Source organism: Streptomyces sp. MP131-18, assembly GCF_001984575.1.
GTDB lineage: Bacteria > Actinomycetota > Actinomycetes > Streptomycetales > Streptomycetaceae > Streptomyces > Streptomyces johnsoniae.
Window position 1 is genome coordinate 7,782,452 of sequence record NZ_LZNS01000001.1, and the last position, 55,465, is coordinate 7,837,916.

At 73.5% G+C, this 55,465-nt stretch carries 56 protein-coding genes (2 of these 56 cut by a window edge); 31 read left to right on the forward strand and 25 right to left on the reverse strand.

Features of this window, described 5'->3' with window-relative positions; genetic code table 11:
* Both STBA_RS34540 and STBA_RS34545 read left to right on the forward strand, forming a co-directional pair.
* Nucleotides 1-1,410: the end of a ferritin-like domain-containing protein gene (locus tag STBA_RS34540; protein WP_077062927.1), read on the forward strand. 1,884 nt of this gene lie to the left of the window's left edge; only the last 1,410 of its 3,294 coding nucleotides appear in the window; its start codon lies off the left edge, out of view; the stop codon is at nt 1,408-1,410.
* Between the two features lie 2 nt (nt 1,411-1,412).
* On the forward strand, nt 1,413-2,660 hold the full coding sequence (locus STBA_RS34545) for a cytochrome P450 (RefSeq protein WP_077062928.1): 1,248 nt from the start codon (nt 1,413-1,415) through the stop codon (nt 2,658-2,660).
* Nucleotides 2,661-2,731: 71 nt separating this feature from the next.
* On the opposite strand, the gene STBA_RS34550 is transcribed toward STBA_RS34545, so the two are convergent.
* Together STBA_RS34550 and STBA_RS34555 are read right to left on the reverse strand one after the other, a co-directional pair.
* Nucleotides 2,732-3,358 (reverse strand): flavin reductase family protein, encoded by a 627-nt coding sequence (locus STBA_RS34550; RefSeq protein ID WP_077062929.1) that lies wholly within the window; start codon nt 3,356-3,358, stop codon nt 2,732-2,734.
* Between the two features lie 28 nt (nt 3,359-3,386).
* The gene (locus tag STBA_RS34555) at nt 3,387-4,976 is read right to left on the reverse strand and encodes a tryptophan halogenase family protein (RefSeq protein WP_077062930.1); all 1,590 of its coding nucleotides are present in this window, start codon (nt 4,974-4,976) and stop codon (nt 3,387-3,389) included.
* Nucleotides 4,977-5,399: 423 nt separating this feature from the next.
* Between STBA_RS34555 and STBA_RS34560 the strand changes: the two genes are divergently transcribed.
* Both STBA_RS34560 and STBA_RS34565 read left to right on the forward strand, forming a co-directional pair.
* A complete protein-coding gene (locus STBA_RS34560) occupies nt 5,400-6,941 on the forward strand; it encodes a tryptophan halogenase family protein (protein WP_077062931.1) in 1,542 nt (513 codons plus the stop codon).
* 186 nt (nt 6,942-7,127) lie between these two features.
* Nucleotides 7,128-8,408 (forward strand): FAD-dependent oxidoreductase, encoded by a 1,281-nt coding sequence (locus STBA_RS34565; protein WP_077062932.1) that lies wholly within the window; start codon nt 7,128-7,130, stop codon nt 8,406-8,408.
* Between the two features lie 24 nt (nt 8,409-8,432).
* Here STBA_RS34565 and STBA_RS34570 read toward each other — a convergent pair whose 3' ends face one another.
* The 5 genes from STBA_RS34570 to STBA_RS34590 all read right to left on the reverse strand — a co-directional run bounded on the left by STBA_RS34570 (nt 8,433) and on the right by STBA_RS34590 (nt 13,756).
* Entirely contained in the window at nt 8,433-9,326 is an 894-nt protein-coding gene (locus STBA_RS34570) for a hypothetical protein (protein WP_077062933.1), read from the reverse strand.
* A gap of 83 nt (nt 9,327-9,409) precedes the next feature.
* Nucleotides 9,410-10,459, reverse strand: coding sequence for a BadF/BadG/BcrA/BcrD ATPase family protein (locus STBA_RS34575; RefSeq protein WP_253195192.1), 1,050 nt, complete (start codon nt 10,457-10,459; stop codon nt 9,410-9,412).
* Nucleotides 10,456-11,133 (reverse strand): uracil-DNA glycosylase, encoded by a 678-nt coding sequence (locus tag STBA_RS34580; protein ID WP_077062934.1) that lies wholly within the window; start codon nt 11,131-11,133, stop codon nt 10,456-10,458. Before STBA_RS34580 ends, STBA_RS34575 begins: the two co-directional genes overlap by 4 nt.
* Before the next feature lie 63 nt (nt 11,134-11,196).
* A complete protein-coding gene (locus STBA_RS34585; RefSeq protein WP_077062935.1) occupies nt 11,197-12,279 on the reverse strand; it encodes an NADH:flavin oxidoreductase/NADH oxidase in 1,083 nt (360 codons plus the stop codon).
* A gap of 121 nt (nt 12,280-12,400) precedes the next feature.
* Complete coding sequence (locus tag STBA_RS34590; protein ID WP_077062936.1) at nt 12,401-13,756, reverse strand: FAD-dependent oxidoreductase; 1,356 nt, start codon at nt 13,754-13,756, stop codon at nt 12,401-12,403.
* A 149-nt stretch (nt 13,757-13,905) separates the two neighbouring features.
* On the opposite strand from STBA_RS34590, the gene STBA_RS34595 reads away from it, so the two are divergent.
* Nucleotides 13,906-14,637: a DUF6214 family protein gene (locus STBA_RS34595; protein ID WP_143659610.1), complete on the forward strand. Its 732-nt coding sequence runs from the start codon at nt 13,906-13,908 to the stop codon at nt 14,635-14,637.
* Here the strand turns inward: STBA_RS34595 and STBA_RS34600 are convergent.
* The gene (locus tag STBA_RS34600) at nt 14,634-15,287 is read right to left on the reverse strand and encodes a DUF305 domain-containing protein (RefSeq protein ID WP_077062937.1); all 654 of its coding nucleotides are present in this window, start codon (nt 15,285-15,287) and stop codon (nt 14,634-14,636) included. The genes STBA_RS34595 and STBA_RS34600 overlap by 4 nt on opposite strands.
* 135 nt (nt 15,288-15,422) lie before the next feature.
* On the opposite strand from STBA_RS34600, the gene STBA_RS34605 reads away from it, so the two are divergent.
* Nucleotides 15,423-16,904 carry a hypothetical protein gene (locus tag STBA_RS34605; protein WP_077062938.1) on the forward strand — a complete coding sequence of 494 codons (1,482 nt, stop codon included), beginning with the start codon at nt 15,423-15,425 and terminating at the stop codon, nt 16,902-16,904.
* On the opposite strand, the gene STBA_RS34610 is transcribed toward STBA_RS34605, so the two are convergent.
* From STBA_RS34610 to STBA_RS34625, 4 genes are all read right to left on the reverse strand, one after another.
* On the reverse strand, nt 16,895-17,545 hold the full coding sequence (locus STBA_RS34610) for a TetR/AcrR family transcriptional regulator (RefSeq protein WP_077062939.1): 651 nt from the start codon (nt 17,543-17,545) through the stop codon (nt 16,895-16,897). The genes STBA_RS34605 and STBA_RS34610 overlap by 10 nt on opposite strands.
* Nucleotides 17,546-17,690: 145 nt before the next feature.
* Nucleotides 17,691-18,386 carry an HAD-IA family hydrolase gene (locus STBA_RS34615; RefSeq protein WP_077062940.1) on the reverse strand — a complete coding sequence of 232 codons (696 nt, stop codon included), beginning with the start codon at nt 18,384-18,386 and terminating at the stop codon, nt 17,691-17,693.
* A gap of 42 nt (nt 18,387-18,428) precedes the next feature.
* The gene (locus STBA_RS34620; RefSeq protein WP_077062941.1) at nt 18,429-19,370 is read right to left on the reverse strand and encodes a M56 family metallopeptidase; all 942 of its coding nucleotides are present in this window, start codon (nt 19,368-19,370) and stop codon (nt 18,429-18,431) included.
* Nucleotides 19,371-19,435: 65 nt separating this feature from the next.
* Complete coding sequence (locus tag STBA_RS34625; RefSeq protein ID WP_077062942.1) at nt 19,436-20,002, reverse strand: DUF5134 domain-containing protein; 567 nt, start codon at nt 20,000-20,002, stop codon at nt 19,436-19,438.
* Between the two features lie 106 nt (nt 20,003-20,108).
* On the opposite strand from STBA_RS34625, the gene STBA_RS34630 reads away from it, so the two are divergent.
* Complete coding sequence (locus STBA_RS34630; protein ID WP_107485300.1) at nt 20,109-20,654, forward strand: GNAT family N-acetyltransferase; 546 nt, start codon at nt 20,109-20,111, stop codon at nt 20,652-20,654.
* Here the strand turns inward: STBA_RS34630 and STBA_RS34635 are convergent.
* On the reverse strand, nt 20,638-21,321 hold the full coding sequence (locus tag STBA_RS34635) for a glycerophosphodiester phosphodiesterase family protein (RefSeq protein ID WP_077062944.1): 684 nt from the start codon (nt 21,319-21,321) through the stop codon (nt 20,638-20,640). The genes STBA_RS34630 and STBA_RS34635 overlap by 17 nt on opposite strands.
* A 146-nt stretch (nt 21,322-21,467) precedes the next feature.
* On the opposite strand from STBA_RS34635, the gene STBA_RS34640 reads away from it, so the two are divergent.
* From STBA_RS34640 to STBA_RS34650, 3 genes are read left to right on the forward strand one after another with little or no spacing between them, the layout of a single operon-like run.
* Nucleotides 21,468-22,868 (forward strand): DUF6421 family protein, encoded by a 1,401-nt coding sequence (locus STBA_RS34640; protein ID WP_077062945.1) that lies wholly within the window; start codon nt 21,468-21,470, stop codon nt 22,866-22,868.
* A 50-nt stretch (nt 22,869-22,918) separates the two neighbouring features.
* Nucleotides 22,919-23,686, forward strand: coding sequence for an SDR family NAD(P)-dependent oxidoreductase (locus STBA_RS34645; protein ID WP_079252320.1), 768 nt, complete (start codon nt 22,919-22,921; stop codon nt 23,684-23,686).
* Nucleotides 23,683-24,744, forward strand: coding sequence for a low specificity L-threonine aldolase (locus tag STBA_RS34650; protein ID WP_171987848.1), 1,062 nt, complete (start codon nt 23,683-23,685; stop codon nt 24,742-24,744). The genes STBA_RS34645 and STBA_RS34650 overlap by 4 nt, the downstream gene beginning before the upstream one ends.
* Before the next feature lie 34 nt (nt 24,745-24,778).
* Here STBA_RS34650 and STBA_RS34655 read toward each other — a convergent pair whose 3' ends face one another.
* A complete protein-coding gene (locus tag STBA_RS34655; protein WP_077062948.1) occupies nt 24,779-25,498 on the reverse strand; it encodes a lysophospholipid acyltransferase family protein in 720 nt (239 codons plus the stop codon).
* A gap of 205 nt (nt 25,499-25,703) precedes the next feature.
* Between STBA_RS34655 and STBA_RS34660 the strand changes: the two genes are divergently transcribed.
* The 3 genes from STBA_RS34660 to STBA_RS34670 all read left to right on the forward strand — a co-directional run bounded on the left by STBA_RS34660 (nt 25,704) and on the right by STBA_RS34670 (nt 28,038).
* Nucleotides 25,704-26,060: a thioredoxin family protein gene (locus STBA_RS34660; RefSeq protein ID WP_077062949.1), complete on the forward strand. Its 357-nt coding sequence runs from the start codon at nt 25,704-25,706 to the stop codon at nt 26,058-26,060.
* A 165-nt stretch (nt 26,061-26,225) separates the two neighbouring features.
* A complete protein-coding gene (locus STBA_RS34665; protein ID WP_077062950.1) occupies nt 26,226-27,011 on the forward strand; it encodes an electron transfer flavoprotein subunit beta/FixA family protein in 786 nt (261 codons plus the stop codon).
* A 64-nt stretch (nt 27,012-27,075) separates the two neighbouring features.
* On the forward strand, nt 27,076-28,038 hold the full coding sequence (locus STBA_RS34670) for an electron transfer flavoprotein subunit alpha/FixB family protein (RefSeq protein WP_077062951.1): 963 nt from the start codon (nt 27,076-27,078) through the stop codon (nt 28,036-28,038).
* Nucleotides 28,039-28,066: 28 nt separating this feature from the next.
* Here STBA_RS34670 and STBA_RS34675 read toward each other — a convergent pair whose 3' ends face one another.
* Nucleotides 28,067-28,282, reverse strand: a complete 216-nt coding sequence (locus STBA_RS34675; protein WP_077062952.1) for a hypothetical protein — start codon at nt 28,280-28,282, stop codon at nt 28,067-28,069.
* A 233-nt stretch (nt 28,283-28,515) separates the two neighbouring features.
* Here STBA_RS34675 and STBA_RS34680 point away from each other — a divergent pair, with 233 nt between their 5' ends.
* The 5 genes from STBA_RS34680 to STBA_RS34700 all read left to right on the forward strand — a co-directional run bounded on the left by STBA_RS34680 (nt 28,516) and on the right by STBA_RS34700 (nt 33,359).
* A complete protein-coding gene (locus STBA_RS34680) occupies nt 28,516-29,802 on the forward strand; it encodes an aldolase/citrate lyase family protein (protein WP_077062953.1) in 1,287 nt (428 codons plus the stop codon).
* 54 nt (nt 29,803-29,856) lie between these two features.
* Nucleotides 29,857-30,822 carry an ROK family protein gene (locus STBA_RS34685; RefSeq protein ID WP_077062954.1) on the forward strand — a complete coding sequence of 322 codons (966 nt, stop codon included), beginning with the start codon at nt 29,857-29,859 and terminating at the stop codon, nt 30,820-30,822.
* 26 nt (nt 30,823-30,848) lie between these two features.
* A complete protein-coding gene (locus tag STBA_RS34690; protein ID WP_077062955.1) occupies nt 30,849-31,871 on the forward strand; it encodes an NUDIX hydrolase in 1,023 nt (340 codons plus the stop codon).
* A gap of 98 nt (nt 31,872-31,969) precedes the next feature.
* Entirely contained in the window at nt 31,970-32,662 is a 693-nt protein-coding gene (locus STBA_RS34695; RefSeq protein ID WP_079252321.1) for a class F sortase, read from the forward strand.
* Between the two features lie 124 nt (nt 32,663-32,786).
* Complete coding sequence (locus tag STBA_RS34700) at nt 32,787-33,359, forward strand: hypothetical protein (protein WP_077062956.1); 573 nt, start codon at nt 32,787-32,789, stop codon at nt 33,357-33,359.
* A gap of 54 nt (nt 33,360-33,413) precedes the next feature.
* Here STBA_RS34700 and STBA_RS34705 read toward each other — a convergent pair whose 3' ends face one another.
* Complete coding sequence (locus tag STBA_RS34705) at nt 33,414-34,790, reverse strand: dipeptidase (protein ID WP_077062957.1); 1,377 nt, start codon at nt 34,788-34,790, stop codon at nt 33,414-33,416.
* Nucleotides 34,791-34,954: 164 nt separating this feature from the next.
* On the opposite strand from STBA_RS34705, the gene STBA_RS34710 reads away from it, so the two are divergent.
* The gene (locus tag STBA_RS34710; protein ID WP_077062958.1) at nt 34,955-36,238 is read left to right on the forward strand and encodes a geranylgeranyl reductase family protein; all 1,284 of its coding nucleotides are present in this window, start codon (nt 34,955-34,957) and stop codon (nt 36,236-36,238) included.
* Here STBA_RS34710 and STBA_RS34715 read toward each other — a convergent pair.
* Entirely contained in the window at nt 36,193-36,996 is an 804-nt protein-coding gene (locus STBA_RS34715) for an AfsR/SARP family transcriptional regulator (RefSeq protein ID WP_077062959.1), read from the reverse strand. The two genes, STBA_RS34710 and STBA_RS34715, sit on opposite strands and share 46 nt — an antisense overlap.
* Before the next feature lie 153 nt (nt 36,997-37,149).
* On the opposite strand from STBA_RS34715, the gene STBA_RS34720 reads away from it, so the two are divergent.
* The 3 genes from STBA_RS34720 to STBA_RS34730 are packed head-to-tail and all read left to right on the forward strand — an operon-like array spanning nt 37,150 to nt 41,307.
* Nucleotides 37,150-39,399 (forward strand): MMPL family transporter, encoded by a 2,250-nt coding sequence (locus STBA_RS34720; protein WP_077062960.1) that lies wholly within the window; start codon nt 37,150-37,152, stop codon nt 39,397-39,399.
* Nucleotides 39,400-39,448: 49 nt separating this feature from the next.
* Nucleotides 39,449-40,645, forward strand: coding sequence for a histidine kinase (locus STBA_RS34725; protein WP_077062961.1), 1,197 nt, complete (start codon nt 39,449-39,451; stop codon nt 40,643-40,645).
* Nucleotides 40,642-41,307 carry a response regulator transcription factor gene (locus tag STBA_RS34730; protein ID WP_077062962.1) on the forward strand — a complete coding sequence of 222 codons (666 nt, stop codon included), beginning with the start codon at nt 40,642-40,644 and terminating at the stop codon, nt 41,305-41,307. Before STBA_RS34725 ends, STBA_RS34730 begins: the two co-directional genes overlap by 4 nt.
* Here the strand turns inward: STBA_RS34730 and STBA_RS34735 are convergent.
* Genes STBA_RS34735 through STBA_RS34745 form a run of 3 tightly spaced genes read right to left on the reverse strand, consistent with a single transcriptional unit; the run spans nt 41,268 to nt 43,824 of the window.
* A complete protein-coding gene (locus STBA_RS34735; protein ID WP_077062963.1) occupies nt 41,268-41,759 on the reverse strand; it encodes a DUF4442 domain-containing protein in 492 nt (163 codons plus the stop codon). The genes STBA_RS34730 and STBA_RS34735 overlap by 40 nt on opposite strands.
* A 45-nt stretch (nt 41,760-41,804) precedes the next feature.
* Entirely contained in the window at nt 41,805-42,548 is a 744-nt protein-coding gene (locus STBA_RS34740; protein ID WP_077062964.1) for a maleylpyruvate isomerase family mycothiol-dependent enzyme, read from the reverse strand.
* A gap of 13 nt (nt 42,549-42,561) precedes the next feature.
* The gene (locus STBA_RS34745; RefSeq protein WP_079252322.1) at nt 42,562-43,824 is read right to left on the reverse strand and encodes an MFS transporter; all 1,263 of its coding nucleotides are present in this window, start codon (nt 43,822-43,824) and stop codon (nt 42,562-42,564) included.
* A gap of 17 nt (nt 43,825-43,841) precedes the next feature.
* Here STBA_RS34745 and STBA_RS34750 point away from each other — a divergent pair, with 17 nt between their 5' ends.
* Nucleotides 43,842-45,044, forward strand: a complete 1,203-nt coding sequence (locus STBA_RS34750) for an ROK family protein (protein WP_077062965.1) — start codon at nt 43,842-43,844, stop codon at nt 45,042-45,044.
* Nucleotides 45,045-45,075: 31 nt separating this feature from the next.
* Here STBA_RS34750 and STBA_RS34755 read toward each other — a convergent pair whose 3' ends face one another.
* Together STBA_RS34755 and STBA_RS34760 are read right to left on the reverse strand one after the other, a co-directional pair.
* Entirely contained in the window at nt 45,076-46,521 is a 1,446-nt protein-coding gene (locus tag STBA_RS34755; protein ID WP_077062966.1) for a hypothetical protein, read from the reverse strand.
* Between the two features lie 8 nt (nt 46,522-46,529).
* A complete protein-coding gene (locus STBA_RS34760) occupies nt 46,530-46,724 on the reverse strand; it encodes a hypothetical protein (RefSeq protein ID WP_077062967.1) in 195 nt (64 codons plus the stop codon).
* Nucleotides 46,725-46,944: 220 nt separating this feature from the next.
* Between STBA_RS34760 and STBA_RS34765 the strand changes: the two genes are divergently transcribed.
* From STBA_RS34765 to STBA_RS34775, 3 genes are read left to right on the forward strand one after another with little or no spacing between them, the layout of a single operon-like run.
* Nucleotides 46,945-48,186, forward strand: coding sequence for a MurT ligase domain-containing protein (locus STBA_RS34765; RefSeq protein ID WP_077062968.1), 1,242 nt, complete (start codon nt 46,945-46,947; stop codon nt 48,184-48,186).
* Nucleotides 48,187-48,213: 27 nt separating this feature from the next.
* Nucleotides 48,214-48,942, forward strand: a complete 729-nt coding sequence (locus STBA_RS34770; RefSeq protein ID WP_077062969.1) for a glutamine amidotransferase — start codon at nt 48,214-48,216, stop codon at nt 48,940-48,942.
* Between the two features lie 18 nt (nt 48,943-48,960).
* The gene (locus STBA_RS34775; protein ID WP_077062970.1) at nt 48,961-49,917 is read left to right on the forward strand and encodes a cytochrome c oxidase assembly protein; all 957 of its coding nucleotides are present in this window, start codon (nt 48,961-48,963) and stop codon (nt 49,915-49,917) included.
* A 295-nt stretch (nt 49,918-50,212) separates the two neighbouring features.
* Here STBA_RS34775 and STBA_RS34780 read toward each other — a convergent pair whose 3' ends face one another.
* Both STBA_RS34780 and STBA_RS34785 read right to left on the reverse strand, forming a co-directional pair.
* Complete coding sequence (locus STBA_RS34780) at nt 50,213-50,467, reverse strand: hypothetical protein (RefSeq protein WP_077062971.1); 255 nt, start codon at nt 50,465-50,467, stop codon at nt 50,213-50,215.
* 228 nt (nt 50,468-50,695) lie between these two features.
* On the reverse strand, nt 50,696-51,334 hold the full coding sequence (locus STBA_RS34785) for a hypothetical protein (protein WP_077062972.1): 639 nt from the start codon (nt 51,332-51,334) through the stop codon (nt 50,696-50,698).
* A gap of 183 nt (nt 51,335-51,517) precedes the next feature.
* On the opposite strand from STBA_RS34785, the gene STBA_RS34790 reads away from it, so the two are divergent.
* From STBA_RS34790 to STBA_RS34800, 3 genes are all read left to right on the forward strand, one after another.
* Nucleotides 51,518-51,973 carry a VOC family protein gene (locus STBA_RS34790; RefSeq protein WP_077062973.1) on the forward strand — a complete coding sequence of 152 codons (456 nt, stop codon included), beginning with the start codon at nt 51,518-51,520 and terminating at the stop codon, nt 51,971-51,973.
* Nucleotides 51,974-52,061: 88 nt separating this feature from the next.
* Entirely contained in the window at nt 52,062-52,370 is a 309-nt protein-coding gene (locus STBA_RS34795) for a hypothetical protein (protein WP_077062974.1), read from the forward strand.
* Nucleotides 52,367-52,771 carry a hypothetical protein gene (locus tag STBA_RS34800; protein ID WP_077062975.1) on the forward strand — a complete coding sequence of 135 codons (405 nt, stop codon included), beginning with the start codon at nt 52,367-52,369 and terminating at the stop codon, nt 52,769-52,771. The genes STBA_RS34795 and STBA_RS34800 overlap by 4 nt, the downstream gene beginning before the upstream one ends.
* A 190-nt stretch (nt 52,772-52,961) precedes the next feature.
* Here the strand turns inward: STBA_RS34800 and STBA_RS34805 are convergent, their stop codons facing one another.
* Nucleotides 52,962-53,507: a DinB family protein gene (locus STBA_RS34805; protein ID WP_107485167.1), complete on the reverse strand. Its 546-nt coding sequence runs from the start codon at nt 53,505-53,507 to the stop codon at nt 52,962-52,964.
* Nucleotides 53,508-53,661: 154 nt separating this feature from the next.
* On the opposite strand from STBA_RS34805, the gene STBA_RS34810 reads away from it, so the two are divergent.
* Together STBA_RS34810 and STBA_RS34815 are read left to right on the forward strand one after the other, a co-directional pair.
* Complete coding sequence (locus tag STBA_RS34810) at nt 53,662-54,912, forward strand: TerD family protein (RefSeq protein ID WP_077062977.1); 1,251 nt, start codon at nt 53,662-53,664, stop codon at nt 54,910-54,912.
* Between the two features lie 267 nt (nt 54,913-55,179).
* Nucleotides 55,180-55,465, forward strand: the 5' portion of a protein-coding gene (locus STBA_RS34815; protein WP_077062978.1) for a GNAT family N-acetyltransferase. It continues 260 nt past the right edge of the window; 286 of the gene's 546 nt are visible here — the first part of the coding sequence; it begins with the start codon at nt 55,180-55,182; its stop codon lies beyond the right edge, outside the window.

Below are 55,465 nucleotides of genomic sequence, written 5' to 3' on the forward strand. Positions count from 1 at the left end.
AAGACGTTCTACATGCCCTCGACGCGCGACATGACGGCGCCGCAGACGCAGCTGCTGCTCGCGTTCATGCGGCGCACCGAAGCCGCCAGGCAGCGCCCCCCGGCGCCCCTCGCCGGGGCGCCGCGCATCCCGGCCATCACCACCCGCGAGCAGCTCGCCGAGGCCCTGCGCCAGGCCGCCACCATCGAACTAGCCGTCATGCTCCAGTACCTGTACGCCCTGTGGTCGATCCCCACCTACTCGGCCGGTCTCGCCCACGTCGAACGCGGCACGTGGACGCCCGCGCAGCTGCGTCTGCTGTGCGGCGAAGGCCCCCACTCGACCGCGGGCGGCCTGCGCGAGACGCTGCTACACGTCGCCAGGGAGGAGATGATCCACTTCCTGGTCGTCAACAACATCATCATGGCGACGGGGCAGCCCTTCCACCTGCCGGAGATCGACTTCAGCACGGTCAACCACCACCTGCCGGTGCCCCTCGACCTCAGCCTCGAAGCGTTCGGCCGCGGGAGTCTCCAGCGGTTCATCGCCCTGGAACAGCCGCACGCCCTGGTGCGGGACATCGCCTCGCCCGGCGGGCGCACCGCCTCGCCCCCGCGGGACGGGTCCTACCCGTACGGCTCGCTGAGCGAGCTGTACGCCGCGATCAGGGAAGGGCTGCGGACCATCGACGGCCTCTTCCTCGTCGAGTCGGGCCGCGGGGGAGGGGAGCACCACCTCTTCCTCGGCGAAAGCCTCAACTACACGCATCCCGATTACCAGTTGGAGGTCGACGACGTGCCGAGCGCCCTGTTCGCGATCGACTTCGTCACCGAGCAGGGCGAGGGCGGTGTCCTCGACTCCCCGACCCCATCCGACTCCCACTTCGACGTCTTCCTGCGCATCGAGGCGGCGCTCGCCGGCGAGTACGTCCTGGGTCCCGGCGGCCGCCGTATGCCGTGGGACCCGGCCCACCCCGTGCTGCGCAACCCGACGCTGCGCTCGGGCGACGCCGCGGGCGACCCCGTCACCGACGAGGCGGCGCGGGCCGTGGCCGACCTGTTCAACCGCGCGTACGCGCTGATGGCGCAGCTGATGGCCCAGCACTTCGGCCTCACGCCCGACAAGAGCCTGCGCCGTTCTCGGCTGATGAACACGGCGCTCGACATCATGACCGGCGTGCTGCGGCCGGTGGCCGAACACCTCGTCACGCTGCCCGCCGGGCGGCCGGGCCGCACCGCCGGGCCGACCTTCGAGACGGGCGGCCCACCGCCGGTCGTGCCCCGCGCCGACGTCGCGCTGAGATCGCTCGCCGCCCGCTGCGGCGAACTCGCGGACCTGGCCGCGAAGATCCCGGAGCTCGCCGCGTCCGTGGAGCAGCTTCTGCGGCTCTGCGCCGACCAGTTCAGCACCATGGACCCACGGGAGCTGTGAGCATGTCGAAGCCCGACCCCGAGGAATTCCACCGGCGCGTCCTCGACCGCATCGAGGACCCGTACCCGGTGTACCGCGCGTACCGCGAGGCGGGCACGCTGCACCGGGTGCTGCGGCCGGGGACGGGCCGCGCGCCGGAGTGGCTGGTTCTGGGATACGAGGAGGCGGCGGTGGTGCTGGCCGGGCGCGCGTTCGGCCGCCGCGCCGGGCCCGCCTCCGGCGCGGGGGAACGGGAGCCCGCCGTCGCCCCGCCCGGCTACCCGGAACTGGCGGCGCTCCTCGGGAACTGGCTGGTGTTCATGGACCCGCCGCGGCACACCCGCGTGCGGGCCGTGGTCGCCGAGTGCATCGCGCAGCGGCTGCGCACCGGCGTCCGCGGTCGCCTGAAGGAGAACGTGGGGACCCTGGTGGACCGGCTCGTCAAGGAGCCGGGCTTCGACCTGGTCGACGAGTTCGCCGCGGTGGTGCCGATGCTGACCATGCTCGACCTGCTCGGCCTCCCGCACCAGGACCACGAGTGGCTGCGCGGGCAGATCGGGTGCGTCCAGCAGGCCGGCGCGTACCGTTCCGTGGCCGACGGGCCCCGCCTGGCGGTCGCCGAGCGCGCCGCGGGCGCGCTGACCGAGTACTTCCGCACGGCCCTCGCCCGCCGCCGCCGCGACCCGCGGCGCGACCTGCTGTCCCTGCTGCTCGCCGCGCCCTGGGAAGAGGATCTCGCCGGGGAGGACCTGCTCGTGGCGACCTGCGTGCACCTGCTGGCCGCGGGGCACGAGACGGCGACGGCGGCGCTGTCGAAGTCGGCGCGGCTGCTGCTGCGCGACCGCGCGCTGCTCGCCGGGCTGCGGGCCGCCCGGGACCTGGTCCCGGCGGCGGTCGACGAGTTCCTGCGCCTTGAGCCCCCGACGCAGACCGTCAGCCGGTGGGCCACCCAGGACGAGGAGGTCGCCGGGCACCGCATCGGCCGGGGGGACCTGGTGACCGTGGTGCTGGGCGCGGCCAATCGCGACCCGGCCCAGTTCGAGGAGCCGGATACCGTGCGCTTCGACCGGGACAGCCGCAAGCACTGCGGGTTCGGTATGGGCGGCCACTACTGCCTCGGTTCGGCCCTGGCCCGTACGGAGATGGAAGCGGGGCTGCGCGGCCTGCTCGACCTGCTGCCCGGCCGGCGCCCCGCGGCCGGCGCCGTTCCCTACCGCCGGGGCCTGGCCCTCCACGGACCGCTGCGGCTGCCGGTGGAACGCGCGGAGTGAGCGGGCCGCCGTCCGCCCGGTGGCTCCGGGCGGACGGCGCACCGCGGCGCCCCGCAAGGGAGGGGCCGGCCTCAGTCGCCGTCCGGCACCGCGAGTCCGGCCCGGACGGCGACACCGTCCGCCTGCTGACCCGTGCACGGCAGCCGCTCGTGCCCCAGGGCGTCCGGAGCCGCCCAGGACAGGAAGCGCCGCATGCCGTACATCAGCGGCATGCCGCCGGACATCGTGATGTGCGAGACCGTGCCCACCACGATGACGTGGTCGCCGATGAGCAGTTCCGCGGCGACCCGGCAGTCCGCGCACGCGAAGGCGTCACGGTGCAGGTGGGGAAGCCCGGAGGGGAGCCACGTCTGCCAGGGCACCTCGGCGAACCGGTCGACGAACGGCGCCGCGAAGACCTTCGCGGCCCGCTCGGCGTCCTCGTGCAGGAGGTTGACGGCGAACCGTCCGGTCTCCCTGACGGCCTCCAGCGTGACGCCGCCCGTCCGCAGGCAGACGAGCAGCGTCGGCGGGCTGAGGGTGACGCTGGACAGCGACGAACAGGTCGCGCCCTGGGGCGCCCCCTTCGTGTCGACCGCCGTGACCACCGACACCCCGGTGGGAAACTTGCTCATCAGATCCCGGAACGCGGCCGTGTGCGCCTCCTCGTCCGGCCGGGGCCGGCTCTCGCCGGTCCCGGGGTCCTCCTGCCGCTCCATGTCTCGGTGCTCTCCCTTCGCAGGGCCGCTATTTGGCGTGGATGGCACGCAGATACTCGACCGTCGTCGGCAGCGTCCCGGCCAGCTCCCGCCGCTTGCGTTCGACCGTCGCGAACATCGGCTCGGACGCGGCCACCACGTCGTCCTGATGCGCCAGGGACGGCAGGGGCGCGTCGGGGTACACCCCGGAGCCGGCCAGGATGCAGCAGTAGCTGCTGTTGGGGAAGCACAGCCGGGAATTCACCATGGCGTCGCTGTAGGAGCCGGCCCCCGACTCGATCGGCTGATTGACCGGGAGGCCCGCACGGTACATGGCGATCTTCTGCTCCAGCTGCGGCGAGAGGCGCAGGTTCTTGTTCGCGCGCCAGAACTCGGTGTCGTCGCGCGGGGCCGCCAGGAAGTGCAGCTGGATGAAGTCCCGCGACTCCTCGAACATGAACTCGATCTCGCGGTTGTACTGGCTGATGAGCGTTTCGTTGAACCGCTTGTCCGGGAAGTGCCGCACCAGGTGGTGCAGAGCGGTGGTGATGAAGTAGATCCCGGAGGACTCCAGCGGCTCGAGGAAACAGGACGCGAGGCCGACACCGACCACATTGCGCACCCACGCCCTGCGGTTGCGGCCCACCCGGAAGGTGATCTGGTTCAGCTCCGCCCGGTCCGGGTCCAGGTTCCACATGCGGCACAGGTCACGCGTCGCCCGGTCCCGTTCGACGAACCGGCTGGAGAACACGTACCCCGTGCCGAACCGGCCGAGCATGGGAATCTTCCAGGTCCAGCCGGACTCCATCGCGATGGCCGAGGTGTACGGCTCCACACCGCGGGCGTCGTCGTCGTGCGGCACCGCCGTCGCCACCGCGCTGTCGCACAGCAGGTAGTCGTTCATGTCGATGAACGGCTCCGCCATCGCCTTGTTGATCAGCAGGCCACGGAAGCCCGAGCAGTCGATGAACAGGTCCGCCTCGTAGCGGTTCCCGCTCGCGGTGCGGAGCGCCGTGACGTACCCGCGGCCGTCCTGCTCCGCCCCCGTCATCTCGTCCTCGACGTGACGGACGCCGAATTCCTTCGTCGAGAAGCGGCGCAGGAAGTCGGCGACGAGGTGGGCGTCGAAGTGCCAGGCGTACGCGGTGGACGGCCGGCCGTCCAGCCAGCAGGGGGACTTGCGTGAGTCCAGGAGCGAAGATTCCCAGAAACAGGCGGCGTCGAACGATTTCTCGGTCAGCCCGTGATGGCGCAGATAGTCCCAGTACTGGAACATCGGAACGCCCTGGTGCTCCGGGAGCGGGGCGAAAACGTGGTAGAAGGAGTCACGCCGACCGTCGACCGTTCTGGCCTGTGCCTGCCCCGGGCCGCCCGTCTTCCAGTTGATGAAGTCGATGCCGATTTTGAAGCTCGCATTGCACTGCGGCATCCAGTCCTTCTCCTTCAGCCCGAGGAAGTCGAAGAACAGCGGCTGAAGATTCGGGATCGTGGCCTCGCCGACTCCGATCCGCGGCACGCTCGGGGACTCGATGAGCGTCAGGGAAACCGTATTTCCCAGCCATTTTCCGAGGTAGGAGGCGGTCATCCAACCGGCCGTGCCGCCGCCCAGGACAACGATCTTCCTGATCCTGTGGTCCATCGATTTCCTCACTTCCGTCAGGAGGTGGTGGTACCGCCGTCCCGTGGCGCCGCCGGCTGGGTGCCGAGGAAAGGCCCGGCGCGAAATCCCTGTTGACCAAGGGGAGTCGGCGGGGCGTCCGGTGCCCCGGAACGGCGAGGTACACGGTAGGTCAGGGGGCCGCTCGGCGACAGAAGCCCTCCCGGTGCCGACGGCGAAACCCACGCGCACGCGTAGGCTGCCGGAGCCCGATCGGCGATGCTGGGCACAAAGGACGGGAGAACCTACCCGAACCGTTGCCGCCTCGCGTGATAAAGGACTTCCCGCCGCTCTGGATACTCATGGAGACACGGCTTTTCCGCGGTTCGCGGAAACCGGTCGGCGCGCGGCGCGGAAAATGGCGTCGGCCTCGGAAGAGCCAACCCATCCGACAGGGGGTTTCGAATGATCAGGAAAGTGGCCATCGTGGGTGGCGGCACGGCAGGCTGGATGACGGCGGCCTACCTCAAGGCCGCCTTTGCCGACCGCTTGGACGTCACGCTCGTCGAGTCGGAGTCGGTCGGCCGTATCGGGGTGGGCGAGGCGACGTTCAGCACCGTCCGTCACTTCTTCGACTACCTCGGTCTCGACGAGAGCGAATGGCTGCCGAAGTGCGAAGGCGGCTACAAACTCGCCATCCGCTTCGAGAACTGGGCGAAAAAAGGACACCACTTCTACCACCCGTTCGAACGGCTGCGCAAGGTCGACGGTTTCTCACTCGCCGAATGGTGGCTGAAGCTCGGGGACCATACACAGCCGTTCGACCGCCAGTGCTTCGTCACCTCCGCGCTGTGCGAGGCCAAGCGGTCCCCGCGGATGCTGGACGGCAGCCTCTTCGCCTCGGGACTCGACGGGACCCTGGGCCGCTCCAGCCTGTCCGAGCAGCGCGCCCAGTTCCCTTACGCGTACCACTTCGACGCCGACAAGGTGGCGGCCTTCCTCGCCGCCTACGGCAAGGAACGGGGCGTGCGGCACGTCGTGGACGACGTCGTGCACAGCGCCCTCGACGACCGGGGCTGGATCAGCCACCTGCAGACGCGCGGCGGACTGCGCCTGGACGCCGACCTGTTCGTGGACTGCACCGGCTTCAGGGGCGCGCTGATCAACCAGCTGCTCGGGGAGCCGTTCGAGTCCTTCCAGGACGTGCTGCCCAACAACCGCGCCGTGGCGACCCGGGTGAGCCGCCAGGACATCACGGAGATGAAGCCCTACACCACGGCGACGGCCATGGACGCCGGGTGGATGTGGACCATCCCGCTCTTCCACCGGGACGGCGTCGGCTACGTCTACTCCGACGAGTTCGCCACCCCCGACGAGGCCGAGCGCACCCTGCGCGAGCGGGTCGGCGACGCGAAGGCCGAGCTGGACGTCAATCACATCACCATGCGCGTGGGCCGCTGCCGGGACTCGTGGGTGCGCAACTGCGTCGCCATCGGCCTGTCCAGCGCCTTCGTCGAACCCCTCGAATCGACCGGCATCTTCTTCATCCAGAACGGCATCGAGCAGCTGGTCAAGCACTTCCCCGACGAGCGCTGGGACCCGGAGCTGACGCGCAACTACAACGCCCGGATCGCCCAGGCGGTGGACGGCGTCAAGGAGTTCCTCGTCCTGCACTACCGCGGCGCCGCCCGGAACGACAACGAGTACTGGCGGGCCGCGAAGACCCGCAAGGTGCCGGGCCGCCTGGCCGAGCGCATGGAACAGGCTCTGCCGCACCTCATCGACGAGGAGGCGATCTACCCCTACTACCACGGCTTCGAACCGTACTCCTGGAACACGATGCTCCTCGGCCTCGGCAACCAGCCGGCCCGGGCACGGCCCGCGCTCGACCACATGGACCCGGGGCGCGCCCGCGCGGAGTTCGACCTGCTGCGCGCCGAGGCCAACGCCGTCATCGAGAAGCTGCCCAGCTGCTACGAGTACCTGGAACGCATCCACACCCCGTAACCCGCACCGGACCCCGGCGCCGGTCCCCACGCCCGGCGCCAGGGCGCGCGCCGCGCCCCGCGGGCCGCCCGCGGATCGTCGTGGGTCCCCGTGAACGACGGATCGGAGCGCCCCCGTGTCCACTGCACCGTCCGCCCCCGCCTCCCCCCGGCCGCGCGGCGCCCCCGCCCGCCCCGGGCCGGACACGTGAGCCCGGCCCGGCCGGCGGCCCCCGAACTCGCGGCTACCGTGTGCGTCGTCGGCGCCGGTCCTTCCGGCGCCATGCTGGCCCTCCTCCTGGTCCGCGCGGGCATCGACGTGGTGCTGCTGGAGAAGCGCCCCGACTTCCCCAGGGACTTCCGCGGCGGCACCATGCAGCCGACCACCCTGGACGTTCTGGACCAGCTCGGCATCGCGGAACGCTTCCACACCCTCCCGCACCGCAAACTCGCCGGCATCAGCCTCGTGGGCGACGGCATCGGCGTCGAGGTCGCCGACTTCACCGGTCTCGGCCTGCGCTTTCCCTACCTGGCCGTCGTCCCGCAGTGGGACTTCCTCCACCTCATCACCGCGGAAGCCGCCCGCTACCCCGGCTTCCGGCTGCTCATGGGCACCGAGGCCACCGGCCTGATCCGGCGGAACGGCCGCACCGCGGGCGTGCGCTGCCGCACCGGAAACGGGGCGCTGACGGTGCGGACCACCCTCGTGGTCGCCGCCGACGGCAGGCACTCGGTGCTGCGCCGCGCCGCGGGCCTGCGGCCCCGCAGCCTGGGCACGCCGAAGAACGTCGTGATGTTCCGGGTCTCCCGCCGGGCCACCGACCCGGACGAGGGGCTGACCCTGCGCCCGGGGAACGGGCGCGTCGTCAGCCTCACCAACCGCACCACCTACTGGCAGGTCTCGTACGAGACCGGCCGGGGCGGCCGCAGGTGGCTGCGCCAGGAGAGCGCCGAGCGGGTGCGCAGGGAAGCCGGCGAGCTGGTGCCGTTCCTCAAGGACAGGACCTGCGAGATCAGGGCGGAGCACGTGCGGTTCCTCGAAGTACGCCCCGACCGCCTCCGCCGCTGGTACGGCCCCGGCCTGCTGTTCATCGGGGACGCCGCCCACGCCATGTCCCCGGTCAGCGGCTCCGGCGTCAACCTCGCCGTGCAGGACGCCGTCGCGGCCGCCAACCTGCTCGCGGGGCCCCTGCACGTCTGCCTCCGCACGGGACGGCCGCTCCCGGAACGCGCCCTCGCCGCGGTGCAGCGCAGGCGACGGCTGCCGACGGTGCTCACCCAGGACTTCCACCGCCTGATGCAACGGGTGAGCACCAAGCGGGCGTTGCGCGGGGAGCGGGTCCTGGCCGGCCGGCACGGACGCGCCGTGCGGCGCACACTCCCCGTCCTGCGCCGCTTGATGAGCCGCGTCACCGGAGTCGGCCTCCGCCCCGAGCAGGTCCGCATCCCCCTCACGGCGCGGCCCGCCGACCGGCAGCAGCCCGGCTGACGCGCGGTGCGGCGGGCCCGCGGGTCAGCGGACCTGCGCGCCCTGGGGCGGCTGCTGCGGGGTGATGCCGACCTCCGCCATGTAGGCCGAGAGGACCAGCTTGCCCACCGCCGGGTACGAGCCGAGCGGCTCGGCGGCCGGGCAACCGGCCTCCTCCGCGCCCGCGGCCAGCAGCCCTTCCGGCAGCTCGGGGCCGATCAGGCAGGGCGCGAGGGCCAGCTGCTGGGAACCCGCCTCCGTCAGCCGCGCCGCGATGTCGGCGACCGAGCCCTTCTCGTCGAGCGCGGCGGCGAGCACCGGCACGGCCAGCCGCGCCGACAGCAGCATCCCGGTGATCCCGGCCGCCTGCACGGCTTCCTGGCCGCCCACGGTCCCCAGCACGATGCCGTCCGCCGCGGTGGCCACCGTGAACAGCCGCGCCCGGTCCGCGCGGGCCAGACCGGCCTCGGACAGCCGCACGTGCACCGCCTCGGCCAGCAGCGGGTGCGGACCGAGCACGTCGGTGATCCGCGCCTCGGAGCCGCTGTCGCGCACCGCGGTCCTGACGATGTCCAGGTAGCCGCTGTCCGGGCTGGCCAGCAGGGGCACGACGACTGGCGGCGGTCCCGCGGGCTCCGCCGTCTCCTCGGCCGGGGGCACCGTCCGGGCCAGCACTTCGGTGAGCGAGGGGAATTCCTCCTCCTCGCTCTCCACGAAGCCGATCAGCGCGTCGAGGCCCGGCAGCTCGGAGCGCGCGATGCTCACGACCTCCTCGGCCAGACCACGGCTCGTCGCGGACGGGCTCCCGGGCACGGCAAGCACCAGCGCCGGCGCGCCCTCGGGCGCGGTCACGGGCTCCGGCCTGCGGTGGCGGCCGGGCTGACGGGGGCGCGGCATTCGTACGGGTAGGCCGGATGAGGGCCCAGTGGGGGAGCTCATGTCGCCGCATGTTAATGCCTTGATGTGCTTGGCTGTTCGCCCGGGGGGATACAGCCCACATCTGTCCCGTTTTATCCCGCGCGTCAGTGTGACGCTTCGGTCACTCCAGCGGACGGTACGTCGACGACGTGCAGCAGCGCCCGGTCGCGCGGCAGCCCGGCGAACGCCCCGGTGAGACCGGCCGCGACCAGCAGCGCCCCGTCCAGCGGCCCACCGGCCGCCGGGACCACCGCCGCGTGCGGCAGCCGGCGCGCCAGCTCGGCGAGCAGCGGCGCGCGCAGCGGCTCGCCCATGCCGAACAGCCCGCCCGTGAGCGCCACTTCGCTGCCCGCGGCGGAGGGGCACACGGCCTCGGCCGCGCGCGCGATCTCCTCGGCCGCCCGGCGCAGGATCGCCCCGGCGACCGCGTCGCCCGCGGCGGCGCACCGGCCGACCTCGGGTGCGAACGACGCCAGCACCGCCGGCCGGTCGGTGCGCGGGTAGACCTGCTGCGGCAGCCCCTCCGGAGGCCCGAACGCCGCCTCCGCGCGCGCCAGGAGCCGCGCTGAGCCGCCCTCCCGCCCGTCGTGGGCGCGCAGGGCCGCTTCGAGACCGGCCCGGCCGATCCAGGCACCGCTCCCGCAGTCGCCCAGCAGGTGCCCCCAGCCGTCGGCCCGCCGCCAGCCGCGCAGATCGGTGCCCAGGGCGATCATGCCGGTCCCCGCCGCGACGACCGCACCCGGCCGGACGCCGAGCGCACCGGCGTAGCCGGTCACCGCGTCCGCGGCCAGGGCGACCCGCCGCGCGCCGAGGCGCGCGGCGAACGCGTCCGGCAGCTCGGCGCGCAACTGCCCGCCCAGCGAGGCCATTCCGGCCGCGCCGACGCACACCGCGTCGACCCGGTCCGCCCCCGCCTCGGCCAGCAGCGCCTCGGCGGCGGGGACGACGAGACCGAGCAGGTGCCCGGCGTCGATGCCCGCGGCCCCGGTCCGCACCGGCTCCGCCGTCACCACGCCGCCGTGCCGCCGCGGCACCGGGCCCGTTCCACCACCGCCCCGGTCCGGGTGGGCCGTTGCCAGCGCGACGCGCAGCCCGGAGCCGCCGGAGTCGACGCCGAGCACCAGGACCGCCGCCCCGCCGGGCGCCGGGTTCACGGCAGTTTCCAGTCCACGGCCGCCGCACCCTGCTCCGCCAGCAGCGCATTGGCGCGGCTGAACGGGCGCGAGCCGAAGAAGCCGCGGTCGGCGGACATGGGGGAGGGATGCGCGGACTCCACCGTCGGCACCGGCCCCAGCAGCGGCCGGAGATTGCGTGCGTCACGCCCCCACAGGATGGCCACCAGCGGTCTGCCACGCGCCGCCAGCGCCCGGATCGCCTGCTCGGTGACCTCCTCCCAGCCCTTGCCGCGGTGTGCGCCCGGCCGCCGCGGCGCCGTCGTCAGCGCGCGGTTGAGCAGCAGAACCCCCTGCTCGGTCCACGGCGTGAGGTCCCCGCCGGCCGGCCGGGGCAGCCCCAGGTCGGTGTGCAGCTCGCGGAAGATGTTCTCCAGACTGCCCGGCAGCGGGTGCACCTCGGGGGCCACGGAGAAGCTCAGCCCGACGGCATGACCCGGCGTGGGATACGGGTCCTGACCGACGATCAGGACCCGCACCTCGTCGAAGGGCTGCTGGAAGGCCCGCAGAACGTGGGCCCCCGCCGGGAGATAGGTGCGGCCCGCCGCGATCTCGGACCTCAGGAACTCGCCCATGGCCGCGATCCGGTCGGCCACCGGGGCCAGCGCGGTCGCCCAGCCGGGCTCGACGATTTCGTTCAACGGTCGTGCTGCCACGGTCCGTCACCCTACTGGCCGCCGGGGGCCGCGGTCGCCCCGGTCCGGCGAATCACCCCGCGCTCAGTGGGCCCTGCGGTACTGGTCGGGCACGCCGGTGAGCGGGAGGCCGAGCTCCCGCGCCGCGCGCTGCGGCCAGTACGGCTCGCGCAGCAGCTGACGGCCGAGGAAGACGGCGTCCGCCTCGCCGTCCGCCACGGTCTTCTCGGCCTGCTGCGGCTCCGTGATGAGGCCCACCGCGCCGACCGGCAGCCCGGTCTCGGCCCGCACCCGCGCCGCGAACGGCACCTGGTAGCCGGGACCGAGCGGAATGCGCGCCTCCGGCACGTTGCCGCCGGAGGAGACGTCGAGCAGGTCGACGCCGCGCGCACGCAGCTCCGCCGCCAGCCGGACGGTGTCGTCCGGGGTCCAGCCGCCCTCGGTGAGCCAGTCCGTTGCGGAGACGCGGAAGAACAGCGGCAGGTCCGCGGGCCAGACCGCCCGCACCGCATCCACCACTTCCAGCGGGAACCGCACCCGCCCGGCGAAGTCGCCGCCGTAGGCGTCCGTCCGCCGGTTGCTGACCGGGGAGAGGAACTGGTGCAGGAGGTACCCGTGCGCCCCGTGGACCTCGGCCACCTGGCAGCCCGCGGCCAGCGCCCGCTCGGCCGCCCGGGCGAAGTCCTCGGTCACGGCCGCGATCTGCGCGGTGCTCAGCTGGGCGGGCACCGCGTGACCGGGACTGAACGCGAGCCCGCTCGGCGCCACCGGCCGCCAGCCGAGGGCCTCCTCGCCCAGCGGCGAGCCGCCCCGCCAGGGCGCGTCGACCGACGCCTTGCGCCCGGCGTGCGCCAGCTGGACCCCGATCACCGCGCCCAGCTCGCGCACCGCCGTGGCGATCCGGCGCAGCGCCGCCTCCTGCCGGTCGTTCCACAGGCCGAGGTCCGCCGGACTGATCCTGCCCTCGGGGCTGACGGCCGTGGCCTCGGTGAGGATCAACCCGGCGCCGCCCACCGCCCGCGCCGCGTAGTGCGCGAAGTGCCAGTCGTTCGCCACGCCCGTCTCCGGCCCCGAGGTCCGTGCCGAGTACTGACACATGGGGGACATCCACACCCGGTTCGGGATGGTCAGCGACCTCAGGGTGCAGGGATCGAACAGCGAGCTCACGCGGACTCCTCCTGGTGCTCGGCCGCGAAGGCCATCGGTACGGGCCACCGTGGGTCACCGTACAAGGCGGCGGCCGGCCGCCGGCCGGGACGCGTACCGCCGCGGGAGGCGCCGCCCGCGGTCAGCCGCCGCGGGCGGCGGTCAGCAGTCCCGCCCAGTCGGCGATCTTCACCGGGCCACGGGACAGCGTCCGCCCCAGGGCCGCCTCCGCGGCCTCGATGCCCAGCCACCCCGGCCACTCCACCGGCGCGAGCCCGGCCGCCCGCAGGGCGTCCAGCGGATCGGTGTCCGTCACCTGCCGCAGGGCCAGGGACGGCGCGTCGGCCAGCACCGAACCGGCGGTCTCCTTGGCACACGGCCGGTTCGTCCCGATCACGCCCGTCGGCCCCCGCTTGATCCAGCCCGCCACGTACTCGCCGGGTGAGGGCACGCCCTCCCGCAGCACGCGCCCCTGCGCGTGCGGCACCGTTCCGCCGCGGGGGTCGAAGGGCAGGCCTGGCAACGGAACGCCGCGGTAGCCGACGGAACGCAGCACCAGCTGCGCGTCGACGTCCACGAACCGGCCGGTGCCCACGACGCCGCCGGTGCCGTCCGCGGCGGTCCTCTCGAACCGCACGCCCCGCACCGCACCCCGCCCGTCGTCCAGGATCTCCGCCGGACGCAGGAAGAACCGCAGGTGGATCCGGCGCTCCCGCCCGTGCTCGGCGGCGCCCGCCCAGCCGCGCAGCGCCGCGACGTTCCGCTTCGCCGGACCGGAAAGACCCGCAGGATCTGCGTACCCGGGGTCGGCGGCCAGCTCCTCGCCGTCCACGACCACGTCCGCGCCCGGCAGCGTCCCCAGCTCCCGCAGCTCCTTCGTGGTGAACTTGGCCTGCGACGGCCCGCGCCGGCCGACCATGTACACGTCCCGCACCGCGCCGGCCGCCAGCTCGTCCAGCGGCCCCTGCGGCATGTCGGTCAGCCGCAGCTCGTCCGCGCCACGCGCCAGGATGCGGGCCACGTCCACCGCCACATTGCCGACCCCGATCACCACGGCGGCGCGCGCGGACAGCGGGAAGCCCGCGTCCAGGGCGTCCGGGTGCGCGCTGTACCAGGACACGAAGTCCGTGGCCGAGCAGCTGCCGGCCAGATCCTCGCCCGGAATGCCGAGCCGCCGGTCGCGGGCCGCGCCGACGCAGTAGACGACGGCGTGGTACAGCTCGCTCAGCCGCCGCGTCGGCACGCCGCCCTCACCCACCGGAACGTTCCCGAGGAAGCGGACCCCGGGCCGTTCGAGCACCTGGCGCAGGGTGCCCTGGAGCGACTTGATCTTCTCGTGGTCCGGGGCCACGCCGTAGCGCACCAGACCGAATGGACAGGGCAGCCGGTCCAGCACGTCCACGGCCACCGGGACCTGTTGCGCCGCCAGCTGATCGAGCAGGGACTGAACGGTGTACACCCCGCTCGGCCCCGATCCCACCACCGCAATCCGCAGCATGTGACAGCTCCTTGCACCGCCGAGTAAGGACGGAGTCTCCAGCATCCCACTCAAGGCGCGCTTGTGGGAGTGAGCTGTCGGGGTGCTGTGCGCGCGGGCGGGTGCGCGCCGCCCGGCGCGGGGCGCGGGCTTCGGTCTAGGTTGCCTCCGTGGTGAAGAGTAGCTTTTCCGGCTTTCCGGGCGGTCATCAGCCGGACGGCCCAACGCCGGACCGGCCGGTGTGGGAGCTGCGCGGGCACGGCTCCGCCGCCCCGGCGGCGGGCGGGGCGCCGGGCCTGCCACCGTGGTTCAGCGTCGGGCTCGTCCTTGCCGACGGGGCCCGTATCGACGTTCTCGCGCAGGTCAGCGGGGACCGGGTGCTCATCGAGGACATGCGGGCCGATCCGCCGCTGCCGGTGGACGGCTTCGGCACCCTGACCGAGCGCATCGGCGAGCCGCTCCGGGACGTGTGCCGGGCCCTGACCGGCCGCACCCTGGCGGACCCGGAGCCCCGGGCCCCCGGCCAGGACGCGGTACCCGCGCCGGGCCCCGAGGAGCCGCCGCGGGAACCGGAGCAGCGTACTCGGCGGGAGGAACGGGAGGAACGGGAGGAACGCGAGGAACAGGAGCAAGCCGAGCCGGGCGCGCGGAAGTCGGCGGCGAAGCCGGAACGGCCCCCGCCGCCCGCGGCCGGGGGCGGCCACCGTGCCGCGCGCCGCAGGACCGGCGGCCGGCCGGGCCGCCGCATCGCCGCCGAGGCATACCTCGCGGCCCAGGAGGCGGGCACCGACCCGGTGCTCGCCGTCATGAGCGCCACCGGCCGCAGCCGCCGCAGATCGCTGCGGCTGATCGCCGCGGCCCGCGGCAAGGGCTACCTGAGCCCCGGGCACGCGCGCCGTTAGCGCAGCTCCTCAAGCCGTTCGATCTCCACGGTCTGCGTCGCGACGATGTCGTTGGCCAGCTGCTCCACCGTGACGTCACCGGCCCCGGCGAGCGCGTCCGCGGCCATGCTCACGCCGCCCTCGTGGTGGCGCACCATCAGGTCGAGGAAGAGCGCGTCGAATGCCTCGCCCCGCGCGGCCGTCAGCTCGGCCAGCTCCTCCGCCGAGGCCATGCCGGGCATCGCGGCCGGGTCGTGCCCGCCGTGGCCGGCGTCCGCCTCGTGGCCCGCGTTGCGCGTGAGCCAGGCGTTCATGGCCTCGATCTCCGGTCCCTGGGCGGCCGCGATACGCTCGGACAGCCGCCGCACCCGGCCGTCCTCGGCGTGCTGCTCCGCGAGGCCCGTCATCTCCACGGCCTGCTCGTGGTGTTCGACCATCATCCGCATGAACGCGAAGTCCGACGCGGTCGGCTCGGTCCCTTCGCCGCCGGCCTCCCTCGCCTCCTCGGGCGAGAGGGTCCCGGCCTCCTCGCCCGGCCTGCCGGGCGCGATGACCTGCGGGGCGTCACCGGCCTCGTCCGCGGGCGCCGGATCGTCGGTGCAGCCCGCGGCCACGGCGAGCGCCAGTGCGGCGGCCACGGCCGTGTGCCGGAAGCGGCGGCGGTCCGTCAACGGAATCCTCCTCGCGGGAGCCTGCGGCGACGCCGCCCACATTACCTACTTTGATATGGACATGCCTGGGCGGATACTGATGGGGCCCATGTACCGGTCAACTCCGCGGGGGATACGCGGATTCGAGGGAGGACGATGGTGACATCGTTGCACAGACACCCCGTTCGGCGCGGACGGCTCGGCGCGGTCGCGGCCGTGGCCGGACTGCTCGCCACCATCTGTATGACCGCCCCGGCAGCCGCCACCCCCGACCCCGGCGACGCCCCCGCGAGCCCGCAGGAGCTGTCCCCGCAGGAGCAGGGGGCGGCCGAAGCCGCCATCCGCGGCGGCGACATACCCGGTGTCGATGAGATCGTGCACAGTGACAACATCACGCACGTGGCCAACGTGCCCAGCACGGAGGGCCTGGCCGGCACCAACTCCGACATCGCGTTCCAGGGCAGGTACGCGTTCGCCGGGAACTACGACGGCTTCGTCGTCTACGACATCGCCAGGCCCGCCTCCCCCCGGATCGTCAGCCAGGTGCTGTGCCCGGGGAGCCAGAACGACATCTCCGTCGACGGCGACCTGCTGTTCCTGTCCGTCGACTCCTCGCGCAACGACGACTCCTGTGCGAGCACGTCGCAGCCGCCCACGGAGGAGTCGTCCTGGGAGGGCATCCGGGTCTTCGACATCAGCGACGTGCGGAACCCCGAGTACGTCGCCGCCGTCGAGACCGCCTGCGGCTCGCACACGCACACCCTCGTCCCCGACCGCCGCAGCGTCTACGTGTACGTCTCCTCCTACGCGCCGAGCGAGATGTTCCCCGACTGCCAACCGCCGCACGACGGTATCTCGATCGTCGAGGTGCCGCGCCGGGCGCCGGAGCGGGCCGAACTCTCCAGCTTCGACCTTCTGTTCCCCGACGGTGGCTTCCCCGGTGACGACAACAGCTCCGCCACCAGCGGCTGCCACGACATCACCGCCTACCCCCGGCTCCGCCTCGCCGCGGGCGCCTGCATGGGCGACGGCGTCCTGATGGACATCTCGCGCCCCGACCGGCCGCGCATCATCGACCGGGTGCGGGACGAGGAGCACTTCGCCTTCTGGCACTCCGCCACCTTCAGCCAGGACGGCAGCAAGGTCGTCTTCACCGACGAGTTGGGCGGCGGCGGGGGCGCGACCTGCAACGCCGAAACCGGTGACGAGTTCGGCGCCAACGGCATCTACCACATCACCGGGCGCGGGGACGGGCGCGAGCTGGCGTTCCAGAGCTACTTCAAGATCCCGCGCCACCAGGCCGACACCGAGAACTGCGTCGCGCACAACGGTTCGCTGATCCCCGCCAGGGGCCGCGACATCATGGTGCAGGCGTGGTACCAGGGCGGCGTCTCCGTCTGGGAGTTCACCGACTCGGAAAACCCGCGTGAGATCGGCTACTTCGAACGGGGACCGCTCACCTCCGACGTCCTCGCCTTCGGCGGCGCCTGGTCCTCCTACTACTACAACGGCTACATCTACTCCAACGACCAGAAGGGCCTGGACGTGCTGCGGATCGACGACCGCCGCACCGACAGCGCCCGCCGGGTGCACCTGGACGAGCTGAACGCCCAGACTCAGCCGAGCTATTACCGCTGAGGCAGAACGAACTGCGGTGGTGTCCCGCCGGACGGCTCCTCGCCCGGCGGGACACCGAGGTTCCACGGCAGCCCGTACCGTGAGAACAACTCGGCCCGCAGCCGGGCCAGCGGCATCGGCGCGCCCGGCAGCAGCTGGGCGACGACCGCGCCCATCAGCAGCGCCCGCAGCAGCGGGTAGTCCATGTCCGGGTCGGACGACCCGTACTTGGCGACGGCCTCGCGCAGCAGCACGGCGAGCCGCTGCTGTTCGGCACACTGGATGAAGCCTTCCTGCTGGAGCAGGCCCGCCATGTGCGCCCGCATCAGCACCGGCCGGTCCTGCGCGAGTGCCAGGATCGCGTCGATGGCCCGCGCCAGCCACTCCTGGCCCGCGCGGGGCCCGGACGGGGCCGGTGCCCGCTCCAGCGCTTCCTGAAGTGTGAGATGCATCATGCGGTGCACCGCCGACTGGAGAAGCTGCCGCTTCCCGGGGAAGTAGTAAGAGATCAAACCGCGCGCGGACCCCGCCCGGTCTGCGATGTCGCCCAGCGTCGTCGCCTCGAAGCCCCGCTCGGAAACCAGCTCGACGGTCGCGTCGAGCAGCCGCCGGCGCGAGCGTCGGCGCATTTCTTCATTGACCGAAGCGCTGCGAGGGGACATGCTGGACTCCCGTTGACTGGCTCACAGTCAATATACTCAGCACAGCCCCGGACAGCCGCCCCGGTAGGTGTGGAGTCCTGTCCGGTGCCCACGGCGGTATCGGGCGGCGCGGGGGACCGCCCGATACCGCCGTGGGCCTTTTCGCTCAGCCCACCAGCCGCAGCACGGGCCGCAGCCCGTCCGGCCGCTCCGGCGCCGGCAGGTGCGAGACCAGGTGCACGGCGCAGCCGAGCGCCGCGGCGCCGGCGTCGGCGACCGGATCGTCCCCGACCATCAGCGCGTGCTGGGGGGCGAGGCCGAGCCGGTCGCACGCCATGCGGAACAGCCGGGTGTCGGGCTTCTGGATGCCGTGCTCGAAGGACAGCACAAACGTGTCGATCCACTTCTCCAGGCCGTGCGCGCGGAAGACGGGACGCACGTCCCAGCCGATATTGCTGACCACGGCGATCGCCACCCCCCGCTCCGACAGCTCGCCCAGCACCTCCGCGGCGTCCGGGTACGGATGCCACGCCGCGGGCTCCCAGTGCCGCTCGTACAGCGCCTCGTACAGCTCGGGCCGCGGCAGCGGCACCTGGCGGGCCAGCCCGGTGTACAGGGCGCGGTGCCTGCTCGCGTCGCGGTCCCGCTCGCGCCACAGCTCCGCCAGCCCGGGCGGGACCGAACGCGGCGACGCGCCGCCCGGCAGAGCCCCGGCGGCCTCCAGCTCGGCGGCCTTCCGCCGCAGCTCGTCCGCGCCGAAGGAGGTGCCCGTGCGTTCGGCCGCCGCTCCCAGCCAGGAGACCGCCGGCTCGATCCTCATGAGCGTTCCGGAAAAGTCGAAAAGCACACCCGTGATCGCCATGGCACGATCCTGCCCGCGCGTCCGGGAGGCTGCCAGCCCGCCTCAGCCGCCCAGTGCGGTGAGCCCGGGTGCGAAGGCGATCAGCAGCGGAACGGCAGGCACCAGCGTCGCCGCGGCCGTCAGGCGCAGCCGGCGGGACACGGGCAGCCGCTGCGCGGGCGTCAGCAGCCGGTGCACCCGCTGCGGCACGTGCGCGTGGTGCGGACCGCGTGCGAACGCGCCGCGGTCCTCGTTGAGCCCGACCAGCGCCAGCGCGGTCGTCAGCCGGCCGAAGCGGCGGGAGGCGACGTCGTCCGCGGCCAGCTCGACCAGCCGGTGCACCTGGTGCCGGAACGCGGCGAACACCGGGACCCGCGGAAATCCGTTGGCCAGGGCGCCGGAACAGTGCAGCAGCCAGTGGTGCCGCGCCCTGACATGCCCCTGCTCGTGGGCGAGAACGGCGTCGAGCTGCCGCCGGTTCAGCCGCCGCAGCGCGCCCGTGGTGATCACCAGGCGCGAGGCGGGGCCGTCGAGCAGCCAGGCGTCGGGGCGGTCGTCCTCCAGCACGATCAGCCGGTCCGAGGCGTCTGCCGCCTCCCACGGCAGCCGCGGCGAGCGCGTCAGCAGCTCGGCGCGGCGGCGCCTGCGCTCGGCACGGGCCCTGCGCACCTCGCGGGTGAGCATCACGGCCGTCCACGCCCCGCCGCAGGCGAGCAGCACGGCCACCGCCGCGGCCCAGCGCTGGCCGTCCGGCTGCAACGCGTACGCGTCGACGACGTGACTCGGAGCGGGCGCGAAGACCTGGCCGCGCACGCCGTGCCAGGCCGCGGCCCCGGAAAGGGCCATCGCCAGCACGCAGCACAGCAGCACGGCGGCCACCACGCACTGCCAGACCCACAGCGCGAGCACCGGCTCCCGGTCCGGCCATGACCCACGGGCCAGCACGCGCGGCGCCGTCGCCGCGGTGAGGCCGCCCAGCACGAGCAGTGTCATGGCGATCACCATGGCACCAGCCTAGAACGCCCCGCACGGCGCGCGGGAACCGGGCACCTGTTCCCGTGACGCACGCCTCACAGCGTGGCGAGCATCGCCAGCATCCCCAGCGCGAGCGTCAGCCGGCAGGCGGCGGCGACCTCGGGCGCGCGCCGCGGGTGGCCGGTCCCGTGGCCTGCGGCGACGCCCCCCGGGCCGCCGCTGCCCGCCGCGGCGGGCAGCAGCCGCGGCCCGGTGCGCAGTGCGTACAGCGCGAAGTACACCAGGAGCGCCGCCGTCACGGCGGGCACGCCGCCCGGTCCGTGCCCGGCGTGCGCCGGGGTGTCCGCGGCCATGGCCACCGCCATGTAGACCATGGCCAGCCCTTCCAGTACGTGGTGCCCCTGGTGGGCGGTCCCGGCCGCGAGGAGTACCGCCGCCCATACGGCCGCCGCCCCGAAAAGAACGGCGAACGCGGCGGGCGGCAGGTGCGGTGCCCCGGCCGCGGGAGTGGCCATCAGCGCCATGCCGAGCCCCATCACCGCCTCCACCGCCGCCGCCTGCCTGACCCGCGAAGGGCCGCCGCGGACGCCCAGCAGGCAGTACCCGCCCGTGCCGCCGCACAGGGCGGCGAGCAGCCAGCCCACCAGCTCGGGTCCGTGCATCGGCCGCTCCTCCGCGCGTGTCCGCGGGAAGGCTGCCCGGCGGGTGCGGGCGGTACGGGAGCGCACGGGGGCACGGGGAGCGCGGCGTACGATGCACCGCGTGGGGATGACTGCCGAACTGAGCTTCCGTACCGCGGCCGAGGCCGATGTGCCCGCCGTGGTGACGCTGGTGGAGTCCGCGTACCGCGGCGAGCGGAGCCGGGCGGGCTGGACCACGGAGGCCGACCTGCTGGACGGCCGCCGCACCGGGCCGGACGAGGTCGAAGCCGCACTCGCCGACCCGGCGGGGCGGCTGCTCCTGGCCGAGCGTGACGGTGAGCTGGTGGCCTGCTGCCGCCTGGTCCGTGAGGCCGGGCGGGCGGGCGAGCCCGCCGCGCACTTCGGGATGTTCGCGGTCAGGCCCGACCTCCAGGCGGCGGGAGTCGGCCGGCTGATGCTGGCGGAGGCGGAACGGGTCGTCCGCGAGGAGTGGGGCGCGCGGCGACTGGAAATGCAGGTGCTCACTCCGCGGACCAGCCTGATCGCCTGGTACGAGCGCCGCGGCTACGTGCGCACCGGCCGGACGGTCCCGTTCCCCTACGGCGACGAACGTTTCGGCGTGCCCCGCATGGCGGGCCTCGCGTTCGAGGTACTGGTCAAGCGGCTGCCCTGACGGCCCGCACGATCCCGGGCTCGTCGGTCACCACGCCGTCGAGCCCCAGCTCCCGGGCGCGGGCCAGCTCGGCGGCGGTGTTGACCGTCCAGCTGATCACGCTCAGCCCGGCGGCACGCGCACGCCCGACCACGTCGGCGTCCAGCGCGGGCAGTTCGCAGGAGATCATCCCGGCGTCCAGCGCCGCCGCCCGCTCCGGCGCGGTCGCGGTGGTCTCACCGGTGACGAGGGCGAGGGGGATGCCGGGGAGCAGGCGGCGGGTCTCGCGCAGCGCGTCGTCGTGGAAGGAGATCACGGTGACGCGGCCGTGCAGCCGCCGTTCCTCGACGACGCCGGCCAGGACCCGCGCCGCCGCCGGGTCCTTGATCTCGGCCTGAAGGGGCGCGCCCACCGCGTGCGCCACCTCGGCGAACAGCGGAATCCGCTCGCCCAGGCCCGCGTCGAGGCCGCGCAGCTCGGCCGTCGTAAGGTCGCCGACGGCCCCGGAGCCGTCCGTGGTCCGGTCGACCTCGGCGTCGTGGATGACCACCAGGTCGCCGTCCTTGCTCAGGTGCAGGTCGAGCTCGATGACGTCGAGGCCGGCCCGGTCCGCCCGGCGGAACGACCGCAGGGTGTTCTCCGGCTCCACGCCCATCAGCCCGCGGTGTCCGACGGTCAGCAGCGGCATGCGGCAACCCTAGGCGCCCCCGGTGGCCGTGCGCTGAACGGCGTCCGGCGCCGCGGCGTACGCAGTTCCCCACGAACGACCGGTTGAACGGACGATCTGCTCCGGATACCGTGGTCCTACGGAAAATCTACTGTGGAGGGCGGGCCATGACGGAAACTTTGGCGTCCATCACCCCGGATGGCGGCGGTTCGACGACCGCCCGCGTGATCGACCACCCCGCGTGGCCCGAGCTGAAACGCGCCGTGGAGGCCGTGCGCCCGGCGCAGTCCAAGGACGGCTCGATCGACTTCGAGGCCGAGGGCGCCCCGAGCCGGGCCGCGGTGACACGCGAGATCGAGCACGCCGTCTCGGCCGTGCAGCGGCTGGCCCCGCTGCTGCCCCACGACGCGGCGTACCACCACGCCCTCGTCGCCGACCTGCGCCGCTGGGCCGCGGACGGCTTCGGCGTGCCCGACTTCCTCGACTCGCTGCTGGCCTTCCGGCCCAGCGCCGCGCGCACCGACGGGCGCCAGCACCTCGTCGTCTTCCCCATGTACACGCAGAACGGCAACCCGGACCGCAACCTGGAGGCCGTCGTGCTGCGCGTGGTGTGGCCGGACTGGCTCGCCGAGCTGGAGCGCACCCGCTTCGACAATCCGATGTTCCTCGGCATCACCTTCGAGGACTTCACTCCCGGGTACGACACCAACTCCGCCGTCCTGTTCCCCGAGACCATCGCGGTGCGCAAGGCCCCCGAGCGCTTCTCCTGGGGCGCCATCTTCTGCGACCGCGAGGCCGCCCGCTTCCGCCGCGTCGTCGGCGCCGCCTGCGGGACCACCGGCCTCGACCTGCCCGAGGAGGCAGGCGGCCTGCTCACCGATCAGCAGCGCTGCCAGCAGACGTTCGTGCTGTGGGACATGATCCACGACCGCACGCACAGCCACGGCGACCTGCCGTTCGACCCGTTCATGATCAAGCAGCGCCAGCCGTTCTGGATGTACGGCCTCGAGGAGCTGCGCTGCGACCTCACCGCCTTCCACGAGGCCGGCCGGCTCGCCGCCGACGGGTACGCCCAGGGGCGCGACGTGCAGTACGCGGTGCTGCTCGACCGCCTCTTCCGGTTCCCCGTCACCGGCCCGCGCAACCGCAACTACGACGGCCTCGGCGGCCAGTTGCTCTTCGCCTACCTCCACCGGCACGATGCCCTGCGCTGGACGGACAACCGGCTGAGCATCGACTGGGAGCGCGCCCGGGAGATCACCGCCCGGCTGCGCGAGGACATCGAGGTCCTCTACCGCAAGGGCATCGACCGCCCCAAGATCGTGCACTGGCTCAAGGCGTACGAGCTGGTGTCCGCCTACCTCGCACCGCACCCGGGCTCGCGGTGGGCCAAAGGCCCCGACGCCCTCGACCTCACGCTGCCGCCCCGCAAGCTCGTTGACGACGTGCTGCCGGACGAGTTTCCGCTCAGCCTCTTCTACGAGGCGCTGGCCAGGAAGCTCAGGACGGTGATCGAATCGACCCGCGGCATCACCGCCGGAGACGATCCGGCGGCCAGGGCGGCGTGATCGACGCGCCCATCGAGGGGCATGATGGACGAGAAGAGGAGGCGACCAGGATGACCACGAGCACTCCCGACCCGGCCCGCGGCCCCCTGGCGGGCGCGGTCGTCGCGGTGGCCGGCGCCGGTGGGCCCGCGGGGCGGGCCACGCTGCTGCGCCTGGCGCAGGAGGGCGCCACCGTCGTGGCGGCCGACGCGGACGCCGAGCGCCTGGCCGAGGGCGTGGACGCGGCCCGCTTCGCGCACGGCGGCGCCACCGTCACCGGCGACACCGTCGACCTGCTCGACCCGGCGGCGGCGCGCGCCTGGGCGGACAGGACCGAGAAGGAACACGGCCGCATCGACGGCCTGGTCCACCTCGTCGGCGGGTGGCGCGGCTCGGCGTCCTTCGCCGAGACCGACCTCGCCGACTGGCAGCTGCTGCACGACCTTCTCCTGCGCACCGTGCAGCACACCTCGCTGGCGTTCGAGGGTCCGCTGGGCCGCAGCGGCAACGGCCGTTACGTCCTGATCAGCGCGGCGGGCGCCAGCCGCCCGACCGCGGGCAACGCCGCCTACGCCGCGGCCAAGGCAGCCGCGGAGGCGTGGACCCTCGCCCTCGCCGACGGCTTCCGCAGAGGCGCGGCAGGCGAGACCCTCACCGCGGCGGCCACCGTCGTCGTCGTCAAGGCCCTGGTGACCGACGCGATGCGCGACCGGAAACCGGGCGCCGCGTTCGCGGGCTACACCGACGTCCGCGAGCTGGCCGAGACCATCTGCGGCCTGTGGAGCAGGCCCCCGGAGGAAGTGAACGGAACCCGCCTGTGGCTCACCCAGAAGCCGTGACGACCGACGCACGGCGCCACCACGACCCGGCCGTCCGCAGTTTCGCCAGCGACAACTACGCGGGCGTCCACCCCGAGATCCTGGCCGCTCTCGCGCTGGCCAACGGCGGCCACCAGCCCGCCTACGGAGCCGACGACTACACGGCCCACCTCCAGGACGTCTTCCGCGCCCACTTCGGCCCGCGCGCCGAGGCGTTCCCCGTCTTCAACGGCACCGGCGCCAACGTCGTCGCCCTGACGGCACTCACCGACCGGTGGGGTGCCGTCATCACCACCACGACGGCCCACATACACGTCGACGAGTGCGGCGCCCCCGAGCGGGTCGGCGGCCTGAAGCTGCTGCCGGTCCCCGCGCCGGACGGCAAGCTCACCCCCGAGCTGGTCGCGCGCGAGGCGTTCGGCTGGGACGACGAGCACCGCGCCATGCCGCAGGTGGTCTCGCTGACCCAGAGCACCGAGCTGGGGACCCTGTACACCCCCGAGGAGATCCGCGCCGTCAGCGACTTCGCGCACGAGCGCGGCATGGCCGTCCACCTCGACGGCGCCCGCATCGCCAATGCCGCCGCGGCCCTCGGCCTGCCGATGAGCGCCTTCACCACGGACGCGGGCGTGGACGTGGTGTCCTTCGGCGGCACGAAGAACGGGATGATGTTCGGCGAGGCCGTCCTCGTCCTGCGGCCCGAGGCCGTGCGCGCGATGCACCACGTGCGGAAGCTGTCCATGCAGCTGACGTCCAAGATGCGGTTCGTCTCCGCCCAGTTCGAGGCGCTGCTCGCCGGCGATCTGTGGCTGCGCTCCGCCCGGCACGCCAACACCATGGCCGCGCGGCTGGCCGCCGGGGCCCGCGAGGTGCCGGGGGTGACCGTTCTGCACCCGGTCGATGCCAACGGCGTCTTCGCCCGCCTGCCGCACGACGTGAGCGAGCGGCTGCGCAAGCGGCACCGCTTCTACTTCTGGGACGAGGCGGCCGGCGACGTGCGGTGGATGTGCTCGTTCGACACGACCGAGGAGGACGTCGACGCCTTCGTCGACGCGCTCCGCGAGGAGATGGCACGCTGACGCAGCCCGGCGGGGCCCGCCCCGCCGGGCCCGGCTACGGCGTCTTGGGCGTGGGCGGTGCGGGCGCGGTGCCGCCCAGGTGCGCCGGCAGCCACCAGGAGTCCTCGGGGCCCTTGGGCTTGGCCGGGTAGGCCTGCTGCGCGGCCTCGAGCAGCTCCTGCACGCGCTCGCGCAGCCGCTCGGTCACCGAGGCCGCCGACTCCGCCGGGTCGGCCTCCATCGGCGCGCCGATACGAATGGTGATCGGCAGGTGGCTGCGGCTGAAGTCCCGCTTGCGGCCCTTGGTCCACAGCCGCTGCGTGCCCCACAGCGCCACCGGAAGCAGCGGCACCCCGGCCTGCTGCGCCATGCGCGCCGCACCTGACTTGAACTTCTTCAGCGTGAACGACGGGGAGATCGTCGCCTCGGGGAAAACACCGACGATCTCGCCCGAGCGCAGCGACTTCAACGCGTGATCGAAGGCGTGCTCGCCCTGCGCCCGGTCCACCGGAATGTGCTTCATGGCCCGCATCAGCGGCCCCGAGACCCGGTGCCGGAAAACGGACTCCTTGGCCATGAAGCGCACCAGCCGCTTCGCCGGCCGCGCCGCGAACCCGGCGAAGACGAAGTCGAGATAGCCGATGTGGTTGCTGACGAGCACGGCACCGCCGCGCCGCGGCACATGCTCGCTGCCGGCGATGTCGAAGCGCAGATCGAGCGCCTTGAACATCGTCCGCGCAGCGGCAATGACCGGCGGGTAAACAAGCTCTGCCATGCGGGGGACCCTTCTTCCGAGCGGTGGGAACCTACGCCTCCGTAACTTCCGACGTCGCCCGATGGTGCCCCAAAGCGGCCACGAGCGCCAGCCCGGTGCCCCGGCCGCGGGAGATGTCCCCACTCCTGCGCCGCGGAATGAATACCTGCGCCGCGGTGCTTTCGGACCATCGGGAACGGCGGCGGACGCGGCACGGAGGCAGTACATGGACGGGCAGGGCACCGGGCGGCGGCTCACCGCGGCGGAACTGGGCGCCGGGAGTCTCGGCCGGCGGGCGACGCTGGTGCAGTTCTCCACCGCGTTCTGCCGGCCCTGCCGCGCCACCCGGCAGGTGCTCGCCGAGGTGGCCGGGATGGTCGAGGGCGTGGCGCACGTGGAGATCGACGCGGAGTCCCGCCTCGCACTGGTGCGGGAGCTGGGCATCAGTGCCACCCCCACCGTTCTGGTGCTGGATGCCGCGGGCCGCGAGGTGCGCAGGGCGGCGGGGCAGCCGCGGAAGGCGGACGTCATCGCGGCGCTCGGCCTCGCGGTCGGGAACGATGACCGGGGCGGCGGCGCCTGACCGATCGGGACTGACACGGTGTCTGATCTGACAATACGCACGTAGGCAACGTCACAGTGGGACATTCTTGCGTGCGGGGGATACCCTGGATGTACTGACGAGTAACAATCCGGGTGATCTTCCCGTACCCGTGTGCGGACCGACATGCAGTAGGAGAGAGCCGGCGTGAGCTTGAAGATCGTTGTCTGTGTGAAGTACGTGCCCGACGCCACCGGCGACAGGCGCTTCGCCGAGGACCTGACCACCGACCGGGAGGCAGTGGACGGCCTGCTGTCCGAGCTGGACGAGTACGCGGTCGAGCAGGCCCTGCGCATCGCGGAGGACGCCGACGACGCCGAGGTCACCGTCGTCACCGTCGGCCCCGAGGACGCGAACGACGCGCTGCGGAAGGCCCTGTCCATGGGCGCGGACAAGGCCGTGCACGTCGAGGACGACGACCTGCACGGCACCGACGTGATGGGCACCTCGCTCGTGCTCGCCAAGGCCATCGAACACACCGGCTACGACCTGGTCATCTGCGGTATGGCCTCGACCGACGGCAGTATGGGCGTGCTCCCAGCCCTGCTGGCCGAGCGGCTCGGCGCCGCCCAGGTCACGCTGCTGTCCGAGGTGTCCCTCGCCGACGGCAGGGTCACCGGCAGGCGCGACGGCGACGCCGCGACGGAGCGGCTCGAAGCGGCCCTGCCCGCGGTGGTCTCCGTCACCGACCAGTCGGGGGAGGCCCGTTACCCCTCGTTCAAGGGGATCATGGCCGCCAAGAAGAAGCCGGTGGAGAGCCTGGACTTGGAAGACCTCGGGATCGAGGCCGAGGAGGTCGGCCTGGCCGGGGCGAGGACCGAGGTCACCTCCGCGACCGAACGCCCGGCCCGCACGGCCGGCGAGGTCGTCACCGACGAGGGCGAGGGCGGCAAGCTGCTCGCGGCCTTCCTCGCGGAGCGCAAGTTCATCTGACGGGCCAGGCAGGCCCGCACCCGACAAGCCCACCCGTCCGCACGTCCTGCTGGAGAACGATCCCATGGCCGAAGTTCTTGTCTACGTCGACCACCTGGAAGGCGACGTCCGCAAGCCCACCCTGGAGCTGCTGACCCTGGCCCGCCGCGTCGGCGACCCCGTCGCCGTCCACCTCGGCCCCGGCGCCGGCAACGCCGCCGGAGTGCTCGCCGAGCACGGCGCGGTGCGGGTACTGGCCGCGGACGCCCCGGAGTTCGCCGACTACCTCGTCGTGCCCAAGGTGGACGCCCTGGCCGCGGCGGCCGCGGCGGTTTCGCCCGCGGCCGTGCTGATCCCCTCCTCCGCCGAGGGCAAGGAGATCGCCGCCCGCCTCGCCCTGCGCCTCGGCTCCGGCCTCATCACCGACGCCGTGGACCTGGAAGCGGGGGATGACGGTCCCCTCGCACACCAGTCGGTCTTCGCCGCGGCGTTCACGACGACGTCGCGCGTCACCCAGGGCACGCCCGTCATCACCGTGAAGCCCAACTCCGCGGCCCCCGAGGCCGCGCCCGCCGCCGGCACCGTGGAGGAGCTGGCTGTGTCCTTCGGCGAGGCGGCCACCGCCACCAGGGTCGTCGAGCGCAGCCCGCGCGAGTCCACCGGGCGGCCCGACCTCACGGAGGCCGCCATCGTGGTCTCCGGTGGCCGCGGCGTGAACGGCTCGGAGAACTTCGCGCTCATCGAGGCGCTCGCCGACTCCCTCGGCGCCGCCGTCGGCGCCTCCAGGGCCGCCGTCGACGCGGGCTGGTACCCGCACTCCCACCAGGTCGGCCAGACGGGAAAGACCGTTTCGCCGCAGCTGTACGTGGCCGCCGGTATCTCGGGCGCGATCCAGCACCGCGCCGGCATGCAGACCTCGAAGACCATCGTGGCCATCAACAAGGACAACGAGGCCCCGATCTTCGAGCTGGCCGACTACGGCGTGGTCGGCGACCTGTTCGACATCGTCCCGGCGCTCACCGACGAGGTGCAGGCCCGCAAGGGCTGATCCGCGCCGCCGCCCGCCGCCCTCGCCGTCAGGTGACCGCGGCGGGCGCCGTGCCGCGCGGGCGGCCCGTCCACCGTCGTCGCTTCGTGCGCGCCATGGGCACGGCGCGCCCCGCCTGTGCCTCCGCCCGGCTCGACCGCCTGCGGTCGGCCTCGTGCCCCGCGATCGCCGGCGGCGGGCCGCTTCCGTTGTCCTCGGTCAGCATGCCGAACGCGAGCCCGACGAGCAGTTGCTGGTACTCCACGACAGTCCTCCACATCACTCACAGCACGGGATTTCCGCTGGTCACCAGCCTGCGGCAGTTATATGACGCCGCCTTTGCCCGCCGGTCAAGCCCCCGTGGCGATGAGGCGGCGCACCGTGAACGCCGGATGACGCCCGCCCCGTTGTGTTTCGTCGCGCGGCCGGATAGCGTCGCGGACGAGCAGAATTCAACGAAATGTTGAATCGGGTTGATCCTCACCGGGCGGAGGACGCATGAGCGGGCAGGACGCGGTGGCCACCAGCCTGACGGCCGCCGTACGCGCGGACGTCGACGCCTCACTCGCCGCCGTCGACGCCGACCTCGCGCGCCGCTACCCCGGCGAGCCGGCCGAACGTCAGCCGGTCCACACCGTGTACGTGCCCGCCGACCGGTTCACCGCGGACACCGTGCCCGCCCTCGGCGCGGCGGCCCGCGCACTCCTCGCCGAACACGCCCCCGACGCCGACGCGTTCGCCGCCGCGCTCGGCATGCCCCGCGCCCACGCCGCCCCCGTGTACGACCGGGTGCTCGCCAAGCTCGCCCGGGAGCCAGTCGAGGACCTGCGGATCGACTTCGAGGACGGCTACGGCCCGCGGCCGGACGCCGAGGAGGACGCCGACGCGGCCCGCGCCGCCCGCCTGCTCGCGCGCGCCCACGCCGAGGGCGCGGCCCCGCCGTTCGCGGGCCTGCGCATGAAGTGCCTGGAGGCCGCCGTCCGAACGCGCGGCATCCGCACGCTGGACGTGTTCCTCACCACGCTGCTCGACGCCGGTGCCCTCCCGCCCGGTCTGCGGATCACCCTGCCCAAGACCGGCTACGCCCAGCAGGTCGCGGCGATGGCGCGGCTGTGCGAGGAGTTCGAGAAGGCCGGAGGCCTGCCGCCGGGGCGGCTCACGTTCGAGATCCAGGTCGAGACCACCCAGGCCGTCCTCGGCGCCGACGGCCGCGCCACCGTCGCCCGCATGATCGACGCCGGGGACGGGCGGGTCCGCGCGCTGCACTACGGCACCTTCGACTACAGCGCGGCCTGCCAGGTCGGTGCCGCGCACCAGGCCCCGGACCACCCGGTGGCCGACCACGCCAAGGCGGTCATGCAGGCCGCCGCCGCGGGGCGCGGCGTCCAGCTCTCCGACGGCTCGACCAACGTGCTGCCTGTCGGGTCCACCCAGCAGGTCCACCGCGCCTGGCGGCTCCACCACGGCCTCGTCCGCCGTGCCCTGGCCCGCGCCTACTACCAGGGCTGGGACATGCACCCCGGCCACCTGCCGACCCGCTACGCGGCCGTCTACGCCTACTACCGGGAGGGCCTGCCGGATGCCGCGGACCGCCTCGCCACCTACCTGGCGGGCACCGGAGAAGGAGACGCCGACGTGCTGGACGAGCCCGCCACCGCCCGCGCGCTGGGCGCATTCCTGCTGCGCGGACTCGACTGCGGCGCCCTCGACGCCGCCGAGGTCACCGCGCTCGCCGGCGTCGGACGCGCCCGCCTCGCCGGGCTGGCGGGCCGTCGCACCGCGTAGCCAGGCGAAACCGGACTGGACAACCCAGGCCACCACGGATCAGGCTTCCTCTCCATGACCACTGATCTTGTCGCCGCCGTGGACATCGGCGGCACCAAAATCGCCGGCGCCCTCGTGGACGCCGACGGCGAACTCCTCCACCGCGTTCAGTGCCCCACCCCGGCCAAGGACCCGGCGGAAGGCGTCCTGCGCGCCCTGACCGACGTGGTGGCGGCGCTGCGGGAGCACGCCGCGTGGGAGCGCGTCGGCGCCGTGGGCATCGGCAGCGCGGGCCCGGTCGACGCCCGCACCGGCACGGTCAGCCCGGTCAACATCCCCGGCTGGCGGGACTTCCCGCTCGTCGAGGGCGTGCGCAAGACGGCGGGCGACCTGCCCGTCACCCTGGTCGGCGACGGCGCGGCCATCGCCGCGGGCGAGCACTGGCGCGGCGCAGCCCGCGGCCGGCGGAACGCGCTGTGCATGGTGGTCTCCACCGGTGTCGGCGGCGGCCTGATCCTCGACGGCCGGCTGCGGCCAGGACCCACCGGCAACGCGGGGCACATCGGCCATATCAGCGTCGACTTCAACGGTGACCTCTGTCCGTGCGGCGGACGCGGCTGCGTGGAGCGCATCGCCAGCGGCACCAACATCGCCCGCTACGCGCTCGCCGCCGGCTGGCGCCCGGACCGGCCGGGCGGCGACGCCACCGCGGCGGGCGTCGCGCGGGCCGCCGCGCAGGGCGACCCGGTGGCCCTTGAGGCGTTCGAACGCTCGGCGCACGCCCTCGCCGCGGGCATCGCGGCCACCGCGACCCTGGTCGAGCTGGAGACCGTGGTGGTCGGCGGGGGAGTGAGCCAGTCGGGCGAGGTGCTCTTCGGCCCGCTGCGCCGCGCGCTCGGCGAGTACGCGGCGCTGCCGTTCGTGCGGAACATCGAGGTGGTACCCGCCCAGCTCGGCACGGACGCGGGCCTGGTCGGCGCCGCCGCGGCCTGCTGGAGCGAGGTCGGCACGTTTTTGGCACGGGGTGCAGCGGGCAACTGACTCAAGGGCGAACAAGGAGGGGGACCGTGATTATCTGGCTGAACGGCGCCTTCGGCGCAGGCAAGACGACTGCCGCGCACGAGCTGCTCCACCTGCTGCCCGGCAGCACGCTGTACGACCCGGAGCTGGTCGCTGCGGGGCTGCGTTCCATGCTGCCCAAAGAGCGTCTGGCACACGTCGACGACGTCCAGGACCTCCCGTCCTGGCGGCGCCTGGTGGTGGACACCGGGGCCGCCCTGCTGTCCGAGCTGCCCGGGCCGCTGATCGCGCCGATGACGCTGCTGGAGCAGGAGTACCGCGACGAGATATTCGGCGGGTTCGCCGCCCGCCGGATACTCGTGCAGCACTTCCTGCTCCACGTTGAAGAAACGTTCCTGCGCGACCGTATCGACCAGCGGGCCGCCGTCGACGGCGACGCCGTGCGCGGCTGGTGCCTCGGGCATCTGCCCCGGTACGGCGCGGCGCTGCCGTGGCTGACCGCCGACGCGCACACCGTCGAGACCTCCCGGCTCACCCCCCGGCAGACCGCCGAACGGCTCGCCGAGGGCGTCAGACGCGGCGACGGCACCTGCGAGATCGTGCAGACCCCGGCGCCCAGCGCCGAAACCCTCGCCGCCGGTGTGCTGTTCTTCGACGACGAGGACCGCGTCCTGCTCGTGGACCCCACGTACAAGCCGGGCTGGGAGTTCCCCGGCGGCGTCGTGGAGGCTGGGGAGCCGCCCGCCCGCGCCGCCGTCCGCGAGGTGGCCGAGGAACTCGGCCTGCACCTCACCCGCGAGCCCGCGCTGCTCATCGTGGACTGGGAACCGCCCTCCCCGCCGCGGTTCGGCGGGCTCCGCCTGCTGTTCGACGGCGGGCGGCTCGGCGCCGACCGGATGCGGGACCTGCTGCTGCCCGGCGCCGAACTGCGCGGCTGGCGGTTCGCCGCACAGGACGAGGCCGAACGGCTGCTCTCGCCCGGCAGGTTCGCCCGGCTGCGGTGGGCGCTGCGCGCCCGCGCCGAGGGCCGCCCGCTCAACCTGGAGGCCGGCGTGCCGGTCGGCACCTGAGCACCGGCCGCCGAATCGCGCGCCGCCCGCGGCGGACCTAGCGTGGCGGTGACGGCCCCGGAGAAGGGGAAAGAGCCCTGCCACAGCGGTGACAGCCCATGCGCCTGCCGGAGCAACCGGAATACATAGCCGACGACCACCCCTACGACGACGACCCCGCCGGGGACCGTTCCGGCTGGGGACTCCGGGCGGCCCTGGCCGTCATGGCGGGCACCGTGGCCCTCGGCATCTCCATCATGGCCGCGGGCACCGGGGGACAGGCCCCGCCGCCCCAGCCGGAGGACGTGCGGCGCGAGGCGGGCGCCGCCGGCGGGCGGGCCGGCGCGGTGGACCCGCTGCCGCCCGCGGTGCCCACCTGGGTGTCGATCCCCTCGATCGAGGTGGAGGCCCCGCTGATGAACGTCGGCCTCGACCCGGAGGGCTGGGTCGAGGCGCCGCCGCAGGAGATCGCCAATCTGGCGGGCTGGTACGAGGACGCCGCCGCGCCCGGCGCCCGCGGCACCGCCGTGATCGTCGGGCACGTGGACAACGCGGCGGGCCCGGCCGTCTTCTACGGCCTGGGTGTCCTGCGGCCCGGGGACGCCGTCGAGGTGATCAGGGAGGACGGCGTGGCCGTCGCGTTCACCGTTTACGACGTCGCGGTGTACGACAAGGACCAGGTCCCGCCCTCGGTCTACCACGACACGGGACGCGCGGAGCTGCGCCTGATCACCTGCGGCGGCAGCTTCGAGCAGAGCTCGGGCTACGAGGACAACGTGGTCGTCTACGCGCGCATGACGGACGCCGGGTGACGCCGGGTAACGCGAACGGCGGCACCCCTTAACCCGTATGTCGCTCTTGGTGAGTTGTGGGGCATTTCATCTGCTTAGTGTCGCTGTGCAGGGTGACGCGCACGTCCGACAGAGGAGCCTTTCGATGAGAGCACTGCGAACCGCACTGGCCGCCGCCGGGCTGGGGGCAACGATTCTGGGAACGGGAGCGCCCGCCGCGCTCGCCCTCGGCGAGGAGCGGGCGGCCCGGCCGAAGGCCGCGTCGTTCGGCTTCAGCGTCTCACCGGCCGCCGTCCGTCCGGGCGGCGCGGTCGACCTGACGGTCACCAACTGCACCAGGCACGAGGCGACCGCCGAGTCCGCGGTCTTCGACCGGGTCGTCCTCGGCATGCCGGGCGAACTACAGAGCGCCCGCACGACCGTCGACACCGACGCCAGGGTGGGCGCCGAGTACGACGTCACGTTCACCTGCGGCGCGCAGTCGGGCACCGCGACGCTGACGATCCTGGCCGCCACCCCCTCGCCCTCGCCGACGGGCACCTCCACCGCCTCGCCGACGGCCAGCTCCACCGTGCTGCCCACCCGCGGTGCGCAGGCGGGCGTCGGTGGCACCCAGTCCGACAACGACACGATGCTGCTCGCCGGCGCGGGCCTGACCGCCGCGGCCGTCACCGGCGCCGTTCTCCTCGCCCGCCGCAGGACCGGCCGGCACCGCTGACGCGGCGGGCCCCCGCGCCGCCGGGGGCCGGCCGAACGGGGCCGAACGGGGCGTTCAGCCGCGCGGCGCGGCCGCGTACCGGCGCAGGAACAGCGCCTCGGCCACCGACATGCGTTCCAGCTCCTCGGGCGAGACGCTCTCGTCCACCGCGTGAATCTGCGCGGCCGGTTCGCTCAGACCGATCAGCAGGATCTCCGCCGCCGGGTAAAGTCCGGCGAGCGTACTGGTCAGCGGTATCGAGCCGCCCTGGCCGACGACCGCCATCTCCGTGCCGTCGTACGCCTCCCGCAGCGCCGAGGCCATCGAGCCGTAGGCGGGGCTCGTGGTGTCGGCGCGGAAGCCCTCGCCCTCACCCGACACCTCGACGCCGACCCGCGCGCCCCACGGCGCCCGCGACACCAGGTGCGTGGCCAGCAGTTCGCCGGCCTTCCGCGCCGGTATCCCGGGCGGCACCCGCAGACTCACCAGCGCCCGTGCGCTCGCCTGCACCGAGGGCGTCGCCCCCACCACCGGCGGGCAGTCGATGCCGAGCACCGTCACCGAGGGCCGCGCCCAGACCCGGTCCGCGACGGAGCCTGACCCCATCAGCCCGACGCCGTCCAGCACCTTGGCGTCCGTGCGGAACTCCTCGTCCGGGTACCCGGTGCCCTCCCAGGTGCCGTCGCCGGTCAGCCCGTCGACCGTCGTGGAGCCGTCCTCGGCGTGCAGCGAATCCAGCATCCGGATCAGCGCGGCCAGCGCGTCCGGCGCGGCCCCGCCGAAGGCCCCCGAGTGCAGGTTGCCCTCCAGCGTGTCGACCCGCACCCGCAGCACGACCATGCCGCGCAGCATCGCCGTCACGGTGGGCTGCCCCACCCGCAGGTTCCCCGAGTCGCCGATCACGATGGCATCGGCGGTCAGCAGCTCGGGGTGCGCCTCCGCGTACCGTTCGAGGCCGCCGGTGCCCTGCTCCTCGGAGCCCTCGGCTATCACCTTCACGCCGACCGGGATGCCGCCCGCGGCCCGCAGGGCCCGCAGGGCCAGCAGATGCATCAGCACGCCACCCTTGCAGTCCGCGGCACCCCGCCCGTACCAGCGCCCGTTCCGCTCGGTCAGCTCGAACGGCGGCGAGGTCCACTCCTCCTCGCCGAGCGGCGGCTGCACGTCGTAGTGCGCGTACAGCAGCACCGTCGGCGCGCCCTGCGGCCCCGGCAGGTGGCCGTAGACGGACCGCGTGCCGTCCGGGGTGTCGAGCAGCGCCACCTCGGGGAAGCCCTCGGCCCGCAGCGCCGCGGCTATCCACTCGGCCGCCGCGTCGCATTCGGCGGGCGGGAACTGCGACGCGTCCGCCACGGAACGGAAGGCCACCAGCTCGGCCAGCTCGTCCTTCGCGCGGGGCATGAGCGACGCGACGGCGGCGGCCAGCGCGGCGTGCTCGGGGCTGTGAACCATCAACGCTCCTTCGCGCGGGCGCACGGCACATGGAACGCGCCCCAACGCGTGTGTGAGAACAGGGGACCTGCCGATGATCCCACAGCCCGTTCCCGCTCCCACGGCGAACTAGGATGCCCTGCGGTGACCGAATCGTCAGACGCAGCGGGGAGCGGCAGCACATCGTGAGCAGCGAGAACGAAACCGGGGCCGAAGTGGTGTGGGACGTCGTGGTGGTGGGGGCCGGGCCCGGGGGCGCCTCGGCCGCCCGCGCCGCGGCGGAGGCCGGCCGCCGCGTCCTGCTGGTGGAAAAGGCCGAGCTGCCGCGCTACAAGACGTGCGGCGGCGGCATCATCGGCCCTTCCCGCGACGCGCTGCCGCCCGGCTTCGAACTGCCGTTGCGCGACCGGGTGCACGCCGTCACGTTCTCGCTGAACGGCCGGCTGGCCCGCACCCGGCGTTCCAAGCGGATGCTGTTCGGCCTGGTGAACCGGCCGGAGTTCGACCAGCGTCTGGTCGAAGCCGCGGTCAAGGCCGGCGCCGAACTGCGCACGGGCACCACCGTCTCGCGCGTGGAGCAGCACGGCCCGGCCGTGCCGGACCGGCGTACCGTCGCCGTGGTGCTGGCCGGCGGCGAAACACTGCTGGCGCGGGCGGTCGTCGGCGCCGACGGCAGCGCCAGCCGGATAGGCGCGCACGTCGGTGTGCGCCTGGGACAGGTGGATCTCGGCCTGGAGGCCGAGATCCCCGTCCCGCCCGAGGTGGCCCGCGACTGGGCGGGGCGCGTCCTGATCGACTGGGGGCCGCTGCCCGGCTCCTACGGGTGGGTCTTCCCCAAGGGGGACACGCTCACGGTCGGTGTGATCTCCGCCCGCGGGGAGGGCGCCGCGACGAAGCGCTACCTGGAGGACTTCATCGCGCGCCTGGGCCTGGCCGGGTTCGAGCCGTCCATCTCCTCGGGCCACCTCACCCGTTGCCGCACGGACGACTCGCCGCTCTCCCGCGGCCGCGTGCTGGTGTGCGGCGACGCCGCCGGGCTGCTCGAGCCGTGGACGCGCGAGGGCATTTCGTTCGCGCTGCGCTCGGGGCGGCTGGCCGGGCAGTGGGCGGTGCGGATCGCCGAGGCAGGGGACGCGGTGGACGCCCGGCGGCAGGCACTCAACTACACCTTCGCCATCAAGTCGGGCCTCGGCGTCGAAATGGGCGTCGGACGCCGGGTGCTGGCGATCTTCGCGGAGCGGCCCCGCCTGCTGCACACGGCGTTGATCGGATTCCGTCCGGCCTGGGCCGCGTTCGGCCGCATCACCCGCGGTTCGACCACACTGGCCGGCCTCGTGCGCACGCACCCGGTGGCCCGCAGAACGCTGGCGGCGCTCGACCGCGCGCCCGAGAAGGACCAGAAGGAACAGAAGGACCAGAAGGGTCAGGAGACGAGCGCCGGTTCGGGGAACAGCAGCCCCGGGTCCTGACGCAGGATGCGCTCGTGCAGGGCGCGCAGCGCCGGCCCCGGGTCCGCCCCCAGCTCCGCGGCGATCCGGCGCCGCGCCTCCTCGAACTCCCGCAGCGCCGCCGTGCCCTGGCCGCTGCGGTAGCGCGCCAGCATCAGCAGCCACACCAGCCGCTCGCGCAGCGGATGCGCGGCGACCTGCCTGACCAGCTCGTGGATGCACTCGTGGTAGCGCTCGAGGAACAGCTCCCCCTCGAGCCTCGCCTCCAGCACCATCAGCCGCTTCTCCACCCAGCGCCGCCGCTCGGCCGCAAGATACGGCCCGGCCAGCCCCTCGGCGAACTCCCCGCGCCACAGCGCCTCCGCCTCGCCGGCCAGCGCGACCGCGGCCCGCAGCTCGCCCGCGTCGCGGGCCGCGCGGGCCCGCCCGAGCAGGGCCCGCCGCTCCCGCAGATCGGTGATCTCCGCACCGCTGAGCAGGTACCCGCTGCCCGTCCACCGCAGCCGAACGCCCCCCGCCCGGCCGTCGTCGCCCGCCGCCGCGGGAGCGAGGGCGCGCCGCAGCCCGGAGACGTACTTCTGCACCAGATTCCGCACGTGGGCCGGCGGCTTCTCGCCCCAGACGGCGTCGACCAGCGCGTCGTAGGACAGCGGGCGGCCCTCCTGGAGGAGGAGCACCGCGAGGACGGCGCGCTGCCGGGGCGCCCCGAGCGGCACCTCGCCCCCGGTGCCCGACGCGCGCAGCGGTCCCAGCAGTTCGAAACGCAGCCCCTCAGCCATGGCCAGAGCCTAACCCGGCCAGATGTCCGGCACCGTGTTCCAGCGGTCGTTCCAGCGGTCGTTCCCGCGTGCGTTCCAGCGGCCGTTCCAGCGGAAGGTCAGCGCGCCGCGGCAGCGTGGCGGCACACCACGCGACGGAAGGGAACGACAGCCATGGCACAGCGAGACGAGGACGGCGGCGGGCCACTGGGCCGCCTCGGCCGGCTCACGGTCCGGCGCGGGGGAGCGGTGCTCCTGGCCGCCCTCGTGCTGTTCCTCGGGTCCGGCATCTACGGCGCCGGCGCGCAGAGCGATCTGGAACTGGCCCGCTGGGACGCGCCGGGCACCGAATCCGTCGGCGTGCAGGACGTCCTGCGCGAGGAGTACGGCACCGGCACCCCGAACCTGGCGCTGCTGGTCACCGCGGAGCGCGGCGACGTCGACGGCGGGGCCGTCGCCGAGGCGGGGCGCGGGCTCGCGGCGGAACTGGCCGGGCACCCGATGGTCACCGACGTCACCTCCTACTGGGACGAGCGGGACCAGGCCCTGCGCAGCACCGACGGCCGGCGCGCGCTGGTGCTGGCCCGCCTGGAGGGCAGCGCCACCGACACCCGCGCCGAACTGGCCGACCTCTCCCCGGAACTGGCCCGCACCACCGACGACATCACCGTGACCGTCGGCGGCCAGGAGGAGGTGTCCCGGCAGGTCGGCGAACAGGCCGCGCGGGACTTCCTGACCGCCGAGGTCATCGTCCTGCCCGCCGTGTTGCTGCTCCTGATCCTGGTCTACCGGCGCACCGTGGCCGCCCTGCTCACCGTCGGCGTCGGCCTGCTCTCGGTGCTCGGCACGCTGGCCGGGCTGCGGCTGCTCGCCCAGTTCACACCGGTGTCCACGTTCGCGGCCAACCTCGCCCTGGTCCTCGGGCTCGGCCTCGGCATCGACTACTGCCTCTTCCTGATCAACCGCTACCGCGAGGAACGGACCGCGGGCCTGCCCGCCCAGGACGCCGTGACGCGGGCCGTCGCCACGGCGGGCCGCACCGTCCTGTTCAGCGGCCTGACCGTTGCGGTGTCCCTGTCGACGCTGCTGGTCTTCCCGTTCTTCTTCCTCAGCTCCTTCGCCTACGCCGGCATCCTCGTCGTGCTGACGGCCGTCACCGGCGCCGTCGTCGTGCTGCCCGCCGCCCTGGCCCGCTGGGGCCACCGGGTGGAACGGCCCACCGCGCCCGAACGTGCGACCGCCGGCGGCTTCTGGCACCGCACCGCGCTGGCCGTCATGCGCCGCCCCGTGCTGGCCGGCGGCGCGGCGCTCGCCGTGCTGCTGGTCGCCGCCTCCCCGGTGCTCGGACTGCGGTTCGGCCTGCCCGACCAGCGGACCCTGCCCGAGGGCACCTCCAGCCGCGTCATGTCCGAGGAAGTCCGTGAGCACTTCGCCGCCGAGGCCACGGACACCCTGTACGTCGCCAGCGAGGGCCCCGCCGGTGTGCCGGACGCCGACGTCGCCGCCTACGCGGCCGAACTCTCGCGCGTCCCCGGCGTCTTCCACGTCGTCTCACCCGCCGGTACCCACCGCGCCGGGGAGGCGGTCCGCGGGCCGGGGCCCGCCTCCGCCGCCGCCACCTCGCCGTCCGGCGGCGCGCTGATCGCCGTGGTGCCCACCCAGGAGGCCATGGAGGGCGACGTGCCCGGCCTCGTCGCCGACATCCGCGACGTGCCCGCCCCCTACGCCGCGGACGTCGGCGGCTACCCCGCCGAGACCACCGACTTCCGCGCCACCCTGCTGGAACGCGTCCCGCTCGTCGCGGCCCTCATCCTGCTCATCACCTGCGGCGTGCTCTTCCTCATGACCGGCAGCGTCCTGCTGCCCCTGAAGGCCACCGTCCTCAACCTGCTCAGCCTGTCCGTCATGTTCGGCGCGCTGGTGTGGATCTTCCAGGACGGCAACTTCTCCGGACTGCTCGGCTTCACCCCCACCGGCTCGATCGAGCCGAGCATCCCGATGCTGATGTTCTGCATCACCTACGGACTGTCCATGGACTACGAGGTGTTCCTGCTGTCCCGCATCAAGGAGGAGCACGACCGCACCGGCGACACCCGGCAGGCGGTGGCCGTCGGCATCGCCCGCACCGCGCCGCTGATCACCGCGGCGGCCGGCATCCTCGTCGTCACCTTCGCCACGTACGCCACCAGCGGCGTCGTCTTCCTCAAGGAGCTGGGCGTGGGCACCGCCCTGGTCATCCTGGCCGATGCCACGCTCATCCGCATGGTGCTGCTGCCCGTCTCCATGCGCCTGGCCGGGCGCGCCAACTGGTGGGCCCCGCGGCCCCTGCGCCGCCTGCACGCCAGGTTCGGCCTGCACGAGAACGGCACCCCCGCCGCGCCCCCGCCGCACGCCGAGGTACTGCCACGGGAGTACGCGCGATGACCACGGCCGGCGGACGCACCCGCGTCCGCCCGCGGCTAGCGTTGCCCGCATGACCGCACCCGCGACGGAACCGGGCCGCCGCCCCTGGCACCGCCTGCCCGGCGGCCCCGCCCGGCTTCCGTGGCGGTCCTCGGGCGCGGTCCTGCTGATCCAGCTCATCGGCTCGCGGTTCGCCGCGCACCACCAGCAGGACCGCGTGTCCCTCGACCTTTTCGCCCACGCCCTGCTGGTCCTCGGCCCGCTGCTGCTCCTGGCCCGCCACCGCCATCCGCCGCAGGTCGCCCTCGGCACGGCCCTGGTGCTCCTGGCCTACCTCGGCGCCGGCTACCCCTACGGGCCCATCTACCTCAGCGTCGTCGTCGGCTCGTTCGGCGCCGTCGTCACCGGCCACCGCAAGGCCGCCTGGGCCGCGCTCGGCCTGCTGTGGACGGGGCTGGCCCTCACCGGCCACTGGCTCCACCGCTGGCTGCCGCCGGATGACGACCGAGCCAGGGACTGGGGCGGCGACGCGGCCGCGGCCGCCTGGGCCGTCGCCGTCCTCGCCGTCGCCGAACTGGTGCGCGTCCGCCGCGAACAGCGGGCACGGGAACGCGCCGCCCGCGAGGAGGCCGAGCGGCGCCGCGCGGACGAGGAACGGCTGCGCATCGCCCGCGAGCTGCACGACGTCCTCGCCCACAGCATCTCCGTGATCAACGTCCAGGCCGGCATGGGCCTCGCACTCCTCGACACCGACCCCGACCAGGCCAGAAGCGCTCTCACCACCATCAAGGCCGCCAGCAAGGAGGCCCTGGGCGAGGTCAGGCAGGTCCTGGACACGCTGCGCGCCCCGGGCGGCGCGGCCCCGCGCGCCCCGGCGCCCGGCCTCGACCGGCTCCCCGAACTGGCCGAGCAGGCGCGGCAGGCCGGTCTGCGGGTGACCGTCGACACCCGCGGCACCGCCGTGGCACTGCCCCCGGGCGCCGACCTGGCCGCGTTCCGCATCGTGCAGGAGGCGGTGACCAACATCGTCCGCCACTCCGGCTCCCGAACCGCGCACGTGCTGCTGCGCTACGCCCCCGACCTGGTCGAACTGCGCATCGACGACGACGGCCCCGCCACCGGCGGCGGCTCGGGCGGCGGCAACGGCCTGGTCGGCATGCGGGAACGGGCCGCGGCCTTCGGCGGCACCGTGGAGGCCGGTGCCCGGCCCGACGGCGGATTCCGCGTCACCGCCCGCCTGCCCCTGACCGACAAGGAGATCACGTGATCCGGGTACTGCTCGCCGACGACCAGGTGCTGGTGCGGGCCGGCTTCCGCGCGCTGCTCGACGCCCAGCCCGGCATCGAGGTCGCGGCCGAGGCCGCCGACGGCGAGGAGGCGCTCGCGCTGGTCCGTGAACGGCGCCCGGACCTGGTCCTCATGGACATCCGCATGCCCGGGCTCGACGGGCTCGCCGCCACCCGCCGCATCACCGGGGACCCCGGCCTCGCCGACGTGAAAGTCGTCATGCTGACCACGTTCGAACTGGACGAGTACGTCTTCGAGGCCATCAGGTCGGGCGCCTCCGGCTTCCTCGTCAAGGACACCGAGCCCGAAGAGCTGGTCCGCGCCGTGCACGCCGTCGTCGCGGGCGACGCTCTGCTCTCGCCGGGGGTCACCCGCCGCCTGATCGCCGAGTTCGCCGCCCGTTCCAAGGAGCCCGCGGCCGCGGCCGGGCTCGCCGAGCTGACCGACCGCGAACGGGAAGTGATGGCCCTGGTCGGGATCGGCCTGTCCAACGAAGAGATCGCCCGCAGGCTCGTCGTCTCGCCGCTGACCGCAAAGACCCACGTCAGCCGCGCCATGGTCAAGCTCGGCGCCCGGGACCGCGCCCAGCTCGTCGTCCTGGCCTACGAGTCGGGCCTGGTGCGCCCCGGCTGGCTCGGCTGAGGCTTGCGCCGCACGTACAGCTGTTTGCGGACCCGGGCCACCACGGTGCCGTCGGCGGCGACCACGGTGCAGTCGAACCACGGCAGCACCTTTGCCCCGTCCTCGGCCGCCCGCCTGATCTCCTCGACCCGCTCCTCGGTCAGCCGGAAGTCCGCGAACACGTCGCCGCGGCCCGGCGAGACGTACTCGATCTCGGCTGCCTTGTCCCACACCACATAGCCGCGGCCGAGCCGGTGCAGCACCAGCAGCGCCCAGAACGGGTCGCACATCGAGTACAGCGAGCCGCCGAAGTGCGTGCCGAACCAGTTCCGGTTCAGCCGGCCGAGCCGCAGCCGCACCCGGGCCGCGCTCCAGTCGTCCGCTATGCGCAGGACCTTGATCCCGGCGAAGCGGTACGGCGGCCACCAGCGCATGAGACGGCCCAGCGCTCTGGGCCCCACCGACCGTGCCATGGGGCCGAAGCTACCACGGACATTACCCGCGGGTAACTGCTGGGGTCAGACGCCCCCGGAGGACCGCCACAGCGCGGCGACCGCGGCGTCCCCCGCCACCTTCACCTCCGCGCTCCACGGCTGCCGGTTCCACAGCACCGGATACAGCACCGTCGCCGGCCCGCTGATCTCGCAGTCCGCCGGCGTTCCCGGCACGGAACGGCCGCCCCGCGGGGTCCCGTCCGTGATGTGCACCATCCAGTCGTCGCCCGGCCGGTCCGCGGCCAGCACCCGCAGCACCGCCGGCCGCTCGGCGCGCAGGCGGCTCCTGTCCCTGCTGTGGAACCCGACCAGCAACTCGTCGATGCCGTCGGCCGCGAACTCCGCCGTGACGGAGGAAAGGCCCTGGCCCGCCGCCAGTTCGGCGTCCATCCGGTGCACCGCCGTCTCGTGCGCCTGCCGCCTGGCCCAGAAGTGCCGCGGCGTCGGCGAGCCCGTCAGGAACGTCCAGCACGCCAGGTCCGCGGGCGCCGCCTCCAGCAGGGCGAGCAGCGCCCCGAGGCCCTCCCGGAACCAGCCGTCCAACTCCCCGTCCGGTACCGCGGGCGAAGGGAACGGCTGCCGATCCGGGTGTCGTTCGCGCACGTACCCGGCCGCCCAGCGGTGAACGGCACCCGTGTGCAGCACCAGATCCCGCATCCGCCAGCCGGGGCAGGTCGGCACGGAGGCATCCGGGCCCGCCAGGGCCGCGGCGGCCGCCAACGCCCCGCCCTCGTCGGCCAGTACGCGCAGAAAGTCGTCGGTCTCCACACCCGGGATTGTGTCAGGTGCCCGCCTGCACCGCACCACGCAGGGCGTAGGCCGTGACCGCCGCCACCGCCGCCAGCATCGCGACCGTCGTCAGCGCCCCGGCCAGGCTGAACCAGTCCGCGAGAAACCCGATCGCCACCGGCCCCATCAGCATCCCGCCGTAACCGAGCGTCGAGGCCGCGGCCACCCCCCGCGGACCGGCCAGCGCCCCGGCCTGGCCGATCGTGATGGGGAAGACGTTCGCCAGGCCGAGACCCGTGATCACGAAGCCCACCAGGGCCAGCCCCACCGTCGGCGCCAGCGACGCCAGCAGCATCCCCGCCGCGGCCGTCGTCCCGCCGACGGTCAACGCCCGTGCCTGCCCGAGCCGTTGCAGCATCGCCGAGCCGGTGAGCCGGCCCACCGTCATGGCCAGGGCGAATACCGAGTACCCGGCCGCCGCCACCCCGGGACTCGCCTCCAGCGACTCCCGCAGGTGCAGCGTGCTCCAGTCCGCCAGCGCCCCCTCCCCGTACGTCGTGCACAGCGCGATGAAGCCGAGCACCAGCACCAGCCGCCGCACCCGGCCGCGCATCGGACGCGCGCCCGCGCCCTTTGCGTCCCCCGGGCCCCCCGCCGCGCGGGCCGCCGGGCGCGGCGGCGCGGGCGCCGGGTGCGCGAGCAGCGTGCGCCCGGCCGCAGCGGCGATCAGCAGCCCGAGCCCCGCCAGCAGACCCAGGTGCCAGGCCGCGCTCAACCGGCCGGCCACCAGCCCGCCGAGCCCGGCGCCCAGCATGCCCCCGAGGCTGAACGCCGCGTGGAAACTCGGCATCACCGGCCGCCCCAGCGCCGCCACCAGATCCACCGCCGCGCTGTTCCCCGCCACGTTGATCGCGCCGAACGCGGTCCCGAACACCAGCAGCACCGCGCCGAGCACCACCGCGGAATGCGCATGCGCGGGCAGCACCACGCTCAGCGCGAGCAGCGCGCCCGCGGCCACCGTCACCGGATGATTGCCGAACCGCTGGCACAGCCGCCCCGTCAGCATCATCGTCACCACGCCGCCCGCCGACACACCGAGCAGTGCCACCCCCAGTGCGCTCGCCGACGCCCCCGTCTGGTCCTTGATGTCGGGGATGCGCACGACCCAGCCGGCGAAGACGAATCCGTCGAGCGCGAAGAACACCGTCAGCGCCGCCCGCAGTTGCCGCAGCGAGACATCCGCCGCCTGCCCGCCAGGCCCGCTTCGCCGCTGGCCCGGTACGAGAATCGCCCGCAATTTGTTTATGGGAGGCACAAAGCCAGAATAGGGGCGTGACCCACACTCGTACCAGGCTCGACAGGGGCCGAAACGCCCTCGGCCCCGCGCTGGAACTCGTGCACACGGGCCGCGCCCCCACCCGCGCCGTCCTCACCACGGAGCTCGGCGTCACCCGCGCCACCGCGGGCGCCGTCGCCGGTGAACTCCAGACGCTCGGGCTCATCACCGTCGACTCCCGGCCCAGCGCGGCGCCCGGCAGCCAGGGCCGGCCCTCCCACCGGCTCGCCATCGCCGACGACGGCCCCGTCGTCCTCGCCGCCCAAGTCCACGCCGACGGCTTCCGCGCCGCCCTCGTCGGCCTCGGCGGCCGCATCGCCGCCACCGCGCCCGGCTGCATGACCGTCGACGCCGACCCTGCCCAAGTGCTCGGCGAAGTCGTCGCCGCCGGCGCGGCCCTGCTGCGTGGCAGCGGACGCCGCTGCATCGGCGCCGGCCTCGCCGTCCCCTCCGCCGTCGCGGAGCCCGAGGGCACCGCCCTCAATCCCCTCCACCTCGCCTGGCCCGCCGGCGCGCCCGTCCGTGACATCTTCAACCGCTGCCTCACCGACGCAGGACTGGCCGTCCCCGGCTTCTGCGGCAACGACGTCAACCTCGCCGCCCTCGCCGAACACCGGCACGGCGCCGGCCACGGCGCCGAGCACCTGCTGTGCGTGGCCACCGGCCACCGCGGCGTCGGTGGCGCACTGGTCCTCGACGGCCGGCTCCACAGCGGCAGCGCGGGACTCGCCCTCGAAGTCGGCCACCTCACCGTCGACCCCCAGGGCCGCCCCTGCCACTGCGGAAGCCGCGGCTGCCTCGACGTGGAAACCGACCCCCTCGCCCTCCTCGAAGCCGCCGGCCGCACCCCCGATCCCGCCGGCTCCCTCCTCGACCAGGCGCGCCACCTGCTGCGTACCGACCGCACCCCCGTGGCCCGCGCCGCCACCGCCACCGTCATCGACCGCCTCGGCCTCGGCCTGGCCGGCCTGGTCAACATCCTCAACCCGGACCGCATCATCCTCGGCGGCCTCCACCGCTGGCTCCTGGAAGCCGACCCCGCCCGCCTGCGCGCCGTGGTCGAGGAGCGCAGCCTGTGGGGGAGGAGCGGCAGCATCCCCATCCTCCCCTGCACCCTCGACCACAACAGCCTCGTCGGCGCCGCCGAACTCGCCTGGCAGCCCGTCCTGGACGACCCCCTCACCGCCCTCGCCACCTGACCACCACCACCACTGCGGCGGCACCCCCCGCCTACCCCCGCCCCGCCACCGACCCCTCCCGCCCCACCCAGCCCGGCAGCAGCGCCAGCACCGCGCGCCGCGCCCCCTCGTCCGCCGACTCGTCCCCCGGGTCCGGAGTCGCCGGCACCTGCAACCGGTACACCGGACCCGCACCCAGCCTTGCGAACCCCCGCCCCGGCGGCACCTGCCCCGACGGCACCGCCGGCGGCGCCGCACCCAGCACCCCCGACGCCTGAGGCGCCGTCACCGCCCCCAGCACCACCCGGGCGCGGGCGCACGAGGCCGCCGCCCAACCCAGCCCGGACAGCCCTTCGAACTGCTCCGCCAGCACCACCGTCACCCGGCCGGCCCGCCCGAACCGCAGCGGCACCTGAAGCGACCCCAGCGGATCACGCAGCCCCTGAACCCCCGCCAGATGCCGCAGCAACGCCGGCCGGTCCACCACGATCCACAGCGCCCGCTCCTCCGCCCCACCGCCAGCAGCCAGCAGCCGCCGCTCCGTCTCCCGCGCCGCCCACTCCAGCGCCGCCACCCCACCCGCCGGCGTCGACTCCACCGACACCACACCGCAGCGCCCACCAAAACACGCGAACTCACCCGCTCCCGCGCCGTCCACCAGCAGCACGTCCCCCTCCAGCAGCGCCTGCAACGCCACCGAACGCAGCAACGACGTCGCCCCCGCCCCCGGCGCACCCACCACCAGCAGATGCGGCTCCGCCGTCCGCGGTCCCGCCCGCCACACCACCGGCGAGGCATCCACCTGCTCCGCACACCCCGCGCCACCCCGCACCGGCACCGTGCGATCCACCGCCCCCGCATCCGTGAACCCGAGCACCACCTCCCCCGACGCCGCCACGAACCGCTGCGCCCCGATCCCCGTCGGCGGCGGCTCCACCGCCACCATCTCCAGCTCACCGCCTTCCTCGTCCCACCGGAACCGGAACTCCCGCCCCCGCCCGGCCTTCGCCGCCAGCAGCCGCTCCACGCGTGCCCGGCACTCCGCATCACCGTCGGGAAAGAACGCCGGATACCGCAGACACAGCCCCGCGATCCGGCCTTCGTCACTCAGTGTAACCGAAGAAAAGCAGCGCTGCCAGACCCCTCCGTGGGCGTACAGCGGCTCCGGCGACGGATCGGACGGCAGCGAGAAGTGCGGCACCAGCGCCTCGTACAGCGCCGCGAGGCGCTCGTCCGCCGCCGACCTCGCCGCGCGCACCTCCCTTGCCGTCCGGCCGCCGCCCCACCCCGACCACGCCGCCGCCGCGAGCACCCCGCCACCGGTGAGCCACAGCCCGTACGGCACCAGCCACAGCAACAGCCCGACGGCCGTGGCCAGCAGCAGCACCGGACCCCGCTGTTCCCGGGACAGCCCGAGCCATCGACACCAGACCGCCCGCGCGAGCCGCCCGAGGCCGCGCCCCAGCACCAGGAACGGAAACACCAGGAACGGAAACACCGCGCCCCCTACAGCGTGATTCCGCCCAGCAGGTTCGCCAGGCTGGCCCCGCCCGCCTGAATGCTCGGCGCGACCGCCGTTCCCGCCAGGTAGAAGCCGAACAGGGCGCACACCACGGCGTGCGAGAGCTTCAGCCCGTCCTTCCTGGCGAACAGGCACACCATGATGCCGAGGAAGACGACCCCCGAGATGGACAAGATCATGAGTACTCCCGATGCGAATGAGCGGTCGACCGGCATTCCCCGCAAGCACTCTAAAACCCGCAAAGGGCAATTTTTACGCTGACAAGCGCATATGGGCGAAACGGCCAACCCCAGGGGCGGCCCACGGAGGACTAAGGGCCGCGAGGGGCGATGCGGTTCTGGCCCCGCCCGGGACCTCGATAGGCTGGTCCCCGGCCAAGGGCGAGGAGGAACAGGGACGATGGCAGACAGCGCGCAGCCACTGTCGGCGCGGGCCAGACTGGCGGTGACGGCGGGCAAAGCGGCGGCGGCGGTGTCGCGGGCCGCGGGCCGCGGCAGCGGATCGGTGATCGGCGGACGGGTGGCCCTCAAGGTGGACCCCGATCTCCTCGCCCGCCTCGCCGGACATCTGGACGTGGTCCTGGTCTCCGCCACCAACGGGAAGACCACCACCACCCGGCTGATCGCCGAGGCGCTCCGCGCCGGCGGCGAGGTCGTCTCCAACGCGCTGGGGGCCAACATGCCCGCCGGCATCACCTCCGCGCTCTCCGCAGGGTCCGAGGCACGCTTCGGCGTCATCGAGGTCGACGAGAAATACCTCGCCGGCGTCGCCAGGGACGTGTCGCCCAAGGCCATCGCCCTGCTCAACCTCTCCCGCGACCAGCTGGACCGCGCGGCCGAGACCCGCATGCTCGCCGAGCGCTGGCGCGAAGGTCTCCAGGGCAGCAAGGCCACCATCATCGCGAACGCCGACGACCCCCTCGTCGTATGGGCTGCGTCCTCCAGCCCCAATGTCATCTGGGCCGCCGTCGGCCAGGAGTGGAAGGACGACGCCTGGTCCTGCCCCTCGTGCGGCGGCGTCCTGCACCGGCCCGACGACGTGTCCTGGCAGTGCGGCGAGTGCGGTTTCGGCCGCCCCGCCCCCAGCTGGGTCCTCTCCGGCGACTCCGTGCTCGACCCGCACGGCACGCCCTGGCCCATCCAGCTCCAGCTGCCCGGCCGGGCCAACAAGGCGAACGCCGCCACCGCCGCGGCCGTCGCAGCCGCCTTCGGTATCCATCCGCAGGTCGCGCTCCAGCGCATGCAGGCCGTCGCCGCCGTCGCCGGCCGTTACGACGTCGTCAGCCACCAGGGCCGCGACATCCGCCTGCTCCTGGCGAAAAACCCGGCGGGCTGGCTGGAGACGTTCTCACTGATCGACCCGCCGCCCACGCCCGTCATCCTCTCCGTCAACGCGCGCAGCGCCGACGGGACCGACACCTCGTGGCTCTGGGACGTCGACTACGGCCGTCTCGCCGGCCACCCGATCGCCGTCATCGGCGACCGCCGCCTCGACCTCGCCGTCCGCCTCGAGGTCGCAGGCGTCGACTTCCGCGTCTGCCAGACCCTTGAGGAAGCCATTGCCCAGCTGCCCCCCGGCCGCATCGAGGCCATCGCCAACTACACCGCCTTCCAGGACCTGCGCCGCACCGTCGGCAACTGACCGGATCTTCCAGTAAAGGACCGCCCCATGAGCACCTCCGGCCTGCGCGTGGTCTGGGTCTACCCCGACCTGCTGAGCACCTACGGCGACCAGGGCAACGTTCTCGTCGTCGAGCGCCGTGCCCGCCAGCGGGGCCTGACGGTCGAACGTGTCGACGTCCGTTCCGACCAGCCCGTTCCCACCTCGGGAGACATCTACCTGGTCGGCGGCGGCGAGGACCGGCCCCAGCGCCTCGCGGCCGAGCGGCTGCGCCGCGACGGCGGACTCCAGCGCGCCGTCGACAACGGCGCGATCATCTTCTCCGTCTGCGCCGGTTACCAGATCCTGGGTCACGAGTTCATCAACGACCTCGGCCAGCGCGAGCCCGGCCTCGGGCTGCTCGACGTCATCAGCGTCCGCGGCGGCGGCGAGCGGTGCGTCGGCGACGTGCTCGCCGACGTCGACGAAACACTCCGCCTCCCGCAGCTCACCGGCTTCGAGAACCACCAGGGCCTCACCCAGCTCGGCCCCGGCGTCCGCCCGTTCGCCCGCGTGCAGTTCGGCAACGGCAACGGCACCGGGGACGGCACCGAGGGCGCCTGGGCCGGCACGGTGTTCGGCACCTACATGCACGGCCCCGTGCTCGCCCGCAACCCGCAGATCGCCGACCTGCTCCTGAAGCTCACCCTCGACGTCAACGCCCTCCCGCCGGTCGACGACCGCTGGTACGAGGCGCTGCGCGCCGAACGGATCGCCGCGGCGACCCAGGCAGCCTGAGACCCCGGGGAGCACGCAATGGCAACGGGACACGACGGCCACGGCGCGGGCACGGACCTGCCGCCGTTCACCGTCGGACGCGCGCTCGACATCAGCGTCGACGAGGTCTTCCTGATCGGCTGCCTGGCCGCGCTCGCGCTCTACGCCTGGGGCGTGGTGCGGCTGCGCCGCCGCGGCGACGCCTGGTCCGTGCCGCGCACCGTGTCGTTCACCCTCGGTATCGCGTCGATCCTCGCGGTCACGTGCACCGGTCTGAACGACTACGGCATGGTCCTGTTCAGCGCACACATGACGCAGCACATGATCATCAGCATGGTGTCCCCGATCCTGCTGCTGCTCGGAGCACCCGTGACCCTGCTGCTGCGGGCCCTCCCGCCGACGGGCCGCGGCCGCACGGGGCCGCGGGAGTTGCTGGTGCGACTGCTGCACAGCCGCTGGGTGCGCGTGGTGACCAGTCCGCTGTTCACCATCACGCTGTTCGTCGCCAGCCTTTACGGGCTGTACTTCACACCGCTGTTCGACTTCCTGATGGAGACCCGCGTCGGGCACGTGACGATGATGGTGCACTTCCTCGCGGTGGGGCTGGTGTTCTTCTGGCCCATCATGGGCGTCGACCCCGGTCCGCACCGCCCCGGCCATCTCATGCGCATGCTGGAGCTGTTCGCGACCATGCCGTTCCACGCCTTCTTCGGTATCGCGCTGATGATGGGCTCCGAACCGCTGGTGAATACCTTCGCCGACCCGCCCGCGTCCCTCGCGGTGGACGCCGTGGAGGACCAGTCGGCGGCGGGTGGCATGGCCTGGGCGTTCAGTGAGATCCCGACCGTGATCGTCCTGATCGCGCTCGTGATCCAGTGGTACGTCTCCGAGCAGCGCACGGCGCGTCGGCTCGACCGCGTCGCCGACCGCAACGGGGACCGCGACCTGGCGGATTACAACGCCTACCTCGCCTCGCTCCAGGCCCGCAGCGGCTGACCGCTGCGGGGCTCGGCGGCTGGGACTTCCGCATGCGGCAGGGGGCGCGTCCAAAGCAGCTGCGCGGCGGCGCTCCGGGGGAAGTGCCGCCGCTCCGCTGCCGTTCCGTTTTGGAAGTCAGGAATGCCGCACCTCGCCGGAGGTCGCGCGAATGCCGTATGAGTGCAGCGGCAGTAAATGCAACAACGATGCGGTGAAATCGCTTGTCCGGCACGGGAACGAGGCGTATTCGATTCCCGCGGGCATGACTATGGCCCGCCCGGCCTGAGGGCCGAGCGGGCCAGTGGGGAAGGTCTCAGTCCTCGCTGTGGATAGCCGGACCGTTGATGCAGTCGCGGGTCTCCTGCTCCGACTCGGACTTGATCGGGATCTGCTTGGTGAGGCCCGTGAAGTTCGAGGCGCACACCGTGATCGGGTGGAACTGGATGTTGGAGTTGAACGAGGAGCCGAAGTCGACCGTGACGTCGGCGGTGGCAGTGCTGGCCATTCCGGCAGCGCTGAACAGGGAAGCGGTGACCGCGGCGACGGCCAGTGCAGAACGGAGACGCATAGCATTCTCTCCCATTCGGAACAACAGGACTTCTGACAATGTGGACCATCGCCCCGCGGCACCGGTCGCCCGACATGCATATTGCTCCCAAAGAGCGACAGGATTCCGGCAAAGTTCCGCGGCCGCTTTCCGGCTGTCCGAACGGCCACGTGTGCCGCTGTGAACCGAAAAGCAGATCATCGCAATTATTCTGATGGGGCGTCGCCGGCGACTAAGCGCCGCACGCGATCACGGAGCCGCCGCTCCCGCGGGGCCAGGCAACGCCTGCCCGCGCCGGCCGGAGTCCGCGGCTGCCACGTCGAACTCGAGGTCGTCCACCGTGCTCTGGCACAGCCCGCCCCCGTTGCCGTGCGTGCCCATCATCCCGGCGGTGCCGAGCGCGCGTTCGGGCGCGGCCTTGTCCACCCTCACCCGCATGCGGGCCTCCGCGGACTGGCCGGGCAGCAGCGGCCCGGTGTGGCCGAAGTAGCCGCCGGTCCCCTCGTCCCCCTCGGTGCCGACCCACGCTTCCCCGTCCCACCACTGACCGGCCGTTTCGATGTCCGCGCCGTCGTTGGTGTCGTAGGCCCCGAGGGCGACGAACGTGTACAGCTCGTCCACCGGCTCCTCGTAGGTGTTGGTGATGCGATAGGTGAACTCGGCCCACTCGCCCGCAACGACCGGATCGGGGATGCCCACCAGGTCGATGAGGAGCAGGCCGTCGGAGTCCCACTCCGTGCAGTCCTCCTCCCCGATATCCCCGCCCGGCCGGATCTCGGCAACGGGATGGCTGCCGCCCGCCGCGGCGGCGGGGGAGGGGACGAGCGCCGCCGCCGAGACGACGGCGGCGGACAGCGCGGTGACAGTGACCTTGCGACGAAGACGCATCAATGCCTCACAGGTGAACCACACGTGAACGGATGATCGGGCGTCCGGTACGACTGCGGGCTGCCGCAGGCGGTTGAGGAAAGGCGCGACCCCGCACGGAACCATCACGTCTCCCCCGTAAGCGGAAGGGGCGCCCGCCGTTCGCGGCACCCGGTGTCAGACCCGTCTGCGAGGCTTCCCGGCATGGAACCAGAGCTGCAACTGACCGTCGACTGCACCGACCCGCCCCTCCTGGTCGCGTTCTGGACCCGGGCCCTCGGCTACGTGCCCGAGCCCCCGCCGGGCGGGCACGCCACCTGGCGCGCCTTCTGGGCGGCCACCGGCGTGCCGGAGGAGGAGTTGCCCGAGGGGGCGGGGGAGACGCCGGAGTCGATCGTCGATCCGGACGGCCGCGGGCCCCGGGTGTGGTTCCAGCAGGTCCCGGAGCCGAAGACCGTGAAGAACCGGACGCATCTGGATCTGAAGGTGGGCGGGGGTCGCGGCACTCCGCTCCCCGAGCGCACCCGGCGGGTCTCCGCCAAGGTGCAGCAGCTCACGGCGGCGGGCGCCTCGGTGCTGCGGATCATGGACGAGCCCGGCATGGACTACTACGGCGTCGTGCTGCACGATCCCGAGGGGAACGAGTTCTGCGTGGCCTGACACGGCGGACCACGGACGCGCACCGGCCGCCACGGCCGCGCACGGACCATGGGTAATACCGGATGGCCACCGGGTATGATCCGGTGGCATGGGTGGAGACAAAGCCGACTACGAGCGCATCAGCATCACCGTGCCCCGCGAGCTCGCCGAGGAGCTGCGCGGCATGCGCGACAGCCAGGTGATCGAGTCCGTCTCGGCCTTCGTCACGCGCAGCGTCGCGGGTCAGATCGACCGGGAACGACGGCACCGTGAGAGCACCGAGCGGCTGCGCCACGACTTCGGTCTGGACGAGGACCGGGCCGCGCTGACGCAGGCGTGGGCGGACGACGTCACCAACCGGCGCACGTCGCTGTCCCTCCAGCAGTACCTCGACGCCCGTCGGCGCAGCGTCGCATGAGCCCCGACGCGGTCACCGGAGTCGTCGTCGATGCCTCGTTCCTCACCGACATGGCCACGGCCTACCGCATCGAGCACGAAGTGCTCTCCGACCGGTGGAGCCGCCAGGCCGTCACCGTCAGCGTTCCGCAGACCGAGCTGGTCCTCGCCGAGCGGGACGAGACCGGCCGGGCCCGCGCCGCCCTCGAGCTGCTCCTGGCCCGCTGCGGCCCTTCCGTCGTGATCCGGCCCCTCGACCTGGCCGCGGTCGAGGCGGCCGGTGCCATGATGCGCGAACACCGGATCGAGGACATCGCGCTGGCCCACACCGCCGCCATCGCCGTACCCGCCGGCTGGACGGTGTTCACCACATTCCCCGGGCGTTACAAAGCCATCGGCGTCGACGTCTTCAGCATCGGCTGACCCGCAGGCACGTCCGCACGCGGCGGGTGATCCGCGAGCCGTCCGTACCGCCTCGGCCCGCCGCGGAGGGCTCTCACCCCGTTCGCGGCCGGTGAGCGCGTCGGTCCCGATCGGCTGGATCGTCGGGTCCGCACCGATGGCCGATGCCGTCAGCGCCATGCGCGGCCCGGCCGCCCCGGACGGCGAGCGGTCAGGTCCTCGGGGCCGCGCCCGTCGCGGCGCGCAGGTGCAGCACCGAGCCGATCTCCGCAACGTTCTTGGCCAGCTCGAAGTTGACCCAGGCCGCCACGTTCACCAGCTCCTGTCCCTCCCCCCAGGCCAGGCCCGCCGTCCGCTCCGTGGAGTCCAGATCCGCGTCGGTGAGCGGCAGCAGCGCCGCACGCCACTCGCCCTTCAGCCCGCGCAGCCACTCGGTGGCCGCGGCGGCGTTCCCCGGCCAGGTGATGTCCTCACGTGCGGGAGCGGCGCCGGGGCCGAAACAGTGCCGCAGCGTGGTCGTCCACCAGAACCCGACGTGCCAGGTCAGCCACCCGATGGTGGTCGTCGGCACCGGGTCCGGCTCCGGTACCTGCCAGTCGGCCACCCAGCGGCCCGCCTCGTCCGGAGCGACGGTCCAGCTGTTCGGCGAGGGCTCCCACAGGCAGGCGGCGTCGTCCAGCTCCTCCGCGTGGTACTCGAACAGCATCCAGATCATGTCCAGCTGGCGAACCAGCAGGTCAGCGCGCGATGTCGTCACGCGCGGAGCCTGCCAGCCCCGAACAGCCGGGGCAAACGCTTTACCGTTCCCTTTCCGCCCTTGCGCCCTTCCGCTCACGCCCCCTGCCCCCGATCCGCGCACCGGCAACCGCCCGGTGCCGCCCGCCTCATGGGGGCCGTCGTACGGTGGGGCCATGACGACGATGACGCAAGGCTCGAACCTGCCGCTCCCCGCCGGCGCACCGGCGGTGGCCGTGGAGGTGACGGCAGCCCGGCCGCTCGATGTGTCGGCGCTGCTGGTCACCGCGGCGGGGAAAGTCCGTTCCGACGCGGACTTCGTCTTCTACAACCAGCCGAACGGCCCCGGCGTCTCCTACCGCCCGGCGTCGGCGACCGGACCTGACCGCGTCACGGTGGAGACCGCCGCCGTTCCAGCGGACATCGACAAAGTGGTGGTGACCGCGAGTATCGGCGAGCCGGGCGCCACGTTCGCCGGAACGGAGCCGACCGCCGTGGTCCGCGAGGCCGGCGGCGGGGGAGTGGTCGCCACGTTCACGCCGCCCCCGCTCACCGTGGAGACGGCCCTGGTCGTGGTCGAGCTGTACCGGCGGCAGGGCGCCTGGAAGGTACGGGCCGTCGGGCAGGGGTACGCCGACGGACTCGGCGGCATCGCAACGGACTTCGGGGTCAGCGTGGATGACGACCCGCAGCCCGCTCCGCCCGCTCCGGCGGCCCCGCCCGCCGTGGCGCCTCCGCCGCCGCCCGCCGCCCCTGCCCCGCCGATGAGCCCTCCCCCGAGCGCTTCCATGAGCCCGCCGGTTCCCCCCGCGCCCATGCCCCCGGCTCCGGCGCCCGCCTTCGGGGGAGTCGTCAACCTCGACAAGGGCCGGGTCAGCCTGTCCAAGAACCAGACGGTCTCCCTCGTCAAGTCCGGCCGCCCGCCACTCACCGCCGTGCGGATGGGGCTGGGCTGGGAGCCCGCGCAGGGCGGGCGCAGCATCGATCTCGACGCCTCCGTCATCGCCTTCGACGCGCGCCGCGGCAAGCTCGCCACCTGCTGGTTCATGAAGAAGCGCATCTTCGACGGCGCCATTGAGCACTCGGGCGACAACCTCACCGGCCACGGCGCGGGCGACGACGAGGTCATCACCGTCGACCTCGGCCGCCTCCCGGCGGAGGTCACCGGCCTCGTCTTCGTCGTCAACTCCTTCACCGGGCAGAAGTTCACCGCTGTTGCGAAGGCGTACTGCCGCCTGCTGGACGGGCGTTCCGGCGAATCGGAGCTGGTCCGCTACGACCTCACCCACTCCGAGCCGCAGACCGGTGTCATCCTGTGCAAGTTGGTCCGCCAGTTCTCCGGGGAGTGGCACATGACCGCCATCGGCGAGTACGCCAGCGCCAAGACCGTCCGTGGCATGGCCAAACCCGCCGCCGCCATCCTGTGACGACCGGACGCGTCCAAACGGCAGGAGCGTAATCCCTGACGGCGTAACAGGACTGGTCCTCGAGGGCTTCCCGCGCGGGGCCGATGTGCACCGCGGAGGGCGGCCTTCCGCCCTCCGGGTAACCGAGGACCACTTCGTCGGCGCCTTGGTCACGGGCCGCCACGTCGGCCACCGCTCCGCCGGGGACCGACACGTGCGCCGCAGTGCGATTCCAGGTGTCAGGTTCCGCCCCGGCGCCCCGCCGCGTGACGCACGTAGAGTCCTCCCATGCCCGAACTCCAGCCACTGCGCCACGAACACGCCCCGGCCCTCCTCGCGTTCGAGCGGGAGAACCGGGCCTACTTCGCCGCCTCGATCCCCGACCGCGGCGACGACTACTTCACCCACTTCGACGCGCGGCACAGCGAGATCCTCGCCGAACAAGCCGCTGGGCTGCACCGCTTTCACGTGCTGGTCGGCATGGGCGGCGAAGTGCTGGGCCGGGTCAACCTCATCGACGTGGCGGACGGATCGGCCGATCTGGGGTACCGGATCGCCGAAAAGGCGGCCCGCC

Coding starts and splice junctions, on each gene's coding strand:
- STBA_RS34705 (WP_077062957.1), bottom strand. CDS start 34,790: ATGGTTCACAGCCCCGAGCACGCCGCGCTGGCCGCCGCCGTCGCGTCG.
- STBA_RS34700 (WP_077062956.1), top strand. CDS start 32,787: ATGAGAGCACTGCGAACCGCACTGGCCGCCGCCGGGCTGGGGGCAACG.
- STBA_RS34545 (WP_077062928.1), top strand. CDS start 1,413: ATGTCGAAGCCCGACCCCGAGGAATTCCACCGGCGCGTCCTCGACCGC.
- STBA_RS34625 (WP_077062942.1), bottom strand. CDS start 20,002: ATGCACGGACCCGAGCTGGTGGGCTGGCTGCTCGCCGCCCTGTGCGGC.
- STBA_RS34770 (WP_077062969.1), top strand. CDS start 48,214: ATGAGCACCTCCGGCCTGCGCGTGGTCTGGGTCTACCCCGACCTGCTG.
- STBA_RS34685 (WP_077062954.1), top strand. CDS start 29,857: ATGACCACTGATCTTGTCGCCGCCGTGGACATCGGCGGCACCAAAATC.
- STBA_RS34775 (WP_077062970.1), top strand. CDS start 48,961: ATGGCAACGGGACACGACGGCCACGGCGCGGGCACGGACCTGCCGCCG.
- STBA_RS34660 (WP_077062949.1), top strand. CDS start 25,704: ATGGACGGGCAGGGCACCGGGCGGCGGCTCACCGCGGCGGAACTGGGC.
- STBA_RS34760 (WP_077062967.1), bottom strand. CDS start 46,724: ATGATCTTGTCCATCTCGGGGGTCGTCTTCCTCGGCATCATGGTGTGC.
- STBA_RS34765 (WP_077062968.1), top strand. CDS start 46,945: ATGGCAGACAGCGCGCAGCCACTGTCGGCGCGGGCCAGACTGGCGGTG.
- STBA_RS34630 (WP_107485300.1), top strand. CDS start 20,109: ATGACTGCCGAACTGAGCTTCCGTACCGCGGCCGAGGCCGATGTGCCC.
- STBA_RS34735 (WP_077062963.1), bottom strand. CDS start 41,759: ATGGCACGGTCGGTGGGGCCCAGAGCGCTGGGCCGTCTCATGCGCTGG.
- STBA_RS34715 (WP_077062959.1), bottom strand. CDS start 36,996: ATGGCTGAGGGGCTGCGTTTCGAACTGCTGGGACCGCTGCGCGCGTCG.
- STBA_RS34790 (WP_077062973.1), top strand. CDS start 51,518: ATGGAACCAGAGCTGCAACTGACCGTCGACTGCACCGACCCGCCCCTC.
- STBA_RS34720 (WP_077062960.1), top strand. CDS start 37,150: ATGGCACAGCGAGACGAGGACGGCGGCGGGCCACTGGGCCGCCTCGGC.
- STBA_RS34655 (WP_077062948.1), bottom strand. CDS start 25,498: ATGGCAGAGCTTGTTTACCCGCCGGTCATTGCCGCTGCGCGGACGATG.
- STBA_RS34570 (WP_077062933.1), bottom strand. CDS start 9,326: ATGAGCTCCCCCACTGGGCCCTCATCCGGCCTACCCGTACGAATGCCG.
- STBA_RS34780 (WP_077062971.1), bottom strand. CDS start 50,467: ATGCGTCTCCGTTCTGCACTGGCCGTCGCCGCGGTCACCGCTTCCCTG.
- STBA_RS34670 (WP_077062951.1), top strand. CDS start 27,076: ATGGCCGAAGTTCTTGTCTACGTCGACCACCTGGAAGGCGACGTCCGC.
- STBA_RS34640 (WP_077062945.1), top strand. CDS start 21,468: ATGACGGAAACTTTGGCGTCCATCACCCCGGATGGCGGCGGTTCGACG.
- STBA_RS34615 (WP_077062940.1), bottom strand. CDS start 18,386: ATGGCGATCACGGGTGTGCTTTTCGACTTTTCCGGAACGCTCATGAGG.
- STBA_RS34620 (WP_077062941.1), bottom strand. CDS start 19,370: ATGGTGATCGCCATGACACTGCTCGTGCTGGGCGGCCTCACCGCGGCG.
- STBA_RS34605 (WP_077062938.1), top strand. CDS start 15,423: ATGGTGACATCGTTGCACAGACACCCCGTTCGGCGCGGACGGCTCGGC.
- STBA_RS34810 (WP_077062977.1), top strand. CDS start 53,662: ATGACGACGATGACGCAAGGCTCGAACCTGCCGCTCCCCGCCGGCGCA.
- STBA_RS34725 (WP_077062961.1), top strand. CDS start 39,449: ATGACCGCACCCGCGACGGAACCGGGCCGCCGCCCCTGGCACCGCCTG.
- STBA_RS34695 (WP_079252321.1), top strand. CDS start 31,970: ATGCGCCTGCCGGAGCAACCGGAATACATAGCCGACGACCACCCCTAC.
- STBA_RS34800 (WP_077062975.1), top strand. CDS start 52,367: ATGAGCCCCGACGCGGTCACCGGAGTCGTCGTCGATGCCTCGTTCCTC.
- STBA_RS34635 (WP_077062944.1), bottom strand. CDS start 21,321: ATGCCGCTGCTGACCGTCGGACACCGCGGGCTGATGGGCGTGGAGCCG.
- STBA_RS34645 (WP_079252320.1), top strand. CDS start 22,919: ATGACCACGAGCACTCCCGACCCGGCCCGCGGCCCCCTGGCGGGCGCG.
- STBA_RS34795 (WP_077062974.1), top strand. CDS start 52,062: ATGGGTGGAGACAAAGCCGACTACGAGCGCATCAGCATCACCGTGCCC.
- STBA_RS34610 (WP_077062939.1), bottom strand. CDS start 17,545: ATGTCCCCTCGCAGCGCTTCGGTCAATGAAGAAATGCGCCGACGCTCG.
- STBA_RS34785 (WP_077062972.1), bottom strand. CDS start 51,334: ATGCGTCTTCGTCGCAAGGTCACTGTCACCGCGCTGTCCGCCGCCGTC.
- STBA_RS34560 (WP_077062931.1), top strand. CDS start 5,400: ATGATCAGGAAAGTGGCCATCGTGGGTGGCGGCACGGCAGGCTGGATG.
- STBA_RS34555 (WP_077062930.1), bottom strand. CDS start 4,976: ATGGACCACAGGATCAGGAAGATCGTTGTCCTGGGCGGCGGCACGGCC.
- STBA_RS34550 (WP_077062929.1), bottom strand. CDS start 3,358: ATGGAGCGGCAGGAGGACCCCGGGACCGGCGAGAGCCGGCCCCGGCCG.
- STBA_RS34680 (WP_077062953.1), top strand. CDS start 28,516: ATGAGCGGGCAGGACGCGGTGGCCACCAGCCTGACGGCCGCCGTACGC.
- STBA_RS34590 (WP_077062936.1), bottom strand. CDS start 13,756: ATGCTGCGGATTGCGGTGGTGGGATCGGGGCCGAGCGGGGTGTACACC.